This window comes from Halorhodospira sp. M38 (genome assembly GCF_022227985.1).
GTDB lineage: Bacteria > Pseudomonadota > Gammaproteobacteria > Nitrococcales > Halorhodospiraceae > Halorhodospira > Halorhodospira halophila_A.
Genome location: NZ_JAJNQP010000019.1, coordinates 1 through 51,905, shown reverse-complemented (window position 1 = coordinate 51,905; position 51,905 = coordinate 1). Strand labels below are relative to the sequence as shown.

The window sequence follows — 51,905 nt, the reverse complement described above, 5'->3', positions numbered from 1 at the left end:
TGCGTGGGGCTAGTCGGCGTCGCCGCGGGGCGGCGAGTCCTGCTCCAGGGCCCGGCGCAGCAGCTCCAGGCGCTCCTCCGGGGCGTCGATCTCCAGCAGCTGCTGCTTCGCCTCGGTGGGGATCGGCAACAGCTCCGATAGCCGCGCGCTGACCCAGCCGGCATCATCGAGCTGGCGGGGCATGGCCCCGTACAGGCCGCCGATCTGATCGAGGATTCGCTCCAGCAGATCGGCCAGCGGGCGGAGCTCGGCGTCCAGTTGCGGCGCCGGCGGGTCGGTCAGCCAGCGCACCTGCGCCTGTTGCACCTTCCCCGTCGGGGTCTGCCGCTCAAGGATCTCGAAGCGCCGCTGTCCCTCGACGGTGATCCCCAGCAGACCGTCGCTGCGCTGGTCCCAGTCGATGATGCGCACCTCCGTCCCCACGGCGTGGGGACGGGCCGGCAGCCCCGCCTCGCCGCCATTCTCGATCAGGCAGATGCCGAAGCCGGTGTTGTCGTTGCGCAGGCAGTAGGTGACCAGATCCAGATAGCGGCGCTCGAAGATGCGCAGCTCCAGTCGCCCACCCGGGAAAAGCACTGTACGCAGAGGGAACAGCGGCAGCTCATCGTCCATCAGTCGCTCTCCTTGCCCCAGCGGGGGCCCAGGTCGTGGGCCACATCCAAGTGGTCCAGGATCCGTGCCACGACGAAGTCGATCAGATCCTCGACCCGCTGCGGCCGATGGTAGAACCCCGGGTTGGCCGGCAGGACCACCACGCCGAGCCGCGTCAGGGACAGCATATGCTCCAGGTGGATCGCCGAGAGCGGGGTCTCCCGCGGAACCACCACCAGTTGACCGCGCTCCTTGAGTACCACATCGGCGGCGCGCTCGATCAGGCTGTCCGAGTGTCCGCCGGCGATCGCCGCCAGGGTGCCGGTGGTGCAGGGGCAGACCACCATGCGTTTCGGGGCTGCCGAGCCGGAAGCCAGGGGTGCGGTCCACTGCTGATCACTGTAGACGTGGAGCCGCGCCGGATCGATGTCTAGGGCCCCGACCAGTTGGCGGTGCAACTCGGCGCTGCGCCGGGGTAGCGGCGTGTCCGTCTCCAGTCCGGCAACCACCCGGGCAGCATCGGAGACCAGCAGATGGACGGTCTCGCCCGCCCCGGCGAGGGTCTGCACCAGGCGCAGACCGTACTGCAGGCCAGAGGCCCCGGTTAGGGCGACGCTGACCCCGCTCATGCCGGGGCGCTCCCGGCCTCCAGGCCGGCCAGCAGTCGTTCGTGGATGTTGCCGAAGGCGCCGTTGCTCATCACCACCAGGCGGTCGCCAGGGCGCGCCTCGGCCAGGGCGAGCCGGGCCAGGTGGTCGACCTCGGCGGCGGTATGCAGGCGCCCTCCCAGTGGTGCCAGGGCCTCGGGGACGGACCAGGGCAGGTCCGGTGGGGTCAACACGAAGGCGTGGTCGGCGCGGGCCAGGGCGTCGGCCAGCTGCCGGCGGTGGATGCCCAGGCGCATGGTGTTCGAGCGCGGCTCCAGCACGGCCAGCAGTCGCCGCCCCGGGGCGGCCAGGGCCTCCAGGGTGGCGGCCACGGCGCTGGGGTGGTGGGCGAAGTCGTCGATGACCTCGACCCCGCCGACGCGGCCGCGCACCTCCAGCCGGCGGCGGACGCCGGGGAAGGCGTTCACGGCTTCCAGGGCGGTGGTCGGATCCGCCCCGGCCCCGGCGGCAGCCGCCACCGCCGCCGCGGCATTGGCCAGGTTGTGGCGGCCCGGCTGCGGCGGATGCAGCGGGCCGAGCGGAGTGCGCCGGTGCAGGAGTACGGCGCCGGCGTCAGGGCCGTCGTCGGCGGTGATGCGCCAGTCATTGTCGGCGCCAAAGCCGATTCGCTCCAGCCGCGACCAGCAGCCGCGCGCGACGACGGCGGGCAGGTTGGGGTCATCGCCGTTGATGAGCACGCGGCCGTTGCCGGGGACGGTACGCACCGCATGGTGGAGCTGCGTGGCGATGGCCTCCAGATCCGGGTAGATGTCGGCGTGGTCGTACTCCAGATTGTTCAGCAGCAGGACGCGGGGCTGGTAGTGGACGACCTTGGCGCGCTTGTCGAAGAAGGCCGTGTCGTACTCGTCGGCCTCCACCACGAAGGGCGAACCGGTGCCTAGCCGGGCGGAGCGCTCGCTGAACCCCGGGGCGCCGCCGATCAGATAGCCCGGGTCGAGGCCGCAGCGCTCCAGGGCCCAAGCGGTCATCGAGGCGGTGGTGGTCTTGCCGTGGGTGCCGGCGATGGCTACCACGCAGCGGCCGTTGAGGACGTTCTCCGCCAGCCACGCGGGACCGGACTGGTAGGGCAGCCCGCGGTCCAGGATGTGCTCGACAGCCGGGTTGCCGCGGGAGAGGGCGTTGCCGATGACCACCCGGTCCGGGGCGGGTTCCAGGTGGGCGGCGTCGTAGCCGGGTCGGACCGGGACGCCCGCCTGGTCGAGGATGTCGCTCATCGGTGGCCACGCCGCGCTGTCGCTGCCGTCCACCGCGTGCCCGCTCTCCCGGGCGAGGAGGGCGACGCCGCCCATGAACGTGCCGCATATACCGAGGATGTGTATCTTCATGGACCGTCCCGATCAGTCGGCGGCCAGCTGGACCACCTGAAAGCTGAGGAAGCTGTACGCCAGCGCCAGGAGGATGCCGAGCGCCAGGCGCATCTCCAGCGTATGCCGGAAGATGTGCCCGAGGATGGCCACCTGCCAGAACCAGAGCAAGAGGATGCCGGCGGCGGCGCCCTGGGCCTGCTCCGCGCCGTAGGCGGCGATGGGGAAGGTCATCAGTGTGACCGGGATGCCGATCAGCACGTCGGTGCCGAACATCGCCGTGGCGCTCTGGGTGAAGCGCGGGGTTAGTCCGCGCAGCAGGAGCAGGGCGTAGAGGAAGGCCAGGCTGAAGCCGGTCGCGACCACCACCTGCAGGCCGACGGTGCCCGTGTCCGGGAGGTTGTCCGCGGCGATGTAGGTTAGGATCATGCTCGCCCCGATCAACCCGAGCAGGTGCGTGGCCGAGTAGGGCAGATCCTGGGGACCGTCGCGAAAGAGGCAGATCCCCACCAGTTTCTGCAGCAAAGGACCCATGCTCTCCCCCTGGGTGGTTGTTCGGCCCAATCATACCGCATGGCATGGCGGCACGATGCCGCCGGTTGACGTCGACGCCGGGGTGCGCTGGCATAGGGCCCCTTACGGGGCGGCCGGTTGCGCCGCGGCCTTGCTTGCCGCGGCGCAGCAACGGCGTTACAGTTCGCCCCTGTCGAACCGTTCCTCGATACGCAAACGTCCTCTACTGAACGGAGTAACTGCATGAGCCTCGATTCCGTGCCCGCCGGGCGGTCGATTCCGGACGATATCAACGTCGTCATCGAGATCCCGCTCCACGGCGGCCCCGTGAAGTACGAAGTGGATAAGGAGACGGGTGCGCTCACCGTCGATCGCATCATGGCCACGGCCATGCACTATCCGTGCAACTACGGCTTTGTGCCGCAGACGCTGGCCGATGATGGCGATCCGGTAGACGCCCTGGTCATCACCCCCCTGCCGTTGCAGCCCGGCTCGGTGATCCGCTGCCGCCCGGTGGGTGTGCTGGAGATGGCGGACGAGTCCGGCGAGGATGCCAAGCTGATTGCGGTTCCGGTGGACAAGCTGACCACCGACTACAGCGAGGTGAAGGGGCCCGACGACCTGCCGCCGCGCCTGCTGCAGGAGATCAGCCACTTCTTTGAGCACTACAAGGATCTTGAGCCCGGCAAGTGGGTTCAGGTGCGCGACTGGAAGGGCGCCGACGCCGCGCGAGCCGAGATCGAGCACGCGGTGTCCAACTACCGGAATCAGTAGCAACGCAGGGAGCGTTGCCCGACTCAGGGGGCCAGTGGAGCGGCCGATAACCCGTGAAGCGGTATCGACGTTCGGAGGTGGTGAGCGATGGCTCGCGCCCTTACGGCAGAGCGACTCAAGTGTGAGAACGCCACGTTCCAGGGGACCGGTGGCGTCAGCGCTTGCAACCGGGACCACGGCTTCCGCCCGGCCTTCCTGGACACCGAGACGGGGACGATCTACCTCTCCTGCAGCGGGAACGGGCAGCCGGCCCCCTTTCACCGCCTCGACGGTCTGCCCGAGGAGCTGATCAGCGAACGCGACGACCGCGGTCGGGTCATCGCGGTGAAGCAGCGGGTGGTCTCCGGGTTCGAGCGCGACGGCTGCTTCTATACCCGCGAGCAGGCCGCCTGCTTCGTGGTTCCCCCGACCCCGCGACAAGGTTCCTGAGTCGTGGCGCAGCTGCAGGTTACGCTGGAGGTCGCCGCCGGCGACCTCGATGCCGTGGATGGCGCCCTGGAACTGGCCGGGGCGCTGTCCCAGACCTACCAGGCCGATGACGGCACCGTGCTCCTCGAGCCCGGCGTGGGCGAGCACCCGATGTGGGAGCGGGTTCGAGTTGCCGCGCTGTTTCCTGCCGGGACCGATCCCGAGGACCTTTACAAGCTGCTCGCCGGGCAGCTGGGCGAACGTCTGCAAGGCTGGCAGGCGGAGACGCTGGAGGATCGTGCCTGGGAGCGCGAGTGGCTCGACCACTTCCGCCCCATGGCCTTCGGCGAGCGGCTTTGGATCGTCCCCACCGGGAGCGAGCCGGAGCTGCCGCGCGACGCCGTGGCCATCCGCCTCGACCCGGGGCTGGCCTTCGGCACTGGCACCCACGAGACCACGGCGCTGTGCCTGCAGTGGCTTGATGGCGAGCCGATCCAGGGGCGTGACGGCCTCGATTTCGGCGCCGGCTCTGGCGTCCTGGCCGTGGCTGCGGTACGTCTGGGCGCGGCCCGCTGCATGGCCGTCGATAACGACCCCCAGGCAGTGATCGCCAGCCGCGAGAACGCCGAGCGCAACGGTGTCGCCGATTGGGTCCCGGCGTACGCCGTCGATCAGCGGCCGGCGTATTGCGCCGATTTCCTCGTCGCCAATATCCTTGCATCGACGCTGGTGGAGCTGGCCGGTGGACTGCGTAGCGGCGTTCGCGTCGGTGGGCGCCTGGCGCTCTCCGGGATCCTCCTGGGGCAGGAGCAGCAGGTCATGGATGCCTTCCAGGGCAGCATCGCCTGGGATGCGCCGCAGACTCGCGGCGACTGGGTGCTGGTCAGCGGCACCCGCACCGCCTGAACGTCGGTCGCCGGATTTTCCAACAACGAGGGAAGCCCGTGTACACCCAGTGCCCTGGATGCGGGACGATCTTCGCGCTGCGTGCGTGGCAGCTTCGCCAGGCGCGCGGTCGGGTTACCTGTGGCCTGTGCCAGACCACCTTCGACGCGGTTCAGGCGCTGAGCGAGGACTTGCGCGGCGAGCCGGGTGCCGCGACGACCGACGGGGCCCCGCCGTCCCGGTCCGCCGGTGGGGACGAGGTGCGCATCCCCGCCCTGGGACCGCAGATGTCGGCCATCGGCCGAATGCTGCCCGACGACAGCGGCGATCGGCCGGTGGACCTGCAGGCCCTCGTCGGTGAGCGCTCGACCGCGGGGGAGCGCTCAGGTTCCGGCCCGGAGGCGGCGGATCGGGCAGCCGAACCGGGGGGGTCCGAGGCCGACTGGGAGCAGGTCCTGGCCGAGCTGCGTGCCGGGCAGCGTCCCGCCCGCGCCCCGGGGGCTGGCACGAGGCCCAAGCGGCGCCTCTGGATGACCGCCGCTGGCGTGCTGGTTTTGGCGGCGGCCCTGGTCCACGGCTCGTATCTCTACCGCGCGCAGCTGCTCGAGCTGCCCGGGGCGCGGGCGTGGCTCTCGGCGGTCTGCGCCGTGTACGACTGCCAGCTGGAGACCGCGGCGAGCTACGACGTCATCGAGGTCGAGGAGCGCTGGCTGGAGCCGGATCCGCGTCGGGACGATGCGCTGATGCTCGGCGGGGTGCTGGTGCACACCGGCGAGCGGCGCCTGCCCTATCCCGAGATGCGGCTGACACTGCGGGATCTGGACGGCCACGTGACCGGCGAGCGCTGGGTTCGCCCTGAGGACTACGTGGCCGACAGCCGTCTGCGGGCGCGCCTGGGCGCGGGCATGGAGCCGGGGGCTCGGATCCCGGTGGAACTCTACGTGGCAGAGCCCGACGGCGGGGCCGAGAGTTTCTCGCTGTCATTCCGACCGGTCGAGTAGGGCCGCCAGGGCCCGGGGGGCCGCCGGTCGGCTCTGTTATCCTTCCAGACAGACATGAATGGGGGTGATGCATGCAGGACGGCAAGGGACCCGGTCCCGGACAGGGTCCTGGCAGGGGCGGCGACGGCGAGGTGGGGGGGCCCATCCGCGAGGCGGTCAGCCGCGCCCTGGATGACTATTTCAGGGAGCTGGACGGGCACGACTGCAATGGTCTCTATCGGCTGGTGCTCAACGAGGTGGAGGTTCCGCTCCTCGAGTCGGTGATGGACTACTGCTCTGGCAATCAGACGCGGGCTGCGCAGCTGCTCGGCCTTAATCGGGCGACCCTGCGCAAGAAGCTGCGCGATCACGGCATCGACTACAACTGAACAACCCGGACAATCCAATATGGCGACTAACGACGGCGTGCGGCCCCTGCGGCGGGCCCTGATCAGCGTTTCCGACAAGAGCGGGGTGGAGGGCTTCGCCCGGGCCCTGCATGAGCAAGGCGTCGAGATCCTCTCGACCGGTGGTACGGCCCGCCTGCTGGGCGAGGCCGGTATCCCGGTGCGTGAGGTTTCGGCCGAGACCGGCTTCCCGGAGATCATGGATGGCCGGGTCAAGACCCTGCATCCGCGCATCCACGGCGGGCTGCTGGGGCGGCGCGGCACGGACGACGCGGTCATGGACGAGCACGGCATCGGGCCCATCGACCTGCTCTGCGTGAACCTCTACCCCTTCGAGCAGGCCGTCGCCGCCGAGGATTGCACGCTGGCCGAGGCCATCGAGAACATCGACGTCGGCGGGCCGGCCATGATCCGTGCTGCGGCCAAGAACCACACCGATGTGGCGGTGGTCACCGAGGCTGCCGCCTACGATCGGGTCCTGGACGAAGTCCAGCGCCTCGGCGGGACCAGCCGGGCCCTGCGTCACCACCTGGCAACCCGGGCGTTCAGCCACACCGCACGCTACGATGGCGCCATCGCCGCCTACCTGAGCCAGCGCGACGAGCAGGGCGAGCAGCAGGGCGATTTCCCGGGTATCTGGACGTTGCAGGTGGAGAAGATCGCGGATATGCGCTATGGCGAGAACCCGCATCAGTCCGCTGCCTTCTACCGTGACGTCACCCCCGGTGAGGCCAGCGTCGCCACGGCGCGCCAGCTCCAGGGCAAGGCTCTGTCCTACAACAACGTCGCCGATACCGATGCCGCGCTGGAGTGCGTCAAGGGGTTCGAGGCGCCGGCCTGTGTCATCGTCAAGCATGCCAACCCCTGCGGTGTGGCCTGTGCCGAGACCCTGCGCGAGGCCTACGACCGGGCCTTCGAGGTCGACCCGACCTCGGCCTTCGGTGGCATCATCGCCTTCAACGACACCGTCGACGCCGAGTTGGCCGGTGCCATCCTGGATCGCCAGTTCGTGGAGGTGGTCATTGCCCCGGCGGTCACCGACGAGGCCCTGTCGCGCTTCTCCGCCAAGGCCAACGTGCGCGTGCTGCAGACCGGCCGCTGGCCGCGGAAGGCTGGCGCAGATCTGGAGTTCAAGCGGGTGCGCGGCGGTCTCCTGGTCCAGGATCGAGACACCGCAGTGGTCGATCCGGCCGACCTGCGGGTGGTCACCCGGCGTCAGCCCACCGACGCCGAATGGGCCGACCTGCGTTTCGCCTGGGAAGTGGTGCGGCACGTCAAGTCCAACGCCATCGTCTTTGCGGGCGGGCAGCGCACCCTCGGTGTGGGGGCCGGGCAGATGAGCCGCGTGTTCAGTACCCGGATCGCCTGCGAGAAGGCGTCGGATGCGGGGCTCGCCCTGCAGGGCTCGGTGCTCGCCTCCGACGCCTTCTTCCCGTTCCGGGACGGAGTCGATCAGGCCGCCGAGGCCGGTGCCGCGGCGCTCATCCAGCCCGGTGGCTCGATGCGCGACCAAGAGGTGATCGACGCCGCCGACGAGCATGGCCTGGCCATGGTCTTCACCGGGATGCGCCACTTCCGCCACTGAACGCGGCCAAGCGAGGTAGAGGATGAAGGTACTGGTTATCGGAGGGGGCGGTCGCGAGCACGCCATGGCCTGGGCCCTGGCGCGCTCGGCGCAGGTCGAGGAGGTGCTCGTCGCTCCCGGTAACGCCGGCACCGCCCGCGAGCCCGGGGTCCGGAACATCCAGGTTGGCGCGGAGGACGTCCCGGCGCTGGTCCAGCAGGCCCGGGAACAAGCGGTGGCCTTTACGGTGGTTGGGCCCGAGGCACCGCTGGTGGCCGGGGTGGTGGACGCGTTCCAGGAGGCGGGGCTCCCCTGTCTGGGCCCGACCGCGGCCGCCGCGGAGCTGGAGGGCTCCAAGGCCTTCGCCAAGGCCTTCATGGCCCGTCACGGGATCCCCACGGCGGCCTACCGGACCTTTGACGATCTGGGCGCGGCCACCGACTACATCCGGGAACACCCCGCGCCGATGGTCATCAAGGCCGATGGGCTGGCCTCGGGCAAGGGTGTCGAAGTGGCGGCGACCAAGGATGCCGCCCTGCTGGCCGCCGAGCGCATGCTCTCAGGCCAGGCCTTCGGGGACGCCGGTGCGCGCGTCGTGGTCGAGGAGTGCCTGCAGGGCGAAGAGCTGAGCTTCATCGCCCTGGTCGACGGCGAGCATGTGGTGGCGATGGCCAGTTCTCAGGATCACAAACCGCGGGACGACGGTGATGAGGGGCCGAACACCGGGGGGATGGGCGCGTACTCGCCGGCGCCGCTGATGGATGAACGGCTCTACCAGCGGGTCATGGACGAGGTGATCCGGCCCACGGTCCGCGGGCTGGCCGCCGAGGGGCGGCCCTACAAGGGGTTTCTCTACGCCGGGCTGATGATCGACGACGAGGGCCATCCGCGCGTCCTCGAGTACAACTGCCGCCTGGGCGACCCGGAGGCGCAACCCCTGCTGATGCGCCTGGATGCGGACTTCGCCGAGCTCTGCCGGGCTGCCCTCGACGGCCGGCTGCCGGAGGTGGCGCTGAGCTGGGATCCGCGCCCGGCGGTCGGCGTGGTGATGGCGGCGGCCGGCTATCCGGGGCCGGTGGAGCGGGGCGATGTCATTGAAGGGCTCGACGACGCCGAGCACACCGGCTGCAAGGTCTTCCACGGGGGCACGACCCTCGACGCCGACGGCCGGGTGGTGACCAACGGCGGTCGGGTGCTCTGCTGCTGCGCCCTGGGCGAGCGTGTGGCTGCTGCGCAACAGGCCGCTTATCGCGGTGTCGCCGCCATCCACTGGGAGGGGGTGTTTTACCGGCGGGACATCGGTGCCCGGGCCATTGCCCGGGAAACCGGCTGACCCCCCCCCCGGTGCCCCGTTGCGGGGGCTGAACGAAACGGAGCCGGCGCCCCGCGGGGCACCGGCTCCGTTGTCGCGAATCCCCGGAGGGGTTACGCGGACTTCTTGCTGCTGCTGCCGGAGGCGGCGGAGCCACTGCCGCTGCCACCCGCCGAGGCACCACCGCTGGCACTGCTGCCCGCGCTGCGGCCCTTGCCGGTGGCCTTCTCGGCCTGGCCCTGCATCGTCTCGGTCATGGCCGTGACGTTCTCCTGGGCGATCTTCTGTACTTCCTCGCCCATGTTCTTGCTGATGTCGGCCAGGGTGCTGGCGTTTTCGGTGAACTTGTTGCTCATCGTCTGCACGACCTTGCCCTGGTCGTTCAGGTAGTTCTGGAAGCTCTCCGGATCACGGACCTCCATGGCCTTGCGCATCTGCTCCATGGCCAGGTCGGTGTAGGAGCGCGCCGCCTCCAGGTTCAGGTGAGCGACCTTCTCGGCGTGGTCGAGGAGCAGCGCGTTGAGCTTGCGGCTCGGCTCCATCATCTTCTGGAACTGCTGCATGGTCTTGTTGAGCTGGTCTTGCATGGGTCTCTCTCCTTGTTGAAGCTGCTCGAGGCATGACCGCTCGCCATGCCTTGTGCGATGCAACATAGCACCACCCGTGTTGCGTTGCAACAGCAGATTGACCCACGCCAAACAAAAAGGGGCCGCGCCAGGCGGCGCGGCCCCTCGGTCCGATCCGCTCGCCGGGGCGTGGGCCCCAGCGGGAGGCGGTCAGCCCTCGCTGCCGCTGCGGGCCGGCGGCACGGCCGCGCCGTCCCCGCCGCTGTCGCCCCCGCGGCTGTAGGTGGTACTGCCGGTGCCGTAGCTGCCGGAACGGTAGTCCTCCTGCGGGGCGGCCTCCTGCTCGGCGGCGTGGCCCATCTCCGCGGCGCGCTGCTGGGCGTTGAAATAGGCCCAGTTGAAGTAGCCGCGGGCATTGGCGGTGACGGAGTCCTGCGCCAGCTGGGCCTGGGAGAGCTCGGGCCGGAGGTAGCGCTCGAGCACCCGGCCACCGCCACCGGTGATGATGATGTGGTCGTACTCTTGGATCTGCCACATCGAGCGGGCCTCGACCAGCAGTTTGGTGGCGATGTCGCCGAAGATGCGGTCGCGGAGCTCGACGATGTCTACCGGTCGCCCGTTGACGTTGACCTGGCCCTGGATGATGGCCTCGTCCAGCGTGTACTGCTCGCGCTCGAGCCCGTACTGGGTGGAGAGTTCCTGGGCGATCTCCTCGTAGCCGAAGGAGATCCCCAGCGGCACCGTCTTGCAGAAGCCCGGGGAGTACTCGCCGTCGATCACGGTGGCAAAGTCGCTGGTGCGGAAGCCGATGTCCATGATGCCGACGCGGCCGTTGAGCAGCGGGTGATCGCCGCGGATCTGCCCGCGGTCGTCGAGGACCTCGGCCCAGAAGCTGCCCACCGGCTGCGGGACCACCTCGATGTTCTCGAGCCGAATGCTGACCCCGAAGCGGCTCGGGCCGACGTGGCGGATGACCTCGTGGTCGCCGCGCAGCTGGCGGACCAGGTCGTCGGCCATGTGCATGCGGCCTGGTGGCAGGCCGGTGACCACGTGGAAGTTGTTCACCGTCTCGCGGGCGTAGAGGCTGAGGGCGCCGAGGAAGAGGATCTTGAGGTCGTCCCCCTCCGCGCGGGTCGGCGACAGTCCCCGGTGCGCCAGGCGCGAGTGGCGGATGGCGTAGTCGCCCAGCAGATAGCTCTTACCACCGTAGGTGATGCGCAGCTCGCTGCTGCCGCTGCGCTGGGCCACGCCCAGGGACATCGGCATGCCCGACTCGCCCTCGCCGACGACGCTGGGGAATACGTGCCCCTCGCGGCCGTCATCGATCTTGATGAACCCGTACCCCATGTCCAGGCCAATACAACGTTCCACGGCGTCTCCCCCTCTGTTGCCCGTTCGCCGTCTCTGTCTGGGCGCTCAGAAACCCTGAATCCCCCAGGCGGATACCGGCCATGCTAGCACACGCCGCCGGCGGGCCCGCCACAGATCAGCGCCGCCCCCAGAACGTCTGCCTCGGCTGGGGGCGGACATTGCGCGACGGCTCCTCTTCTTCCTGCTCCTGCCTTCCCTGCGCTTGCTCAGGTTCCTCCGCCGGGCCGTGCGCTTCCTCCCGGTGCGGCTCGGGCCCGGGGTCGGCTCGCGGCGGTTCCGGCTCGGGCTCGGGCGGGGTGTCCGTCGTCGGGGTGGCCCCGGCCTCGGTATCGGCCCCGGTCTCCGCCTGTGCTGGCGCCTGCGCCTGTTCCGGCCCGGTCAGTTGCGACTCCCGGCCGGCTTCATGCTGCAAGGCGGCCAGTGGCACCTCGCGCCGCGGATGGCTCTCGCCGAGGAACTGGCCGCCGGCCTCGATGATGAAGTCGTCGCTGTGGAGCTCGCCGAAGACGCGCCCCTCGGCGACGATCTCGAGGCTGGCGCAGTCGATCACGCCTTCCACGTAGCCACTGACCAGCAGACGGTGGGCCTTGATATTGCCCTCGAAGCGGCCGGTGTGGCCGATACTCACGTCATGGTCCGAGACGATGGTGCCCTTGATCTGCCCGTCCAGGTGCAGGTTCGACTCCAGGGTCAGTTCTCCGACCAATCGCGTGCCGTCGCAGATAACTGTCGTTCCAGGGCTTCGGCTCTTCGATTGATCCCCTTTGCCAATGATTCCCATTTTACGCGGCCCTCTTCTTCAAAGAGCTCTTCATAGTTCTCCAGGCTCCAGTCCAGAAACGGTTCCGGGTTCAGCTTGCGCTGGGTGTGCCAGATCTCGTAGTGCAGATGGGGGCCGTTGACATTGCCGGTGGCCCCGGAGCGGGCAATGACATCGCCCTCTTCGACGAACTCGCCGGTCTCCACCTCGATCCGGCTCAGGTGGGCGTAGTGGGTCTGGAAACCGAAATCGTGGGCGAGGATGACCAGCTTGCCGAGCCCGCTGCCCTGGTGCTTGGCCGCAAAGTTGACTACCCCGTCGGCGGTGGCGACGATCTTCTCGCCCACCGGTGCGCGCAGATCGACCGCGGCGTGGAACGAGCGCTCGCCGGTCACCGGATGGGTCCGCCAGCCGTAGCCGCTGGTGATTCGTGACTCCTCTTGGAGGGGCCAGCCGCTGGGGATGGTTCGCAACATCAGTGCCTTCTCGAGCGCCGTCTGGCCGGCGGTGTCGAGCCGCTCGCGGCGCTTGGCCTCCGGCTGGGGATCGAGTCCGACCAGGGTCTCGATGTGGCCGAGCTCGAGATCCATGCGGTGGATCTCTTGCTCCCGCTCGCTGACCAGCTCGCGGAGTTCCTCGTTGCGCCGCTCGATCTGGCGGGCGGCCTCGGCCTTGTCGGCGCGGACCTGGTTCAGTTCGGTGATCTTGTCGTTGAGCGCATGGAGGGCGAGGGCGCCTGCGAGCAGCACGAGCGCCAAGCCGCCGGCCAGGGCCAGCGCGAAGCGCTTGGCGATCTGGTGCAGCGAATAGTGGCGGGCGCCGCGGAAGTCGGTGATGGTGACCGTGAAACGATCCTTCACGCCGTCTCTGCTCCCCTATGGCGAACGGGGCGCTCCCGGGGGCGCGGCGGTTCCTGCCGCTTTTGCCGGGGCGGGCTCAACTCAGCGCCGCGGATGACGCGGATCGTCCTCTGAGCCGCGGCTGTACTCGCCCTCGATGATCCGGCCACGGGTCGGCGTGCCGGATCGGCGTGCCGGGTCGAAGCCTTCGCCGCGGGCGGCGGCGCGACGCATCTGGCGGCGTAGCCACCACGTGCGGGCGGCGATGATCACGGCACCGATGAGGGCCAGACCGAGCATCACCGCCAGCACGACGATCCCGAGCGTTGCCGCCAGGGCGATGACGGCGATGGCCCCGATGACGCCCGCGACCCGCGCGATCGGCCCGCGTTCGACGTTCTGCATGCGCATGGGGTTTCCCACCTGCTTGACCTTTCAAAGGGCCAAGGATAGCCGGCCGACCAGCCCGCGGGCTACCCTGACTGCGGGGCCGGGGCCGTCCCCCGGACGAACGTCGTCGCCCACACCCAGCTGTAGGAGCCGGTTCATGGATACGCGCCACCCGTTCGAGACCCTCGGTCCCGACACCGTCCTCGATGCCGTCGAGGCCGTCGGCGGCGTGCGCAGCGACGGCCGGTTGCTGGCACTGAACAGCTACGAGAACCGGGTCTACATGGTCGGGGTGGAGGACGGCCCGGCCGTGGTGGCCAAATTCTACCGCCCCGGGCGCTGGGACGATGCGCAGATCCTCGAGGAGCACGCCTTCAGCGAGGAGCTGGTCGCCGCCGAGGTGCCGGTGGTGGCGCCCATGCGCTGTGGAGCGAGCACCCTGGCCCACAGCCACGGCTTCCGCATCGCCCTGTATCCCATGCGGGGCGGGCGCATGCTGGAGGTGGACAACCGCGACGTGCTTCGCCGCCTGGGCGCCTACCTGGGTCGCATCCATGTCGTCGGCGGGGGCGGTGCCTTCACCCATCGTCCCGCCCTCGACCCGGGGGATCACGGCCGGCGGGTCCGGGACTGGCTGCTGGCCGGCAACTGGCTGCCGCCGCACCTGGAGGAGGCCTACGCCACCCTTACCGAGGATCTCCTCGAGGCGGTGAACGCCTGCTGGGAGCGTGCCGGGTCGGTGCGCCCGATCCGCGTGCACGGCGATTTCCACCCGGGGAACGTGCTGCAGACCGAGGCCGGGTTCCATCTGGTGGACCTGGATGACACCTGCACCGGGCCGGCCGTCCAGGATCTCTGGATGCTGCTTCCCGGCGAGCGGGCCGAGCAGGAGTCGTTCCTCGAGGCGGTCCTGGAGGGGTACCGGACCTTTTGTGAGCTCGACCCGCGCGAGCTGCACCTGATCGAGCCCCTGCGCACCCTGCGGCTGATGCGCCACGCCGCCTGGCTGGCGGAGCGCTGGGAGGATCCGGCGTTCCCGCAGGCCTTCCCCTGGTTCGCCGAGCCCCGCTACTGGGAGGAACACATGTTGGCGCTGCGCGAGCAACTGGCTGCTTTGGCCGAGCCCCCGCTCAGCGTCCGATGAAGTGGACCCGACAGGCGCTGACGTAGGCCAGGCCCTCGGCGGCTGCGGCCAGCTGGGTGGCACGTTGGTGCAGGGCGGTGGTGTCGCAGTCCGGGCCCCAGGGCAGGTGGAGTTCCACCTCCAGGCGTCCCTCCATATAGTGCAGGTCGACGCGCTCGACGCTGTCGCCCCCCTGGATGCCCGACCAGGCGGTCTGTAGGTCGCGCTCGACCTTGCTGCGCAGGGGCAGGGCGGCGGTGGCCTCGTCCCAGTGCGGCGGCTCGTGGTCGACGTGCACCAGCACTTCCGTGACCACGCCGATGTCCTCGATGAGGCGCCGGCGCACGGCCTCACTGATCCGGTGGCCCTCGGAGACGCTCAGCCGCGGGTCCACCTGGATGTGCAGGTCGATCAGTGCCTCCTCGGCCATGTGCCGGCTGCGCAGGCCGTGAACGTCGCGAACCCCGTCGATCTCGCCGACCAGTCCCTCGATGCGCGCCACCTGCTCCGGATCGAGGCCGGTATCGACCAGCTCGCAGACCGAGCGCCAGGCGAAGCGGATCCCCACGTGGGCGAGCATCAGTGCCACCACGATGGCGGCGACGGCGTCCAGCCACGGTAGCCCCAGGAATACGCCGATGATGCCGCCGATGACCACCACGGAGGAGAGGGCATCGGAGCGGTGGTGCCAGGCATTGGCGTGGATGAGGTTCGAGTGCGCCCGGTTGGCCACCCACCGGGTGTAGTGGTAGAGGCCCTCCTTGATGACCAGCGACGCCAGCGCTGCGCCGAGGGCAAGCCAGCCCGGCACCCAGAGCGACTCCGGGGCGACGAGTAGCCGCTGTACCGCGTCGTAGATGAACCCGGCGGCCACCAGCAGGAGCACCGCGCCGATGCCGGCGGTCGCCGCCGTCTCGATGCGGGCGTGGCCGTACGGGTGGTCGCTGTCCGCTTCCTGGCTCCCGTAGGTGGCGGCCACGTACACCAGGGCGTCGGAGGCCAGGTCCGAGAGGGAGTGGACCCCGTCCACGACCAAGGCCTGGGATTGCCCCAGCCAGCCGGCGACGATCTTACCGGAGCCGAGGAAGAGATTGATCACCCCGCCGATCAGGGTGACCCGGCGCTTGGCCCGTGCAGGATCCTCGGCAGTGCGCGTGGCTCGGGAGGCGCTCACCGCGGCTCCTGATCGGATCCCTGCTGGCAGTCCGGGCACACGCCGAAGAACTCCAGGGTGTGGCTGACCCCGGCGTAGCCGCGGGCGCGCACCGCGGCTTCGAGGTCCGCCGGGCAGGCGTGGATGGGGTCCTTGCGCTGGCAGTGCCGGCAGATGACGTAGTGCTGGTGGCTGCCGTCGGCCTCCACCAGCTGGTAGCGGGTGGAGCCGTCCCCGAACTCGTGTCGGTGCACGAGCCCGAGGCGTTCGAAGTCGGTCAGGCAGCGGTAGACCGTCACCGGGTCGCACGCCGTAGACCCGAGCTGCTGATGCAGCTCGCGCGGGCTCAGCGGGGTATCGGCGGCCACCAGGGTGGCGACGATCTGCCGCCGCGGCTGGGTCAGGCGCAGCCCCGCGTCACGCAGGGCCTGCAGGGCTTCGTCCGTGGTCGTTGTGCACGCTGCTTGTTTCATGGGATCCGGGGTTATCGGGAAACCGATTGCAGCTGTTCGTTGACCTCGCGGATGACCGTCTCGTCCACCGCCAGTCCGGCGGCCACCTGCAGCTGCACGAAGTTCAGCAGGTAATCATAACGCGCCGCAGCCAGGTCGCGCTTGGTCTCGAAGCGTTGGCTCTGGGCGTCGAGGACGTCGGTGGTGGTGCGGGTACCTACCTCCTGGCCGCGACGCACCGAGGCCTCGTTGCTGCGCGCCGAGACGAGGGCCTGCTCCAGCGCCCGGACTCGCTCCAGCTCCGAGGTCAGGCCGAGGAAGGCGGAACGGGCGTCCAGGGCAGCGGCCCGGCGCTGATCGGCCAGGTCGTCGCTGGCCGCGGTGCGCTCCGCCTCGGCCTGGCGCACCCGGCTGGAGATGGCCCCGCCGGTGTAGAGCGGCACCGAGACCTGTAGCCGGATGGAGCGGGTGTCTGTGTAGCCGTCCTGGGTGTTGATGCCGGTGCCCGCACCACCAGAAGTTGCTCCGGCAAGCTGATCCCGCTCGCCATCGAAGCGCGTCAGCCGCCCCTCCAGCTCCACCTCCGGCCAGCGATCGGCGCGCTGGCTTTCGACGTCGTGTCGGGCCAGCTGGTCATCGCGCTCGGCGAGCTGGACCTCCAGGTTGTAGCGCTGGGCCAGGTCCACCCAGTGGTCGGTGTCGGTGGGCTCCACCGGCTTGGGCTCGAACGTCTCGCCCAGGCCGGCCAGCTCGCCGGGCAGTTCGCCGGTCAGCCGGCGCAGTGCCTGCTGGGCGACCTCCACCTGGTTGTCCACGGCCACCTGCTCGGCGCGCACCCGGTCGAAGGCGGCCCGCGCCTCGTCGACGTCGGTCTGGGTGCCGGTCCCCACCTCCAGGGCCCGCTCGGCCCGGCGCAGCTGGCTCTCGACGGCGGCCAGCTCGGCCTCGACCAGGGCCTGCTCGTCCTGGGCCAGGAGGACGTCGAAGTAGGCCTCGGTGACATCCACCACCAGTGCCTGCTCGGCCAGGGAGAGCTCCACGTCGGCCCGGTCCACGGCGGTGCGGGCCCGCTCCAGGTCGATGAAGTTGCCGCGCCGGAAGATCGGCTGGGTCAGCGACAGCGAGGCGTCCCAGCCGGAGGTGTCCAGATCTTCCGGCACGTCCTCGATGTCCTGGGTCTCGTCCTCGTAGCCCGCCGAGGCGGTGATCTGTGGCAGGAACTGCGAGCGGGCCTGGGCGATCTCCTCGTCGGCGGCGCGGCGCCGGTTGAGGGCTGCGGCCAGGCTGCGGTCCGCCTCCAGGGCCAGCCGGTACACCTGCAGCAGGTCCTGTTGCGGGTCTCGCTCCTTGACCTCCGCTGGCGCCAGGGCGTCCTCGTCGTCCTCCACCGGGACCGGGGCGTCGACCACCGCCTCAGCGGCGTCGTGCTCGTTGTTGCCGTTGTCACCGGCGGCGATGGCCCCGGGCAGCGCCAGTAGGGCGGCCAGGGTCCAGCCGGTGAACCGGGGGGCGAGCCTGAACTGCGCTCTCGTGTTGCCTCGCTTCATGGGCGTTGGTCCTTTTCGCAGGGGCGTGGGGGCCGTCAGGCCCCCGGGGCCGCCCCTCATCCGAAGTAGTCCTCGGCGATCTTGCTCAGCCGGCCCCAGCCCCGCCGCGCGAGGTAGCCCTCGAGCAGGGAGTAGGCCGCCGGGATTACAGCCAGGGTGAGCAGCATGGCCGTGATCATACCGCCGATGATCGCCGCTGCCATCGGTGCATTGGTCTCGGCCCCGGCACCCAGGCCGGCCGCCGCCGGGATCAGCGCCAGGATCAGCGTCAGCGAGGTCATCAGGACCGGGCGCAGACGGATGGGGCACGCCTCGGCCAGGGCCTCATTGATCGAGAGATCCCGCTTCTCGCGGTACTGGTTGGTTAGATCCACCAGTAGGATGCCGTTCTTGGTGACCAGGCCCATGAGCAACACCATGCCGATCATCGAGTAGATGTTCAGCGTGAAGCCGCCCACCCAGAGACCGAGCAGTCCGCCGATCAGCGCCAGCGGCTGTGCCGCCATGATCAGCAGTGGCTGGACGAAGGAGTTGAACTGGCTGGCCAGCACGATATAGACGAGCGTCGCCGCCAGGAAGAGCACGAAGAGCATGGCGGCGACGGCCCGTTCCATCTCCTCGGCCTGGCCAACCAGCTCCACGTCGAAGTTCAGCGGCAGGACGTCGTCGGCCACGGCGTTGAGCTCCTCGACGGCCTCGGCCAGTGGTAGTTCCGGGTCGGCGTAGAACTCCGCCGAGTAAGAGAGGTTGTGGCGGGTGATCGCCGCCGGCCCCAGGGTCTCCTCCATGGTGGTCACCGCCTCCAGCGGCACCATCTCGCCGTGCTCAGAGAGGAGCTGGATCCGCTGCAGGTCGTCGATGTCGCGGATCATGTCCTCCTGGGCCTTGAGGCGGATGTCGTAGCGCCGCCCGTCCTGCCCCCCGGGGCCGTCGTCGAAGCGGGCCACATCGAAGCCGCCGGCAAGCACGTTGATGGTCTGGGCGATGTCGTGGGCGTTCAGGCCCAGACTCCGGGCCTGCTCCCGATCCACCTCGACCTCCACCTGGGGCAGCTCCAGATCCAGGTCCAGGTCGATGCTGCCCATGCCGTCGACCTCCTCCAGGCGCTCCTGGATCGCCCGCGCGTGATCGCCGAGTTCCTCGACGTTGGGTCCGGTGACCACGAACTGCAGGGGCTCGCCGCGCTGGCCGGGGACGAAGGGCACGTCGGAGGCGAAGGCGCGTACCCCGGGCAGTTCGGCGAGCTTGGGGCGGATCCGCTGCACCACCTCCTGCTGCGAAGCGTCCCGCTTGTCGCGGTCGACCATGCGGACGAAGGCGATGCCGCGGTTGACCTGCCCGCGGTCGCCGATGCCGATGGCCGAGAAGTAGCGATCCACCTCCGGCTGCGCCTCAAGGATAGCCTCGACCTCGCGCATCTGCCGGTCGGTGTACTCGATCCCGGAGCCGAGCGGCGTCTGGAAATTGACCATGAACTCCCCGGTGTCCTCGTCCGGGGCGAACTCGCCGCCCAGGCGCGGGGCGATGACCACCGCGACGGTGACGGCGAAGACCGCCGCCAGGCCGAGCGTCGTCCACCGGAAACGCAGGATGTAGCCGAGCGCCCACCGATAGACCCGCTCGATGGCCTTGAAGCCCTGCTCCAGGGCCCGGTAGAAGGCCCCCTCCTGCTCCGGTACGTGGAGGAAGCGGGAGGCGAGCATCGGGATCAGGGTCAGGGCAACAATGCTCGAAGCGAGCACGCCGAAGGCGACCACCACCGCGAACGATTCGAAGAACCGACCGATGATCGCCTCCATGAAGATCACCGAACCGAAGATCGAGATCAGCGTCAGGGTGGAGGCGATGACCGCGAAGAAAACCTCGTTGGAGCCGGAAATCGCCGACGCCATGGGGCCTTCCCGGTACTGCTGGCGGTGGCGGTAGATGTTCTCCAGCACCACGATGGCGTCGTCCACCACCACGCCGATGAGCAGCAGCATGCCGAGCATGGTGATCGAGTTCAGCGTGTAGCCGAAGAAGTGGATCACCGCGATGGCCGCCATCAGCGAGACGGGGATGGCTAGCGAGACGATGGCCGTCGAGCGCAGGTTGCGCAGGAACAGCCACATCACCAGGGCAGCGAAGAGGATGCCCAGGGCAATGGTCAGGTAGAGCGAGTCGATCTGCTCGAGGATGAACTGCGACTCGTCGGTGGAGATGTGCAGCTCCAGCCCCGGCGGCAGCTGGGGACGGATCTGATCGTCCAGGCGTTCCTTGACCTCGTCGATGATGGCGACGGTGTTCGCCCCGGAGATCTTGACCACGCCCAGGCCGATGGTCGGCTCGCCGTTGAACCGGGCCAGCTGGCGCATGTCCGCCAGGCCGTCCTCGACCCGGCCGATGTCGCTAAAGCGCACGCGTTCGTCGCCGTCCCCGGCGACGATCATCTGCTCGAGTCCTTCGGCGTCGTGGTACTCGACGTCGAGCTTGAGCATCTCTTCGGTCTCGCCACCGACCAGGAAGCCGCCCGGCATCTGGGCGTGCTCCTCCTCGAGGGCCCGCATGATCGTCTGCACGTCGACGTTGTGGGCGGCCATGCGGTCGGGGTCGACCTCCAGGCGCATGGTCCGCTCCCGGGCGCCGCCGATCTGCACTTCGCCGACGCCGGTGATGCCCTCGAGCTGCGGCCGGACCTCGTTGCGGGCGTAGCGGTCGAGATCCTGCGCCGTGCGATCTCCCTGCAGGGAGAGCCACATGATCGGCTGGGCGTCCATCTCGACCTTGTCGACGACCGGTGCCTCCGCCTCCTCGGGCAGGTCCTGGACGATCTCGGAGACCTTCGCGTTGACCTCGTTGAAGGCCACGTCCACGTCCACTTCCAGATCGAACTGGATGGTGACCACCGAGGTCCCGGGCAGGGAGACCGACTGGATGTCGTCGATGCCCGGGACGGTGTTGACGGCCCGTTCGACCTCGTCGGTGACCGCCGAATCCATCAGCTCCGGGTCGGCGCCGTCCTGGTGGACGGTGACGCTGACCATGGGGAAGTCGATATTGGGGATGCGGTCGGTGCCGATATCCTGATAGGCGATCGCGCCGATGAGCACGATCAGCGCGCTGATCATCACCGCCAGAACGTGGCGGCGTATGGAGAGCTCGGAGAGCGTCATGGTGCGTTACTCCGTGTCCGCGTCGTCGCCTTCGTGGGGAGCGGCGTCCACGGCGGCGCCGTCGGTGAGAAAGCCCGCGCCGTCGAGGACGACGCGTTCACCCGGCTCCAGCCCGTCGCGGATCTCGGCGCGGTCCCCGAAGCGGGTGCCGACCTCCACGGCGCGCTCCTCGACGGCGCCGCCGTCCTCGCCGAGGACGTAGATCACCTCGCCGGCGGGGCGGCGCACGACGCTCTGGTTGGGCAGGACGAGGCCGTCGCGGACATCGAGCACCACCTCCGCCTCGGCGCTGGCCCCGGGGCGCCAGCCGCCGGGGTTGTCCACCTCGGCGATCAGCTGCAGCGAGCGGGTGGCATCGCGGATGCCGGGTCGCAGGTCCGAGATGGTGGTCTCCAGCTCTGGCTGCAGGCCGGAGCGGCTGCGCAGGATCAGCTCTGTCCCGCTGTCGAGCCGCGGGGCCAGGCTCTCGGAGACCGGCAGGCGGACCTTGAGCCGATCCAGATTGATGAGCTGGAAGACCGAGTCGCCGGCGGTAACGTAGTCGCCCTCGCTGATGTGGCGTTCATCAACGGCACCGCTGACCACGGCGCGGATCCGGGTCCGCTCCAGGTCCCGCTCGGCGCGCCGCAACTGCGCCAGGGCGGAGGCGAGCTCCTCCTCGCGAGCCTCGAGTTCGGCCTCGGCGTTGTCGAGCTCGTCCTCGGAGATGTGATCGTCCTCGTAGAGTTCCCGGTTGCGGGCCACGTTGCGCTCCTGCACGCCGACCATCGCCGTCAGCCGGGCCACATCGGCGGCCGCGGCATCCCGGTCGTCGACGTAGTCCTCGCGGTCGATCTCGGCGAGCAGGTCGCCGCGCTCGACGCGGGCGCCCTCGTCGACATGGATGGCATCGATGACGCCACCGACCTCGGCGGCGAGCAGCGGGCGCGACTTGGCCTCGACGCTGCCGACGGTGTTGCGGACCTCGCGGACCTGTTCCTCGGTGGCCTCGATCCAGGTCACCGAAAGCGCCTCCTCGCCGCCGTTCCCGTCGTTGTCGCCGGCATCGTCGCCACAGCCGGCAGCGAGCAGGGCCAGGGCGATGATGGCGACCACCGTCCGCAGCCGGCGTGGCCGGGCCGGCGCCTCGGGGGACGAATCGAGCATGTGCCAGTCAGTCACTTAGGCCTCCTTTTGGATCCCGTCGAGCAGGATGTCGACGACGTGATCCGCGTACTGATCAGGGTCGTCGGCGAAGTCCACGCCGGGGAGCTGGCGCAGGACCTCTCGGTGAGCGGTGTAGAAGGTGTTGGCGGCGAGCATCAGTGACGCCATCAGCGCCGGGTTCGTGTCCCGGCGCCAGGAGCCGGTGTGCTGGCCGCGCGAGAAGATCTCTGTCATGCGCTGGAAGTCGGCACCGAAGACCTCGTCGACCAGGGTCCGGGCGCGACACGGATTGGCGTCAAAGGCCTCGGCGAGCACCAGCCGGGTGGCATCGGGGTCGTCCAGGGCGCGGTGCAGGTCGGCGCGGACGAAGGCCCGCAGCTGCTGTGCCGGGTCACGGGTCTCTTCCTCGGCGAAGGCGTGGATCAGCGCCCGGGCCGATTCGCAGCAGCGGCGCAGCGTCTCCACGTAGAGCTCCTCTTTGGAGGCGAAGTGGTGGAAGACATTGGCCTTGCTGACTTCGGCGGCCTCGGCGATGTCGCGGATCGACACCGAGCTGTAGCCCTCGCGGGCGAACAGTTGCTTGGCAGCGGCGACGATCCGTTCGGCAGCTTCGGTGCGACCGGTGTTGTCGGGCATGGGCTCCGCGTCCTACGTCGGGTTCCGGGGTGCGGTCATCTCGCCAACCGACCGAACGGTCAGAGACTCTACAAGGGCTATGCTACGCACTCAAGGCGGTCGATGCACGGGTCGCGATTGATTGATATCAAATGGGCGCCCGGGGGGCGGAGGTCGCCCCCCGGGCGGGGCGGGGCAGCTGATCCGGGCCGCGCCGGGGCGGTGTCGCCGCGCGGTCAGCGCCCCCGCTTGTCCTGCTCGATGAGCGCAAACGCGGAGTGGTTGTGGATGGACTCGTAGTTCTCGGAGGTCACGGAGTACGCGGCGATGCGCTCATCGTCGTTGAGGCGGCCGGCGATGTCCCGGACCACGTCCTCGACGAACTTCGGGTTGTCGTAGGCGCGCTCCGTCACGTGTTTTTCGTCCGGGCGCTTGAGGAGCCCGTAAAGCTCGCAGGAGCCTTCCTGCTCGACGAGGTCGATGAGCTCCTCAAGCCAGACAAAACCGTCCATGAGGGCCGTCACGATGACCAGCGAGCGCTGGTTGTGGGCGCCACGGTCGGCGATCTCCTTGGAGCAGGGGCAAAGTGTGGTGATCGGCACGGCAACGCGCACCCAGGTTTCGTGCCGGTCGCCGTGAATCTCGCCGACGAAGGTCACCTCGTAGTCCATGAGGCTCTCGACCCCGGTGATCGGCGCCTGCTTGTTCACGAAGTAGGGAAACGCCATCTCGATGTGCCCGGAATGGGCCTCGAGCCGGTCGGTCATCTCGGCGAGCATCTCGTGGAAGGACTCGACGGTCACCTCGCGGTCGTGGCCCTCGAGGATCGAGACGAACCGCGACATGTGCGTGCCCTTGAAGTGTTGCGGCAGGTTCACGTACATGCTGAAGGTGGCCACGGTGTGCTGGTCCCGCCCCGTGCGGTCGCGGACCCGCACCGGATGGCGGATGTCCTTGATGCCGACCTTGTTGATCTCGATCTGCCGGGTGTCGGCTCGTCCCTGGACGTCTTCCATGGTCTTGTTCCTGGTGTCTGAGCCCGTCGTGTGCGGCGGGTGACAAGTGGGGTTCAGCATGATTCTGCGGCCTCGGTCTCGGCTTCCAGCGGTAGGTTTGAATTTGGAACGAGTTTAAATATTTGTAAAGGGGCGATCCCGACGGTCTCGGCAGGGTTTTTGTCCGGGAAGGCGGGCTTTCAGGCCTGGCGCTGGATGCAGTAGGCGGCCAGTCCGCGCAGTACATCGGCGCCGGGGCCCAGCCCGTCGAGGGCATCGATGGCGTCGCCAGCCAGCCGCTCGGCCAGTTCGCGCGACTGGCGCAGCCCGAGGATTGACGGGTAGGTGGGCTTATCCCGGGCTGCGTCGGCGCCCTGCTCCTTGCCCAGGGCCTTGGCGTCGCCTTCGACGTCGAGCACGTCGTCGTGGATCTGGAAGGCGAGACCGACGCACTTGGCGTAGCGGTCGAGGGCGTTGAGGGTGGCGGCGCAGGTCGGGCCACTGGCCAGGGCGCCGAGCTGGACACTGGCGCGGATCAGGGCCCCCGTCTTGTGGATGTGCATGTCCTCGAGCTCGGCGGCGTCGAGCCGGCGCCCGACGGAGGCGAGGTCGATGGCCTGGCCGCCGACCATGCCGCGCGAGCCGGCCGCCCGGGCCAGTGCCTGCACCATCCCGGCGCGGGCGGCCGGGGCCGGGGCGTCCTCCCGCTCGCCGTCGGCGAGAAGCTCGAAGGCCCGGGCCTGCAGGGCGTCGCCGACCAGGATGGCCGTCGGTTCGTCGTAGGCGCGGTGGCAGGTGGGCTGCCCGCGGCGCATGTCGTCATCGTCCATGGCGGGCAGATCGTCGTGGACGAGCGAATAGGCGTGGATCATCTCGACGGCGCAGGCCGGGGCGTCCAGCCCACTGCCGGTGTAGTCCAGGGCCCGGCCGGTGGCGTAGACCAGGGTCGGGCGCATGCGCTTGCCGCCGCCGAGCACGGCGTAGCGCATGGCCTCGTGGAGGCGCGACGGATGCGCATCCGCTCCGGGCAGGCCTGATTCCAGGGCGCGCTCGGCCCGCTCGCGCAGCGTTGGCAGCGCCGCCTCCAGGGCTTCAAGAATCGTCGGGTCGAAACGGGCCGACATCACCGTCCTCGCTGTTCTCGAGTAGGATGGCCACTTTCTGCTCGGCGGCGCCCAGCGCCTTCTGGCAGTGGCGGGTCAGGTGGATGCCCCGCTCGAAGTCGCGCAGCGCCTCCTCGAGGCTCTGCTCGCCACGCTCCATGCGTTCGATCAGTGCCTCGAGCTCGGCCACCGAGCGCTCGAAGTCGGGGAGGTCGCCCTGGGGGGCGGATTCCTGCGAATCGCTCTCACTCATGACGGGGAAAAGTAACGGAGCCGCAAGGGGTGGTCAAATGAGCGTCGAGCCGGCAGGGTGCCCGCTCGCGCCCGTGCCCCGGAGGGGGGACGGGATATCCGGTGCACGGCTCCCTTGTAAGTTGCCGCCGGGAGCCGGAAACTGCTCGCCCTGAGCGCGAACCCTCAATGGCCCGATCCGCGACCACGTGATCCGATGACGACCAAGACCCAGCAGACCTACGACGCCACCGACATCGAAGTCCTCACCGGCCTGGAGCCGGTGCGCCGGCGCCCCGGCATGTACACCGAGACCAACCGCCCCGACCACCTGGCACAGGAGGTCATCGACAACAGCGTCGACGAGGCGGTGGCCGGCCACGCCCGGCGTATCGAGGTGACTCTGCACGCCGATGGTTCGCTGGAGGTCAGCGACGACGGCCGCGGGATGCCGGTGGATACCCACCCCACCGAAGGGGTCCCGGCCGTGGAGGTGATCCTCGGCCGGCTCCACGCTGGCGGCAAGTTCTCCAGTAAGAGCTACCGCTACTCCGGCGGCCTGCACGGGGTTGGCGTCTCGGTGGTCAATGCCCTGTCGACGCGGCTGCAGGTGCACATCCGCCGTGACGGCGCCGAGCACACCATCGCTTTCTCCGCAGGGGAGCGCATCGAGCCGTTGGAGCAGGTGGGCAAGACGCGGGAGACCGGGACCACGCTGCGCTTCTGGCCGGATGTCAGCTACTTCGACAGCGCACGCTTCTCGCGCCCGCGCCTTGAGCATCTGCTGCGTGCCAAGGCGGTGCTCTGCCCCGGGCTGACGGTGGTCCTGCGCGATGCCAGCGCCGGCGATGGGCAGGCGCCGGAGGAGCTGAGCTGGTACTACGAGGACGGCCTGCGCGACTACCTGGCCGGGGCGGTGGCCGAGTACGAGCACCTGCCCGATCCCCCGTTCACCGCCCGGCTCGGCTCCGAGCACGAGGAGATGGAGTGCGCCCTGGTCTGGCTCCCGGAGGGCAGCGGGCCGGCGGAGAGCTACGTCAACCTGATCCCCACCGCCCAGGGCGGGACCCACGTCAACGGTCTGCGCACCGGGCTGACCGAGGCCCTGCGGGAGTTCTGCGAGCTGCGCAATCTGCTCCCGCGCGGGGTGCGGATCGCCCCGGAGGATGTCTGGGAACACATCAGCTACGTCCTGTCGGTGAAGATGCACGAGCCGCAGTTCGCCGGGCAGACCAAGGAGCGGCTCTCCTCGCGCAACTGCGCCGCCTTCGTCTCCGGGGTGGTCAAGGATGCCTTCAGCCTGTGGCTCAACGAGCACACCCAGAGCGCCGAGCAGATCGTCGACCTGGTGGTGCGCGCCGCGCAGCGCCGCCAGCGCGCCGCGAGGAAGGTCACCCGCAAGCGGGTCGGCAGCGGCCCGGCCCTGCCCGGCAAGCTGGCCGACTGCACCGGGCAGGACCCGGCGCGCAGCGAGCTCTTCCTGGTTGAGGGCGACTCCGCCGGCGGCTCGGCCAAGCAGGCCCGCGAGCGGGAGTTCCAGGCGGTGATGCCCCTGCGTGGCAAGATCCTCAATACCTGGGAGGTGGCCCCGGATGAGGTCATGGCCTCCCAGGAGGTCCACGACATCGCCGTGGCGCTGGGGGTCGATCCGGGCAGCGACGACCTCTCCGGGCTGCGCTACCACAAGGTCTGCGTCCTCGCCGACGCCGACCCCGATGGGGCGCACATCGCCACGCTGCTCTGCGCGCTGTTCCAGCGCCACTTCCCGGCTCTGGTCGCCGGCGGGCACGTCTACGTGGCCATGCCGCCGCTCTACCGCATCGACGTCGGCAAGCAGACCTTCTACGCCCTCGACCGCGACGAGCGCCAGGGCATCCTCGACCGCATCGAGGCCGAGCGCATCAAGGGCAAGGTGCAGGAGACCCGCTTCAAGGGTCTGGGCGAGATGAACCCGATGCAGCTGCGCGAGACCACCATGGCCCCGGATACCCGCCGCCTGGTCCAGCTCACCGTCGACGATCCGGAGGAGACCGAGCGCCTGCTGGGCATGCTGCTCGGCCGCGGCGCCGCCGCCCAGCGCCGGGAGTGGCTGGAGAGTAAGGGCAACCTGGCGGAGATTGTCATCTAGTGTTCAGGCGTTGGACGAACCCTGAGCACGGACCCCCGCAAACCTAAGCACTGAATCCGAGAAACTATGTCCGATCCCGTCGCCCCCGATTTCGAGACCCAGCCGCTGCGTGAATTCACCGAGCGGGCGTATCTCGACTACTCCATGTACGTCATCCTCGACCGGGCGCTGCCCCACGTCTCCGACGGCCTCAAGCCGGTGCAGCGGCGGATCGTCTACGCCATGTCCGAGCTCGGCCTCTCGGCGGCGTCGAAGCACAAGAAATCGGCGCGTACCGTCGGCGATGTGCTCGGCAAATACCACCCCCACGGCGATGCCGCCTGCTACGAGGCCATGGTCCACATGGCCCAGCCGTTCACCTACCGCTACCCGCTGATCGACGGCCAGGGCAACTGGGGATCGCCGGACGACCCGAAGTCGTTCGCCGCCATGCGTTACACCGAGGCGCGTCTGACCCCCTACGCCCGGGTCCTGCTCAGCGAGCTGGGGCAGGGCACCGTGGAGTGGATCCCCAACTTCGATGGCGCCCTCCAGGAGCCGGAGCGCCTGCCGGCGCGCCTGCCCAACGTGCTGCTCAACGGCGGTTCGGGGATCGCCGTGGGCATGGCCACCGACATCCCCCCGCACAACCTGCGCGAGGTGGTCGCCGCCTGCGTCCACCTGCTCGACCATCCCGAGGCCACCACCGCCGAGCTCTGCGAGCACGTCCCGGCGCCGGATTTCCCCACCGCCTCGGATGTGATCACCCCGCGCGAGGAGCTGCGCACCATCTACGAGCGCGGTCACGGCACCGTGCGCGCCCGGGCGCGCTGGGAGTACGAGCGAGAGCAGGCGCAGATCGTCATCCATGCGCTCCCCTACCAGGTGGCCGGCGCCAAGGTCATGGAGCAGATCGCCGCCCAGATCCAGTCGCGCAAGCTGCCCATGGTCGAGGACCTGCGCGATGAGTCGGACCACGACGCGCCGGTGCGCATCGTCGTCCAGCTGCGCTCCCGGCGCCAGGACCCGGAGCGGGTCATGGATCACCTGTTCGCCACCACCGACCTGGAGCGCGGCTACCGCGTCCACCTCAACGTGATCGGCCTCGACGGCCGCCCCCGCGTCTTCTCCCTGCGCGATCTGCTTGCCGAGTGGCTGAGCTTCCGCACCGAGACCATCCGCCGTCGCCTGACCTGGCGCCTGGGCAAGGTGGAGGATCGGCTGCACATCCTCGAGGGGCTGCTGACCGCCTACCTGAACATCGATGAGGTCATCGCCATCATCCGCGAAGAGGACGAGCCCAAGCCGGTGCTCATGGAGCGCTTCGGGCTTAGTGATGCCCAGGCCGAGGCGATTCTCGAGCTGCGCCTGCGCCACTTGGCGCGGCTCGAGGAGATGAAGATCCGTGGTGAGCAGGGGGATCTGGAGCGCGAGCGCGACGAGCTGCGCGCCACCCTCGGCGACGAGGCGCGGCTGCGTGAGCAGGTCAAGAGCGAGCTGCTCAGCGACGCCGAGGCCCACGGCGACGAGCGCCGCTCGCCGCTGGTCCACCGCGGCCCTGCGCGGGCCATGGATGAGACCGAGCTCATGCCCAGCGAGCCGGTGACCATCGTCCTCTCGGAGAAGGGGTGGGTGCGCGCGGCCAAGGGGCACGAGGTCGATCCCTCCGGGCTCTCCTACAAGGCCGGTGACGGCTACCTGGATCACGCCCCGGGGCGCTCCAACCAGCCGGCGGTCTTCCTCGACTCCACCGGCCGGGCCTACGCGGTGCCGGCCCACACGCTGCCGTCGGCGCGCAGCCAGGGCGAGCCGCTGACCAAGCGGCTCACCCCGCCGGAGAAGGCACGCTTCCAATCGGTGCTCGCCGGCGACCCGGAGTCGCGCTGGCTGCTCGCCTCCGACGCCGGCTACGGCTTCCGTGTCCCCCTGCGCGAGCTCTTCTCGCGCAACCGCTCCGGCAAGGCCGTGCTGACCCTGCCCGAAGGGGCGGCGGTGCTGCCCCCCGTGGAGCTACCCGCCGAGCTCGAGGGCGCCGAGGTGGCCGTGGCCAGCTCCGACGGGCGGCTGCTGGTCTTCGCGCTGGAGGAACTGCCGGAGATGGCCCGCGGCAAGGGCAACAAGCTCATCGGTATCCCCGCCCAGCGCCTGCGCAGCCGCGAGGAGGTGGTGGTGGCTGTGGCCGTGCTGCCCGCCGGCGCGGCGCTGCGGGTGGAGGCCGGCAAGACCGGCAAGCGGCTCAGTCGCGACGACCTGGAGGCCTTCCGCGCCGCCCGGGGGCGGCGTGGCGTTCAGCTGCCGCGGGGTCTGCGCCAGGTCCGCGGCCTGCGTGTCGACGTCTGAGTGCGGTGACGGGGTCTTGAAACCTTTGCCGCCGAACCCAATCCAAGCGCCAGGAAGTGGATCCCGCAGTCTGACGAAAGAGGAGCGTTCTCAACGATGCTGACCCGGATCGCGTTATTGCTGGCGACCAACCTCGCCGTCGTGTTGGTGCTGTCGATCATCCTCAACCTGCTCGGCGTGGAGCAGTTCCTCCGCGAGCAAGGTATCGACGCGGAGATGGTCACGCTGCTGATCTTCGCCGCCGGGATCGGCTTCGCCGGCTCGTTCATCTCCTTGGCCATGTCCAAGTACATGGCGATGAAGATGATGGGCGCACGGCCCATCGAGAGCCCGCGCGGCGAGCAGGAGCAGTGGCTGGTGGAGACGGTGCGCCGTTTCGCCCAGCGCGAGGGCATCGGCATGCCCGATGTGGCGATCTACGACGCCCCGGAGATCAATGCCTTCGCCACCGGCGCCCGGCGCAACAGCGCCCTGGTGGCGGTGAGCTCGGGGCTTCTGCAGAACATGACCCGAGACGAGGCCGAGGCGGTCATCGCCCACGAGGTGGCCCACGTCTCTAACGGGGATATGGTCACCCTGACCCTGATTCAGGGCGTGGTGAACACCTTCGTGATCTTCCTCTCCCACGTCGCCGGGCGCTTCGTCGACCGGGTGGTGTTCAAGAACGAGGACGGCCACGGCCCCGGCTTTTGGATCACCATGATCTTCGCCCAGATGGTCCTCGGCGTGTTGGCCTCGATGATTACCATGTACTTCTCGCGCAAGCGCGAATTCCGGGCCGACGCCGGGTCCGCCAAGCTGGCCGGGCGCGACAAGATGATCGCTGCGCTGGAGAAGCTCAAGCGCTCGGTGGAGCCGCAGAACATGCCGGACGAGATGGAGGCCTTCGGCATCAATGGCCGGATGGGCGGCTCTTCGATCAAGCGGCTGTTCATGTCGCACCCGCCGCTGGATGAGCGCATCGAGGCGCTCAAGGCGCGTCCGGTGTAATCACCGTCTTGGCCGCCGCGCCGGGCTCCTCGCGGGCCAGGCGCGGGACCAGGTAGCCGGGCAGTCTCCGGGCGAGTTCCGCCCAGAGCCGCTGCCCGGTTTTTTCGTCGACGTCGAAGTGGGCGGCGCCGGCCACCGGGTCGAGCAGGTGCAGGTAATAGGGCAGGACGTCAGCGGCGAACAGCCGCTCGGAGAGCGCTGCCAGAGTGGCGCTGTCGTCGTTGACCCCTCGCAGGAGGACCGTCTGATTGAGCACTGTCGAGCAGACATTGCCCAGACGGGCCAGCGCCGAGCCCACCTCCGCGTCGACCTCCCTGGGGTGGTTGGCGTGAACGACGACCACGGTCTGCAGGCGGGTCTGTCCCAGATGGCGGGCCAGGGCGGCCGTCACCCGGGACGGGATCACCACCGGCAGCCGTGTGTGGATACGCACCCGGCGTACCGCCTCGATTTCACCGAGGCGCCGGAGGCAGGCGCCCAGGGCCTGATCATCGAGCAGCAGCGGATCGCCGCCGCTGAGGATCACCTCTTCCGGCGCTCCCGCCTGCTCCAGCCGGTCGAGGGCGGTGCGCCAGCCGGGTTCGCGGTTGTAGGGGAAGCAGCGCCGGAAGCAGTAGCGGCAGTGGATGGCACAGCCCCCGGTGGCGATGAGCAGGCTGCGGCCCTGGTACTTCTGCAGGACGCCGCTGCCGGGGTGCCCGTCCTGTTCGGCCAGGGGATCCGCGGTGTAGCCGGGGTGCGTCTCGAGTTCCGCATCGATGGGGAGCACCTGACGCAGCAGTGGGTCGTGGGGATCCCCGGGCCGGATGCGTGCCAGATAGGGAACTGGAACCCGCAGCGGGAATGACCGCGCCGCCCGCTCCGCCGGGGCGAGCAGGGCCTCGGGCAGGTCCAGGCGGTGGAGCAGCTCGGCGGGTTGGCGGATCGCGCCGATCAGCTCCTGGCGCCAGCGCTCGTTGGCGCGGCGTTGCCTGCCTGGCTTGGGCTGTCGGGCCGTATCGGTTAGCATCGCTTCAACTTCGCATACCCGAGGGGATTATGGCGACCTATAGCACCAACGAATTCAAGGGCGGACTCAAGATTATGCTCGACGGTGATCCTTACACCATCGTCGAGAACGAGTTCGTCAAGCCCGGTAAGGGGCAGGCCTTCAACCGCGTCAAGCTGCGTAATCTGAAGACCAACCGCGTCGTCGAGAAGACCTTCAAGTCCGGCGAGAGCGTCGAGGCGGCGGACGTCATGGAGACCGAACTCCAGTACCTCTACAACGACGGTGAGTTCTGGTACTTCATGGATCCCAACTCCTTCGACCAGAAGGCCGCCCCGGCCAGCGCCGTGGGCGATGTGGCCCAGTGGATCAAGGAGCAGGATACCTGCACCGTGATCCTTTGGAACGACGCGCCGCTGCAGGTCGAGGCGCCGAGCTTCGTCGACCTCAAGGTCATCGAGACCGATCCGGGTGTGCGTGGCGATACCAGCAGCGGCGGCACCAAGCCGGCCAAGCTGGAGACCGGAGCCACGGTGCGGGTGCCCCTGTTCATCGAGGAGGGTGAGGTGCTGCGCGTCGACACCCGCAAGGCGGAGTACGTCAGCCGCGCCAAGGACTGACGATGGCGGCCGGCGCTCCGCGCGGCGGCGCCGATGGTGCCACCGTGCGCCGGGTGGGGCGGGAGCTGGCACGGATCCGCCGCTTCCTGGCCGAGCGCGAGGTGCTGGAGGTGCAGCCGCCGTGTCTCGGTCCTGCGGCCATGGACCCGGCGCTGGAGAGCATCTCGGTGCCAGGCGCCGCCGCTGACGGCGCCACCGCTTACCTGCAGACCTCGCCGGAATCGGCCATGAAGGCGATGCTTGCCGCCGGCAGTGGCGACATCTACTACCTCGGTCCGGCCTGGCGCGGTGGCGAGTGCGGGCGCTGGCACGCCGCCGAGTTCACCCTGCTCGAGTGGTATCGCATTGGTTTTGATCACCACCACCTGATGGACGAGGTGGCGGCGCTGGCGGCGCTGCTTGTCGGTGATCGCCCGGTGGAGCGCTGGTCCTACCAAGGGGCCTTTCGTCATTATGCCGGTGTCGATCCCCTGGCCGACGCGGATGACGTGCTCCGCGACGCTCTGGCGGACCAGGGCATCGAGTTGCACGGGGGCGTCCCGGCGGGGCGCGATGAGACGCTCGATCTGCTGCTCTCTCACGCCGTGGGGCCGGCCCTGGGCCACGGTAAGTTGACCTTTCTCGATGGGTTCCCGGCCAGCCAGGCCGCCCTGGCCCGCCTGGACGACGCCGACCCGCGCACGGCCCGGCGCTTCGAGCTCTTCATCGACGGCTTGGAGATCGCCAACGGGTACCATGAGCTCACCGATGCGGCGGCGCAGCGCGAGCGCTTCCGGGCCGAGCAGGCCGAGCGCCGCGGTGCCGGCCAGCCGGTACACGCGCTCGATGAGCGGTTGCTCACCGCGCTCGAGCAGGGCGTTCCCGATTGCGCCGGTGTGGCGCTGGGGGTGGATCGGCTCCTGGCGCTGGCGCTGGGCGCCTCGTCGCTCCGCGAGGTGCGCGGGGCCGACGGGTAGGCGGGGTGGGGCGCCCCGGCAGCCGCAGGCCACCGGGGCGCCGCGGAGGGTCAGCCGCCGCGGGGCACGGTCTGCGTATCGATGAACTCGAACAGCCCCTCGAGGCCGCCCTCGCGGCCGTAGCCGGAGAGCTTCATGCCGCCGAAGGGGGCCTCCGGCGTCGGGCCGCTGCCGGTGTTCCAGCCCACGTGGGGGAAGGCCAGGCGCCGGATGAATCGCTCGGCCCGGGCGTCGTCACCGGTGAACAGGTAGGCGGCTAGGCCGAACTCCGTATCGTTGGCCATGGCCAGCGCCTCGGCCTCATCGCCGAAGGCGGCCATGGGCACCAGCGGCCCGAAGGTCTCCTCCTGCCAGCAGGCCATGTCGGCGGTGACGCCGCGGACGACCGTCGGCGGGAAGTAGGCGCCGTGCTCGTGCTCCAGCGGGCCCGGGTCTTCGCCGAGCACCGGCGTGGCGCCCTGCTCGACGGCGTCCAGGTAGTGGCGGCGGACCTTGTCGTAACCGCTGCGGTCGATCAGCGGCCCCAGATCCACCCCGGGGGCCATGCCATCACCGACGGTCAGCCGGGCGGCGCGCTCGGCCACCTTCTCGGAGAAGGTGTCGATCACCGACGCCTCGACCAGGATGCGGTTGGCGCAGACGCAGGTCTGTCCGCCGCCGCGGAACTTGTTGGCCATCAGCTGATCCGCGGCCCAGTCAAGATCGGTGTCGGCAAAGACAATGAACGGTGCGTTGCCGCCGAGTTCCAGAGCCAGGCGCGTGCAGTCGTCGGCGCTGGCGCGGATCAGTTGCTGACCGACGCCGGTCGAGCCGGTGAAGCTGAACACCCGGATGCGCCGGTCGGCGAGCAGGGCATCGCCGATGGGGCCCGCGGCCCCGGTGACCAGGTTGACCATGCCCGGCGGCAGGTCCAGCTCGCGGTGGAGCAGGGTGAACAGCGCCACCATGGTCAGCGGCGTCTTCGAGGACGGCTTGACCACCGCCGGCGCCCCGGCGGCGAGGGAGGCGGAGAGCTTCTTGGCGATCATGCCGATGGGGAAGTTCCACGGCGTGACCAAGGCCACCGCGCCCGCTGGACGGTTGTGTACGGTCCAGGTGCAGCCGCGGGGCTGTTCCTCCAGGGTCCGCGGGGCGAGTGCATCGAGGTTGCGGGCCGCGTAGGCGAAGAAGCCGGCAGCGTAGAGCACCTCGCCCTGGCCCTCGGCGTGGGGTTTGCCGTGTTCCAGGGTCAGGATGCGCCCGAGCTCCTCCTGGTGCTCGCGCAGTGCGGCATCGATGGCCTGCAGCCAGCCACGCCGGGTCTCCAGGTCCGGCGTTTCCGCCAGGGCGGCATCGGCGGCATCGACCGCCCGGTTGGCCTCGTGGGCGCCCAGCGCCGGGAGTTCGCCGAGCAGCTCGCCGTTGGCCGGGTTGGTGATCTGGAATGTGGCGCCGTTGTCGGCGCCCACCCAGTTGCCGGCGATGTAAGAGTTGAATTCGGGCAGTAGCGGAGAATCGATCATGTTGACCTTCTTGGCAGCGGAGTCGTGGTTCGGTATTCCGGAGCCGGTGCCCGCCGGTCAGTGGGCCCAGGCTGGTCGCTGGTCAGTCAGCGGCGCGGCCTGCTGGTAGGTGTGGGCCGCACGCAGGACCAGCGCGTCGGCGTGCCGGGTGCCAACGATCTGCAGGCCAATGGGTAGGCCCTGGGCCGTGAAGCCGCACGGTACCGAGCAGGCCGGTTGGCCGGTCATGTTGAACGGGTAGGTGAAGGGGGTCCAGCTGGGCCAGCGGCGGTCGTGCCACCCCTCCGGCACCTCGAGCCCGGCCGTGAACGCCGGGATGGGCAGCGTCGGTGTGAGCAGCAGGTCGTAGCGCTGGTGGAACAGGCTGGTGCGCTCGATGAGCGCGGCCCGCTCGTTCATCGCCGCCAGGTAGTCGAGCATGGAGGCGTCGCGAACGCTGCCCACCGCTTCGATGAGGTTGGGGTCCATCTCGGCGTGGCGCTCCTCGGGGATGCTGCGCAGGGCGTTGGCGGCACCGCCGAAGAAGAGCAGATCGAAGGCCTCGCGCGGGTCGGCGAAGCCCGGATCCACCTCCTCGACCTGCGCGCCCAGCGCCTCGAACAGGCGCGCCGCCTCGGCCACGCTGCGCGCGATCTCGGGATCGACCTGCACGTAGCCGAGGTTGGGGCTGAAGGCCACGCGCAGGCCGCCGACACCGCCGGCCAGTGCGGCCACGTAGTCGCCGCCGGCCGCGGGCAGGGTCGGATCCCGGGGGTCGGGTTCGGCGATGACGTTCATCAGCCGTGCGGCGTCCTCCACGGTCCAGGTCATCGGGCCCGGGTGGGCTAGCTGCCCGAACGGGCTCGCCGGCCACAGGGGCACCCGGCCCTGGGTTGGCTTGTGCCCGACCAGGCCCGAGAAGCCGGCCGGGATGCGGATCGAGCCGCCGGCGTCGGTGCCCAGGGCCAGCGGGCCCATGCCCAGTACCACCGAGGAGGCGCTGCCGCCGCTGGAGCCACCGGCCGTCTTGTCGGGGTCGAAGGGGTTGCGGGTGACGCCGTAGCAGGGGCAGTCGGTGACCCCCTTCCAGCCGAGTTCCGGCGTGGTGGTCTTGCCTAGCGGCACGAAGCCGTGGCGGCGCAGCGCCGAGACCGCCGGGGCGTCCTGCTCCCAGGGGCCGGCCGGGTCGACGGTCTTGGAGCCCTTGAGATTGGGCCAGCCGCGGGTCAGGAAGACGTCCTTGATGGCCACCGGCACGCCATCGAGCTCGCCCATCGGCGAGGTGTTGTGGTAGCGCTGCTCGGCGCGCCGGGCAGCGGCCAGCGTCGTCTCTTCGTCCACCAGGCAGAAGGCGTTGACCGTCTCGTTGTGGGCCCGGATCCGCGCCAGGGCCGCCTCCGTGGCCTCGACGGGGGAAAGGGTGCCGCCGCGGTAGCGACGGAGCAGTTCGCTGGCGGTGAGTTCGGCGATGGCGTTGGGGTTGCTGCTCATGCTGGATTCTCCGGTGGCACGTAACCGCGTTGCTTGTCGACGACGTTGCACAGCGGTGAGCCGGTGGACCACCGCTCGAAGTTGTCGATGAACTGATGGATCAGCGCCTTGCGCCAGCCGACGAAATCGCCGGCCATATGGTGCGAGATAAAGACGTTGGGCATGTCCCACAGCGGGTGGGCCGCCGGCAGGGGCTCTTCCTCGAAGACGTCCAGGGCGGCGCCGGCGATTTCCCCGTCGTGCAGGGACGCGACCAGATCCTCGGTGACCACGATCGGCCCGCGGCCGATGTTGATCAGGCGCGCGCCGGGGTCCATGGCCCGGAAGGCACGGCGGTCGAACAGCCCCCGGGTGGCGTCGGTCAGCGGGGCGGCGATGATCACGTAGTCCGCCCGCGGCAGCTGCTCGTGCAGGTCCGCTGTGCCGTAGACCGTGCCGAAGTCGGCGTCGTCGCTGCGCGGACGGCTGGCCACGCCGTCGACGGACAGCCCGGCGCCGTCCAGTAGCCGGGCGATCTGCCGGCCGATGGATCCGGCCCCGACGACCAGCGCCCGCTTGCCCTGGATGCGCTCGGTCTCACGGTGGCGCCATTCGCGGCGCTCCTGCAGGGCCAGGGTGGTACGCATGTCCTTGGCGAAGAGCAGGATCATCCCCAGCACCGTCTCCGCGATGGCCCGGTCGAAGATGCCGCGGGCGTTGGTCAGGGGGATCGAGGAGCGGGCCATCTCGGGGAAGAGCAGGGCATCGACGCCGGCGCTGGTGGCGTGGACCCATTCGAGCTGACGGGCGTGGGGCCAGGCATCGCGGACGAAGCGGGTGCGGAAATCCGTCACCAGCAGGACCCGGGCATCGGCGATGGCTTCGGTGAGCCCTTCGCGGGTGGTGGCGTGGCGGACCTCGGCGCGGTCCTCAAGCTGCTCGAGCCCCGGCGGCGGTCCCTCGTCCGGGGCGGTGAGCAGGGCGATGACAGGTCGTGCTCCGTCGGCCATGACCCCTCGACCTCCTGGCGGTTATTTCTGTCCAAGGTATCGGGTGGACGGGGGAGGGACAAGGAGCGCGACTGCCCGGCTTTCGGCCGCGGGGGTCTTGTAAGCGGACTGGAAAGGATGACACTTTGCAGTCAGGGGCGAGTGGCGAAGCAGCCGCCACCCGCGAGTCCAGTGCGAGGAAACGCAGGGAGCGTGCCGTGGCCTATCCCGACGATATCGATCCCGACGACGAGCGCGAGCCGGTATGGAGCCCTTCGATCCGGGCCCTGCCCATCCCCGGCATCCGCAAGATGGTGAACATGGCGGCCGAGATGGACGACGTGATCCACCTGTCCATCGGCCAGCCCGATTTCCCCATGCCGGAGCACGTGGTCGAGGCGCATATCCAGGCCCTGCGCGACGGCAAGACCGGCTACACCATGGATGCCGGCCTGCCGCAGATGCTCGAGGCCGTGGCGGAGTACTACAGCGAGCGCTACGATCGCCCGCTGGCCCCGGAGAACGTGCTCATCACCACCGGCGCCACCGAGGCGATGTACCTGGCGATCGCCGCCACGGCGGCGCCGGGGCGGCAGTTCCTCGTCCCGGATCCGACCTTCCCCCTCTACGCCCCCCTGATCCGCATGAACGGCGCGGAGGTCAAGCCGATCCCCACCCGGGCGGAGCACGGTCATCAGATCGATCCGCAGGAGGTGATCGACAACATCGGCATGCGCACCTTCGGCATCATCCTCAACTCGCCGAGCAACCCCACCGGCACGGTCTACCCGCGGGAGACCGTCGAGGCCATCGTCCAGGAGGCCGCCTACCGCGGGGTCTACGTCTTCAGTGACGAGGTCTACGATCACCTGGTGCTCGACGAGATGGAGTATCCGAGTGTGCTGCGCTGCACCTCGGACCTAGACCACGTCATGGCGGTCTCCAGCCTGTCGAAGACCTTCAGCATGGCCGGTCTGCGCATCGGTTGGCTGATCTCCAGCCAGGGGGCGATCAAGAAGCTCCAGCGCTTCCACATCTTCACCACCACGGTCGCCAACACGCCGGCCCAGTGGGCCGGGGTTGCCGCCCTCAAGGGGGGGATGGCGTGCGTCGACGAGATGCTCGACGCTTACCGTCAGCGTCGTGACCGCATTGTGGAGCTGGTCAGCAACACCCCGCATATGACCAGCTATCGGCCGCAGGGGGCGTTCTACATCTTCCCGTCGCTGCCGCCGAACACCGACGCCACCAATCTGGCCACGCGAATGCTCAAAGAGACCGGCGTGTGCGTGGTCCCCGGCGATGCCTTCGGTGACAGCTGCCCGAATTCGCTGCGCATCAGCTACGCGGCCTCCATGGACGATATCGAGCGCGCCTTCGATCGCATCATCCCTTGGATGGAGAAGCAGGGCTTCTGATCGCGGCCGGATGTCCGCGCCGCCGCGGGGGCACGCCCCCGCGGCGGCGCCAGTGTCTGCGACTACATCAGGCCGACCTGCAGCTTGGCGGCCTCGGACATCATCTCCTTGCTCCACGGCGGCGTGAAGACGAGGTTCACCTGGGCCTCGGCGACGGTGGGCACCATCTGCACCTTGACCCGGACGTCGTGGGCGAGGATGTCGCCCATGCCGCAGCCTGGCGCGGTGAGGGTCATGTCGATGTCCACATGGCGCTGCCCGTGCTCGTCCTTGTGGATGTCGCAGCGGTAGATCAGCCCGAGGTCGACCACGTTGACCGGGATCTCCGGGTCGTAGCAGGTGGCCATCTGTTCCCAGATCAGCCGCTCCACGTCCTCGTCGCCGGCGCCTTCCGGGAGTTCCGGGGGCTGGGGTGGTTCCTTGCCGATAGCGTCGGCGTTGGCGCCGTCGATGCGGAACAGGTAGCCCTGCAGGTAGATGGTGTAGCTCCCGCCGAGGGCCTGTGTCAGCACCCCTTCTGCGCCGGCGGGGATGATGCCGGTGTCCCCGGCGGGGATGACCACGGCTTCGCAGTCGCGCTGGAAGGTGATGGGTTCGCCCTTGGGTGCGTACATGGCTCGGATCCCCGGGTTTGCTGAACGGTGTGGCGGACGATTCATGCTAGCAAAAGTGGACTTTCAGAGTCCGCATGTCCGGCGACGGTGCCGCGCCGGATCCCCTACACTGGGGGCGCGATGCAACCGGAGGAGCTGGCATGACAGATGACGGCACGATACGGCAGGGCGGCGGCGATCCCGCATTGGCCCGTGAGCTGAGTTCGGCGACGGTGGTCATCTTCCGCTCGGGGTTGACCGATACCCGTTCGGTGGTGCGGGCGCTGCACCGCAGCGGGGTGGATTACCGGGAGGTCGAGATGCCCATGGGATCGGCGCAGATGCGCGACCGATTCCACCAGCTCCAGGAGATGACCGGCTGGCGGAGCCTGCCCCAGATCTTCGTCCACGGCGCCTTCGTCGGCGGTCCCGATGAGCTCCTCGAGCATCCGGTGGTCGGCGGTGACACCGCAGCGTCGGCACGGGCCGAGCGCCCGGGCCGCGCGCTGGGTTATGCCGGGCTGATCCCGTTCGTGGTCGGCCTGCTGGTGGCCGCCGCCGCTCCCGCGGGGGTCCACGAGCAGGCGGTGGCCGCCACCCTGGCCTACGGCGCCGCCATCCTGGCGTTCCTCGGCGGGGTCCACTGGGGGGTGGCGCTGCTGCGGGACCAGCGCCCCTGGCCGGTCATGACAGTCGGTGTCCTGCCGGCGCTGGTCGGCTGGCTGGGTGCCGGGCTCGGGGTTGTTGCCGCCCCTGCCGCCGGGGCACTGCTGCTGGCCGCCGGGTTCGCCGCCTGGTACGGCTACGAGCGCCTCGCCGATCCGGGGACCGGCTTCCCGCCTTGGTACCGCCAGCTCCGCGGGCGGCTCACCGCCGTGGTCTGCGCTGTACTCGTGCTGCTGGCGCTGATCGCCTGATTTCCGGGGCCGGGCCGATCAGTCCCGGCCCAGCCACTGGATGCGGTAGAGGTCCAGGCGGCGGTCCTTGTAGTTGCGGACGGATCCCTCGTTGCGGATCTCGGTGAGCTTGTCCAGGTCCAGGTCGACGATCAGGGTCATCTCCGTGTTCGGCGTCGTCTCCGCCACGATGGCGTCGTGGGGGAAGGCGAAGTCCGCCGGCGAGAACACGGCCGACTGTGAATACTGGATGTCGATGTTCTCGACCTTGGGCAGGTTGCCGACGGATCCGGTGATCGCCACGTAGCACTCGTTCTCGATGGCCCGGGCCTGGGCGCAGCGGCGCACGCGCAGGTAGCCGGTCTGCGTGTCCACCCAGTACGGCACGAAGAGGATGCGCGCCCCTTTCTGGTTGAGGATTCGCGGCAGTTCCGGGAACTCGGAGTCGTAGCAGACCAGGATGCCGATCTTGCCGATGTCGGTCTCGAAGACCTTGAGCTCGTCGCCGCCGCGCACGCCCCAGTAGGAGCGTTCGTCGGGGGTGATGTGCAGCTTGTGCTGCTCGTCGGTGGTGCCGTCGCGCCGGCACAGGTAGGAGACGTTGTAGAGCGACTGCTCCTGGTAGACCGGCATCGAGCCGGCGATGATGTTGATGTTGTAGGAGACGGCCAGACGCGACATCTCATCGACGATCTCGTCGGTGTACTGCGCCAGTCCGCGGATGGCCTCGGCCGGGTTCTCCTGGTTGAACAATGACAGCAACGGGCCGTTGAAGAACTCCGGGAACAGGGCGAAATCGGCGTTGTAGCCGGCCAGGGCGTCCACGAAGAACTCGACTTGGTCGATCAGTTCATCGACCGAGCTCATCGGGCGCATCTGCCACTGCACGGTGCCAACCCGGACCACGGCCTTGCGCCGCGTGATCAGCGGCTGCTCCTTGGGCTCGTAGAAGATGTTGTTCCACTGCACCAGGGTGGCGTAGGCGTGCGAGTCGCGGTCCGACGGCAGGTAGTCGGTGATGATCCGCCGCACGTGGAAGTCGTTGGCGAGCTGGAAGGAGAGGATCGGATCGTGGATCTCGCGGCGCTTGACCAGCTCGATGTACTCCTCGGGCGACATCTCGTCGGCGTGCCGGGTGTAGCCGGGAATGCGCCCGCCGGCGACGATGCCGCGCAGGTTCAGGCGCCGGCACAGCTCCTTGCGCGCGTCGTAGAGCCGACGGCCGAGGCGCATGGCGCGGTACTCCGGATCGACGAAGATGTCCACGCCGTAGAGGACGTCGCCGTTGGGGTCGTGGGTGGTCAGGTAGCCCCCGCCGGTGATCTCCTCGTAGGTGTGCTTGTCGCCGAAACGGCCGTAGTCCACGATGAGCGTGATGGCGCCGGCAACCACACGACCATTGTCCTCGATGCAGATCTGCCCCTCCGGGAAGCGGTTGATCTGCGCGGCGAACTGCTCCCGGGACCACGCCCCGTCCATATCGGGATACACTTGGTCCATGATGCGCGCGACATCGTCATAGTCCTCGAGGACCATGTTGCGCAGGCGCAGGTGGTGCTCATCCTGTTCCGTCCGTTCCGTTTCCGGCTCTTCTTGCATGGACCTCGTGATCCCCTCTTCTGATCGGCCAAGGCGCTCCCGGGGGGGCGCGGCCCCCGAGTATACAAGCCTGTGCCGGCCCTTGGTGACCCCCCCGGTCTGGCTGCCGGTCGTGCTCTTGCTGATCCTGCTGGCACTGCCCGGGCGTACGGCCCAAGCCGGGGTGGAGGTGGTCATCGAGGGGGTCAGCGGCGAGTTGGCCGATCAGGTGCGCGGCCATATCGGCGAACCGGCATCCGCCGACCCCGCGGTTGTTGCCGCCTTCCGCCGGCGGGCCCCGGAGCGGGCCGAGCGCGGACTGCAGGCCGTGGGCTATTACGACTCGCAGGTCCAGGTGCGTCGCGAGCGGATCGACGAAGAGCAGGTGCGGCTGACCGTGCTGGTGGATCCGGGTGAGCCGGTCCGCCTGAGCCGTGTGCACGTGCTAATCACCGGGCCGGCGGGGACGGATCCGGCCCTCGCCGGGATCGAGCAGCGGCTCGGCCTCGCCGAGGGGGATGTCCTCCACCACGGGCGCTACGAGGCGGCGCGCCGGGCGATCCAGAACCTCGCGCTGGATCGGGGGTACTTCGATGGCCGCTACGTCACCCGCCGGGTCGAGGTGGACCCGGAGGCCCGCGAGGCCGAGGTGATCCTGCATTACCACAGCGGCATACGGTACCGCTTCGGAGTGGTGCAGTTCGCCGAAGCCCCCCTGGCCGAAGAGTTCCTGCAGCGCCTGGTCCCCTTCGAGCGCGGCGAGCCGTACACCGCCGAGCAGGTGGCGGCCTTCAACCGCCAGCTGCTCGACAGCGGCTATTTCTCCGACGTGCGCGTTCGCCCGCAGCGCGATGGCACGGACGAGGGCGAGGTGCCGGTAGACGTGGACCTCTCGACCCGGGCCCGGCATGAGATCACCACCGGGGTGGGCTACACCACGGACCTCGGTGCCCGGATTCGTCTGGGTTGGCGTCGGCCCTGGGTTAACCAGTGGGGTCACTCCCTGGCGGTGGAAAGCGAGATCGCCCAGCGCCGGCAGAACCTGAGCGGCACCTATACGGTGCCGCTGCGCGACCCCCTGCGCACCCAGCTGGAATACCAGCTTGGGGTCCAGGCCCAGGACGTGGCGGACATCGATACCGAGCAGATCACCGCCTCCGTTCAGCACCGGCATCGGCTGGAGAGTGGCTGGCAGCAGGTCCTGTCCCTGCGCGCCCAGCGCGAGCGATACCGCATCGATGACGACCGGCGCACGACGCAGCTCTACATCCCGGGCGTCAGCTGGAGCCGGGTGCGCAGCCGCGGCGGGCTCGATCCGCGCTGGGGCGACCGGCAGCTGCTGGCCCTGGAGGTGGCGGACCCCGATCTGGCCTCGGACATTGAGCTGCGCCGTGTGCGTGCCGCCACCCGCTGGGTGCGCACGCTGGGCGAGCGGCACCGTTTCCTCGTCCGTGGTGAAGTCGGTGCGCTGGCCACGGATTCATTCGCGGATGTACCGCCGTCGCTGCGCTTTTACGCCGGTGGTGATCAGAGCGTGCGCGGCTACAAGTACCAGACGCTGGGGCCGGAGGAGGACGGCACGGTGATCGGCGGGCGTTACCTGGCCGTAGGCAGTGTCGAATACGGTTACCAGCTTACGCCCAACTGGCGCCCGGCGGTCTTTCTCGACAGCGGCAATGCCTACGCCGACTGGGACGACCTCGGCAGCGAAGCGAAAACCGGGGCCGGTTTCGGCATCCGCTGGTCGTCGCCGGTGGGGCCGGTCCGTCTCGATCTCGCCTCGACGGTGGGGGAGGCGGATGACTCCTGGCGTCTCCACTTTTCCATGGGGTCGGACCTGTGATCACTCTGCGTCGCCTGTTCAAGCTTTCCGGCACGATCCTTCTGGCGGTGCTCGGCCTGCTTTTGCTGGCGCTTGCCTGGCTGCTGATGACCACCTCGGGGGCGCGCCTGGCCGCCGCCGTGGCCGAGTCGGTGGAGCCGCGGCTGGAGCTGCGGGTCACCGGCGGCAACCTCGCGCGGGGCGTTGAAGTGGCGGACGTGGGCTGGCGCGATGAACGGGTCGACGTCGCCGTGACGAGCGCGGCCCTGGTCTGGCAGCCGCAGCGCCTGCTTGCCGGTGAGGCGCGGGTCGATTCCCTGCGGGTCAGTGGGGTCGAGGTGACCGTGGCCGAGGGAGAGGAGCCGCCGGTCCAAGCCGACCCGGAGGCCCGGGACGAGCCGCTGACCCTGCCCCGCATCGAGCTGCCCCTCGCCGTCGACGTCGAGAAACTGCTGGTCGAGCAGGTGACCCTGACCTTCGGTGATGCCCCGGCGCAGCGGATCAAGCGTCTGGAGACCGCGTGGACGGCTTTCGGCACCGAGTGGCGCATCCATCGGTTGCTGGTCGAGCGGGACGACGCCCGGGTGGAGCTGGAGGGCTCGCTGCATACCGCCGAGAGCTATCCGCTGTCCCTGTTTGTGCGCGGCACGGCGGCAGCCCCCGGGCTGCCGGAACGTCTCCGTTTCGCCTCGCGGTTCGGCGGCAGCGTGGCGGCGTTGCGGGTGACCAGCACCCTGGCTGGGCCGGTCAGCGGCGCGATCGATCTGGATATCCAGCCGCTCGATCCGCAGCTGCCTCTGCGGATCGAGACCGAGGATCTGGATGGCGGCTGGCCCCTGGATACCCGGGGGGTCGTGGCCGCCGAAGGGCTGAACCTGACTGCCGAGGGGGATCTCGACGGCCTGCGCGGCACCCTGGACACCGATCTGACCGGTGAGCACGTGCCCCGCGGGTACTGGCGCAGCCGGTTCGAGGTTGATGCCGAGGGGGCGCGTCTTACCGATTTGCGGGGTGAGCTGCTCGGCGGCGAGCTCGAAGGGCAGGCGCGGCTCGGCTGGGACGCCGACGGGGTGCGTTGGGACGTGACCGCCGAGGCCGTCGCCTTGGATCCGTCGCTGGAATGGCCGCAGGCCCCGCAAGGGGTGAGCGGACCGCTCAGCGTCCGCGGTCAGGCCGGCGGGGAGGGGTGGGCGTTGACCATCGATACCCCCGGCCTGAGTGGCGAGCTGCACGGGCGCGCGGTGGCCGTCCGCGGCCGTGGCGAGCACACCCTGGACGAGGTCTGGCGCCTGAGCGGCATCGAGGCGCGGGTCGATGGTGGGGAGGTCTTGCTGGACGGTGCCCTGGCGGAGACCTGGGACGTAGAGCTACGCGCCCGGCTGTCTGATCTCGGCGCGCTGGACGAGCGTCTGGGCGGCGCCCTGGAGGCCCATGCACGGGTGCGCGGCGCCCCCGGCGCCCTGGATATCGAAAGTGCCGGCCGTGGGCGCGGGCTGCGCTACGACGCCTACCACATCGATGCCCTGGACTGGCAGGCCGATGTCCCGGCGCTGGCGCAGCAGCCGGGCGATGCCGTCGTGCAGGCCCGAGGTATCGAGCTGCCCCAGGGGGGAGTCGACGAACTCGAGATGCGCGCCACCGGCAGCCGCGCCGCCCACCACTTAGGGGTGCGCCTGCACGCCCCCGAGGGGCAGGGCCACCTGGGGGTGGCCGGGGGCTGGCAACCGGAATTCGGGTGGAGTGGTCTGCTCGTGGACGCCGGCGGCGAGTTCCGCGACCACCGGGTTCGCCTGGATGCTCCCTTCCCGATGCGCTATGCCGACGAGGAGCTTGAACTTGGGGCGCAGTGCTGGCGTTACCGGGACGCGCGCCTGCAGCTGCCCGACGGTGTGCGCGCTGGCCCCGAGGGGGCCGACCTGCGATTCCTCCTCGAGGGCTTCGACCTGGCCTGGGTAGAGCCTTGGCTCCCCGCCGGGGTCGACTGGGAGGGCGGCCTGTCCGGGGACGGCGCGGTCCGCTGGACCCCGGAGGAGGGTGTGGACGCCCGGGTCCGGGCGGAAAGCCTCGATGGGCGCCTGGCCCTGACGCTACACGACGAATTCGACGATGGGGATCCGGTGATTCGCGACGTCGACTATCAGCGCCTGGCTGTCCAGGGGCGCTATCGCCCTGACGAGGCGGAGGCCCAGCTCGACTTTGAGGCCGCCGATGCGGGCAATGCGGCGCTCCGGGTCCGCGGCGATCCGCGTGCGGACGGTGAGGCCGTTGCCGGCGAACTGAGGGTCGACGGCCTGCGCGTGGGCTTCTTCCGGCCCCTTGTGCCCGACCTCAGCGAACTGGCCGGTGAGGTCAATGCTCGGGCACAGCTCACCGGTACACGCAGCGATCCGCGATTGGCCGGGCGGGTCGAGCTGCGGGATGGCATCGTAGCGGCGCCGCAGTCCGCCAGCCGTGTGGAGGACTTGGGGCTGTGGGTCGCTTTCGACGGCGATCAGGCCGATATCGGCGGCGGCTTCCGGGTCGGCGACGGCCAGGCGCGGATCCAGGGGGACGCCGCCTGGAACGGGGATGACTGGCGCGTGGACCTGGGCCTGGACGGGGACGAGCTATGGGCGGACGTGCCCCCGTTCGCCGAGTTGGCGGTCAGTCCGCGGCTGAACCTGGCAGTGCGCCCGGGCCAGGTGCGCGTTGGTGGACAGGTGCAGGTGCCGCGGGGCGCCATCGCCATACGCGAGCTTCCGGACCGGGCGGTAGGGCATTCGCGCGATGTGGTGGTGGTTCGCCGCGACGAAGAGGCGCCGGCGCTGACCGACGCCATGCCCGAAGGCTGGCAGGTAGAGGGGGATGTGGAGCTGGCCCTCGGCGATGCGGTCACCCTTGCCGCCTTCGGGGTGCGCGGGCGCCTCGGCGGGGCCTTGCGTGTGCTCCAGCAGCCGGATGGATCCACCGAGGCTTACGGCGAGCTGCGCGTCGAGGATGGCGAGTACCGTGCCTACGGGCAGCGCTTGGCCATCCGGCGGGGGCTGGTGCTGTTTGCTGGTCCGCTGGATCGGCCGCAGCTCGATATCGAGGCTGTGCGGCGGATCGAGCGTGACCGGGTAACGGCCGGCATCCGCGTCGGCGGCTTTGCTGACGAGCCCCAGGTCACGCTGTTCAGCGAGCCGACCATGTCCCAGGAGAACGCCCTGTCCTACCTGATCCGGGGGCGGCCGATGGGGGCCGAGGGCCCCGGGACCGACGAAATGCTCGCCTCGGCGGCCCTGGCCCTCGGGCTTTACGGTGGCGCCGGCGTGGTCACCGCGGCGGCCGAGCAGGTGGGTATACGCGATTTCGACATCGACACTGCCGGCGAGGGCGAGGACGCCCAAGTGGTGCTCTCCGGGTACATCACTCCGCGGCTCTACGTCGCGTACGGGGTGGCCGTGTTCAGCCCGGTGAATACCGTGACCCTGCGCTACTACCTGACCTGGCAGCTTTACCTCGAGGCGGTCAGCGGTGAGGATAGCGGCCTCGACCTGATGTACCGTTTCGATATCGACTGAGGTGACGGGGCGCCATCAGACTGCGGCGCCCCGTTGCGGTGCCAGGGGGCACCGGGCTGGATCGAAGGTCGGGTCATCGATCCGCTGGTGGATGGCCTCGATGGCGTCGTCCTCGTGGCGGAAGATGTTCTCCGCGCCGATCTCGGTCTCCAGCCCGGCGCGCTGCATCACCTCCCGGACCTGAAGCTTGACCCCGGCCAGCACCAGGGTCACGCCATTGTCGTCAAGCCGCTCCCGCAGCCCGTGCAGGCTCTCCACCCCGGAGGAGTCGATGGAGGTGATGCCGTCGGCGACGAGCAGCAGGAAGCGCGCCTGCGGGTGCTCGTTGTTGATCTGCAGCACCGTGTCCTCTAGGTGGCCGACATTGGCGAAATAGAGTGGCCCGTCGAAGCGCAGCGCGGCGATGTGCTCGCTCTCGGGCAGGTCGAAGAAGCGTGCGTCGCGCAGCGCTCCGTCCTCCGGGTGGCGCGAGAGGATAACCACCCGTGGGCGCATGGTGCGCAGCAGGTAGAGCACGATCGCCAGCCCGGCGCCGAGGAGGATGCCGTAGTCGAGGTGGGGGGCAAAGATCAGGGTCCCGCCGAAGGTCACCAGCGCGGCGATACCGTCATGGCGGTGGGTGTGCCAGGTCTGTACCAGGGCCCGGATGTTCACCAGTCCGATCACCGCCATGATGATGATCGCCGCCAGGATTGCCTCGGGCAGGTGGTGGAGCAGCGGGGTGAGGAAAAGCAGGGTCAGGCCCACCAGCGCCGCCGTGAAGACCGAGGCCAGGCCGCTGCGGGCTCCGCTGTCGTGGTTCACCGCGCTGCGCGAGAACGAGCCGCTGACCGGGAAGGCCTGGAAAACGCTGGCGGTGAGGTTGGACAGCCCCTGGCCGACCAGCTCCTGATTGGGATCGATGCGGTCGCGGGTACGCGTCGCCAGGGCCTTGGCGATGGAGATCGCCTCCATGAAGGCGACCAGGGCGATCACCGCCGCCGTGCCGAGCAGGGTGACCACCAGGTCCCAGCTCAGCTCGGGCAGCGCGGGCGCGGGCAGGCCCTCGGGCACCGTACCCACCACGGCCCCGCCGAGGTCTTCAAACCCCACCAGGTAGCTCACCGGCACGCCGACGGCCACTGCCAGCAGGACGCCGGGGATCCGCGGCAGCCAGCGCCGGGCGGCGAGCATCAGAGCCAGCGCGCCGAGCCCCATAGCCAGCGTGGGCAGATGAGCATTCTCCAGCCGACCGAGGACGTCGGCGAAGGCCACCAGCATTCCGGCGTCGCGGTCCAAGGGAACGCCGAGCAGGTCGTTGACCTGGGACAGGGCGATGACGATGGCAGCGGCGTTGGTGAAGCCCAGGATGACCGGGTGGGCGAGAAAGTTCACCAGAGTGCCCAGGGAGAAGAGTCCGAGCACCAGTTGGATCACGCCGACCAGGAAGGCGAGGGCGATAGCCAGGGTGATGAACTCGCCGCTGCCCGGCTCGGCCAGCGGGGTCAGTGCCGAGGCCGTTAGCAGGGCCACTACAGCGACCGGGCCGGTAGCCAGCTGCGGCGAGGAGCCCCATACGGCTGCGACGATCACCGGCAGGAAGGCAGCGTACAGGCCGTAGTAGGGCGGCATACCGGCCAGCGCCGCATACGCCATGGACTGGGGGATGAGCACCAGCGCCACGGCGATGCCGGCGATCAGGTCGGCCCGGATGCTCGCCGGGGTTGGACGGGGCCACTCGCGACAGGGGATCAGGCGGCGGGCGGGGGCCCACCGCCCGCTGCCGTCAAAGCGCATCGAGTTGCCTCAGCGATGCCGGTAACAGGCGCAGGTCCACCAAGCCGGTGACCAAGGCCTTGCCGAAGGTCGCCTCGTCTTCGTAGAGGAGCTTGTAGTACTGGACCTTCATGGTTAGGGCACTGCCCAGGATCAGTCCGCCCAGGGCCAGAGGTGCGCTCAGGGCCAGAGTGGACATGCCGGTGATGCCCTGGCCGAAGGTGCACCCCATTGCCAGGGGGCCGCCGATGCCCATGAGGACGCCACCGCTGAGGTGGCGGTTGAAGTCCTGGCGGTCGGCGAACCACTCAAAGCGGAAGCTGCGGCTGATCAGGGCCCAAAGGAAAGAGCCGAGGATTACGCCGCCGATGACCATCACGCCCACGGTGACCAGTGCCGGATCGAAGCCGCTGGCGGTGTATTCGGTGCTCTGCACCAGCGGACCAACGAAGTTGACCCCCTGCGGTGCCAGCCAGCGGGTGCTCTCCGGGCGGCCGGTGTCGGTGTCGGGGTGGTGGAAGTCCCAGTCTGTGGCGTAGGTCTGCAGGGTATCCCGCTGACCCATCTCGTCGGCCACGTAGACGTTGCTGGTCACCGTCCAGACCGCGACGATGCAGGCGCCGATGATCAGGGCCCCGGAGACGGCGTTGCGGTCCCGGCGGAAGCCGGTCACCCGCAGCACGGCGTAGAGCAGGGCGCCGCCGATGAACAGGGCCAGGAGCGGCCGCACCCAGTGCCCCGCCTCGCCGGCGATGAGGCTGCCCAGGTCCTGGCCGTGGCTGTGGGACAGGGCCGTCGCCTGGACCCATCCGAAGAGCAGATCGCGCAGCGAGGCGTCGACCAGCGGCAGGGGATTGACCATGAAAAAGGCCACCGTGCCCAGGATCGCGGCCACGAATAGCGACTTGAGGTTGCCGGCGCCGATGCGCACCACGGTCTTGTTGCCGCAGCCGCTGCCCAGGGTCATGCCGATGCCGAAGAGCAGGCCGCCGACGAGGTAGCCGGCCCAGGCGAAGTCGGCGCTGCGATATGGTGGCATGCTCTCGTCGGCATTGATCAGCCCCAGTGGCTCGAGCAGCCCCACGCCGAGGATCGCCACGGCGATGATCAGGATCCACATGCGCATCCGCTGCCAGTCCTGCATGTTCACGATGTCGGAGACGGCGCCCATCGTGCAGAAGTTGCTCTTGTTGACGACGGCACCGAGGACCACCGCGATGGCGAAGACGGTGCCGAGCATCGTCCAGTGCGCTGCGATAAAGGAATCGAAGACCATAACTGTGCGACCCTTCAGCGTCGGTTCAGGAGGGCAGCCCGGCGGCGCCGGGCGGTCTGCGTCTCTGCCCGGCACATTCTTCAGCGTGCAAGCGTTGCCCGGAATATCCCAAACGGGGGACTGCAGTCGCTGAACGGCCCCCCGCGCGGGGGAGAGGGTAGCCGAGGTGGCGTCTCAGGTGGTGGGGCGACGGGTCAGCCCGAAGTCCACGGCCTTGATAGCCGCCTCAACCCGGGAGTGGACGCCGAGCTTGCGCAGCACCGATTTGACATGGAGCTTGACGGTCCCGTCGGAGATTCCCAGGTGCCGGGCGATGACCTTGTTGCTCTCGCCGGCGGCCAGGCGTTCGAGGATGTCCCGTTCCCTCGGGGTGAGGCCGGCGAAGGGGTCCGGCGGGGTGTCGTCGGCTCGCTGATCAGGCGGCTGCCCCAGGGCCCGCGCCAGGGTGTCGGTCAGTTGGGGCGCCACGGCGATCTTACCGTCGGTGGCCTGGTGCAAGGCGGAGATCAGGTAATCGGGGTCGTTGTGTTTGAGCAGGTACCCCTGCGCCCCGGCGCGCAGGCAGTCGAACAAGTCGCGCTCCTCCTCGCTGCCGGTGAGCATCACCACCGGCAGCCCGGGGTGCTGATCGTGGATCCGCCGCAGGACCGTTAGCCCGTCCTGTCCGGGCATGCGCAGATCGAGCAGCACCAGATCGGGTCCGAACGAAGCCACCAGGGCGAGCACGTCGTCCTGGCCGGAGCCGCTCGCGGTGGTCAGCCCCTGGGCGTTGAGCAGCTCCTGCAGCGCGGCGCGGAAGAGCTGATGATCATCGACAAGCAGGATACGCATGGTCGTTGAACCCCGCTTGGTGAAGGCTCTTGGTGGTCCACGTCAGGCGCTGCGGCTGCGGCAGGCGCAGATGGATGGCAGTGCCCTGGCCCGGCTCGCTCTCCACGCTCAGGATCGCCCCCAGGTGCCGGGCGCGCTCGCGCATCCCCCGCAGGCCGTGTCCGCGGGGCTGGGTCGGGTCCGAATCGGGTACCTCGTCCACCACGAAGCCGCCCCCGTCGTCCTCGATCAGCAGGCAGAGGTCACCGCCGGGGGTCTCCAGCTGCAGGCGGACATTGCGGGCGCCGCCGTGGTGCCAGGCGTTGGACAGGGCTTCCTCGACAATGCGGTGGATGTGCAGCTGCTCGCGCTCGCCGAGGGCCAGCTCCGGCCAGCGGTGGATCAGTCGGACCTCGATGCCGCTGTCCCGGCTGAACCGGTTGACCAGTCGGCTCAGGGCCGTCTCCAGCGGCGTGCCCAACGCCTGCGTGCGGAACTGCTGCATCACCGTCCGGACCTGGTCGTTGGTGTGGTCGAGCCGGGTGCGCAGATCCTCCAGCGGGGCGAGCAGGGCCTCGGTGTCGGCTCCGCTGCTGACCCGTTCCTCCAGCTGCCGGACCCGCAGGCGCAGCGTGGCCACCTCCTGGGCGACCGTGTCGTGTAGTTCGTGGGCGAGGAGGTTGCGCTCCTCCTGCAGCGCGCTGTGATGGGTGCGGTACTCTTCGCGGATCCGGGCGATGGCCGCGCCGAGCTGACGGCCGATCCACTCCAGCATGCGCGGCGGGTGCATCCAGCGCTGTGCTTCGTGCGGTTCGAAGTACAGGTTGTAGATGCCAACGCCGTTGCCGCCCGGATCGAGAATCGGTACCGCCAGCATGGCCAGCTGTGGTCGGTTCGGCAGCGGGTTGCAGCCGCTGCGCCGGATGCACTGACGCAGGTCGCCGCGGAACTGCACCGCGGTGCGTTCTCCGGCGATGGCGCAGGGGCAGCCCTCCGCCGGCTGACGACGCTCGGCGTCGATGAAGCCGGCGTTGAGTCCGTTGGCCTCGACCAGGCGCAGATAACCCTGCTCGTCGAAGAGGCGCACGGCGGCCGCGGCGGCCCCCGTCTGCTCGATGAGTCGTGCCAGGCCGTGCTCGAGCAGTTCATCGAGGTCGCGGGCCTGCGCCGCCACTACGCCCAGGGCGCTGAGCAGGTGCAGGGCTTCCTGCTCGGTGGCTGAGGATGCGGAGGCATGCGGCGTATCGGGGTAGTGTGTGGGGGTCGGGAGGGTCCGCAACCGGCGCAGCGGCCGCCAGCGGCTGGAGCCGCCGGGTCCCTCGTGGAATCCATGCCCGTGGGGCTCCCGTGCGTTGGGGGGCTCGATAGTGCGCGCCGCCCGTTGCCGGCGCAGGCCGGTTGGGTCCGCATCTCTCCCGGCGTACA

Annotated in this window: 45 protein-coding genes; 17 read left to right on the top strand and 28 right to left on the bottom strand. The window is 69.5% G+C overall.

The genetic code is table 11. The features are described 5' to 3' along the window. Positions 1–9: 9 nt before the first annotated feature. Genes LRA98_RS10685 through LRA98_RS10670 form a run of 4 tightly spaced genes read right to left on the bottom strand, consistent with a single transcriptional unit; the run spans position 10 to position 3,097 of the window. Positions 10–612 carry an LON peptidase substrate-binding domain-containing protein gene (locus LRA98_RS10685; protein WP_201172154.1) on the bottom strand — a complete coding sequence of 201 codons (603 nt, stop codon included), beginning with the start codon at positions 610–612 and terminating at the stop codon, positions 10–12. Further along, positions 612–1,220 (bottom strand): flavin prenyltransferase UbiX, encoded by a 609-nt coding sequence (locus LRA98_RS10680; RefSeq protein WP_238634197.1) that lies wholly within the window; start codon positions 1,218–1,220, stop codon positions 612–614. The genes LRA98_RS10685 and LRA98_RS10680 overlap by 1 nt, the downstream gene beginning before the upstream one ends. Continuing rightward, complete coding sequence (mpl, locus tag LRA98_RS10675; RefSeq protein WP_238634196.1) at positions 1,217–2,584, bottom strand: UDP-N-acetylmuramate:L-alanyl-gamma-D-glutamyl-meso-diaminopimelate ligase; 1,368 nt, start codon at positions 2,582–2,584, stop codon at positions 1,217–1,219. The genes LRA98_RS10680 and mpl overlap by 4 nt, the downstream gene beginning before the upstream one ends. 12 nt (positions 2,585–2,596) lie before the next feature. Then, positions 2,597–3,097 carry a hypothetical protein gene (locus tag LRA98_RS10670; protein ID WP_201172139.1) on the bottom strand — a complete coding sequence of 167 codons (501 nt, stop codon included), beginning with the start codon at positions 3,095–3,097 and terminating at the stop codon, positions 2,597–2,599. 222 nt (positions 3,098–3,319) lie between these two features. Here LRA98_RS10670 and ppa point away from each other — a divergent pair, with 222 nt between their 5' ends. From ppa to purD, 7 genes are all read left to right on the top strand, one after another. Then, positions 3,320–3,850 (top strand): inorganic diphosphatase, encoded by a 531-nt coding sequence (ppa, locus tag LRA98_RS10665; RefSeq protein ID WP_201172136.1) that lies wholly within the window; start codon positions 3,320–3,322, stop codon positions 3,848–3,850. An 87-nt stretch (positions 3,851–3,937) separates the two neighbouring features. Then, positions 3,938–4,279 carry a hypothetical protein gene (locus tag LRA98_RS10660; RefSeq protein WP_201172126.1) on the top strand — a complete coding sequence of 114 codons (342 nt, stop codon included), beginning with the start codon at positions 3,938–3,940 and terminating at the stop codon, positions 4,277–4,279. A 3-nt stretch (positions 4,280–4,282) separates the two neighbouring features. Next, a complete protein-coding gene (gene prmA / locus LRA98_RS10655; RefSeq protein WP_238634195.1) occupies positions 4,283–5,164 on the top strand; it encodes a 50S ribosomal protein L11 methyltransferase in 882 nt (293 codons plus the stop codon). Positions 5,165–5,202: 38 nt separating this feature from the next. Next, positions 5,203–6,144, top strand: a complete 942-nt coding sequence (locus tag LRA98_RS10650) for a DUF3426 domain-containing protein (protein WP_238640839.1) — start codon at positions 5,203–5,205, stop codon at positions 6,142–6,144. 71 nt (positions 6,145–6,215) lie between these two features. Then, the gene (gene fis / locus LRA98_RS10645) at positions 6,216–6,512 is read left to right on the top strand and encodes a DNA-binding transcriptional regulator Fis (protein ID WP_201172119.1); all 297 of its coding nucleotides are present in this window, start codon (positions 6,216–6,218) and stop codon (positions 6,510–6,512) included. A gap of 19 nt (positions 6,513–6,531) precedes the next feature. Beyond that, on the top strand, positions 6,532–8,115 hold the full coding sequence (gene purH, locus LRA98_RS10640) for a bifunctional phosphoribosylaminoimidazolecarboxamide formyltransferase/IMP cyclohydrolase (protein ID WP_238634222.1): 1,584 nt from the start codon (positions 6,532–6,534) through the stop codon (positions 8,113–8,115). Between the two features lie 22 nt (positions 8,116–8,137). After that, the gene (gene purD / locus LRA98_RS10635; RefSeq protein WP_201172106.1) at positions 8,138–9,427 is read left to right on the top strand and encodes a phosphoribosylamine--glycine ligase; all 1,290 of its coding nucleotides are present in this window, start codon (positions 8,138–8,140) and stop codon (positions 9,425–9,427) included. Between the two features lie 92 nt (positions 9,428–9,519). Here the strand turns inward: purD and LRA98_RS10630 are convergent, their stop codons facing one another. The 5 genes from LRA98_RS10630 to LRA98_RS10610 all read right to left on the bottom strand — a co-directional run bounded on the left by LRA98_RS10630 (position 9,520) and on the right by LRA98_RS10610 (position 13,353). Beyond that, positions 9,520–9,993 carry a phasin family protein gene (locus LRA98_RS10630; RefSeq protein WP_201172104.1) on the bottom strand — a complete coding sequence of 158 codons (474 nt, stop codon included), beginning with the start codon at positions 9,991–9,993 and terminating at the stop codon, positions 9,520–9,522. Between the two features lie 189 nt (positions 9,994–10,182). Continuing rightward, on the bottom strand, positions 10,183–11,343 hold the full coding sequence (locus tag LRA98_RS10625; protein WP_238636629.1) for a ParM/StbA family protein: 1,161 nt from the start codon (positions 11,341–11,343) through the stop codon (positions 10,183–10,185). A 115-nt stretch (positions 11,344–11,458) separates the two neighbouring features. Further along, positions 11,459–12,049 carry a polymer-forming cytoskeletal protein gene (locus tag LRA98_RS10620; protein ID WP_238633998.1) on the bottom strand — a complete coding sequence of 197 codons (591 nt, stop codon included), beginning with the start codon at positions 12,047–12,049 and terminating at the stop codon, positions 11,459–11,461. Further along, positions 12,034–12,963 carry a peptidoglycan DD-metalloendopeptidase family protein gene (locus LRA98_RS10615; protein WP_201172099.1) on the bottom strand — a complete coding sequence of 310 codons (930 nt, stop codon included), beginning with the start codon at positions 12,961–12,963 and terminating at the stop codon, positions 12,034–12,036. Before LRA98_RS10615 ends, LRA98_RS10620 begins: the two co-directional genes overlap by 16 nt. Before the next feature lie 81 nt (positions 12,964–13,044). Beyond that, positions 13,045–13,353 carry a hypothetical protein gene (locus tag LRA98_RS10610; protein ID WP_201172097.1) on the bottom strand — a complete coding sequence of 103 codons (309 nt, stop codon included), beginning with the start codon at positions 13,351–13,353 and terminating at the stop codon, positions 13,045–13,047. Between the two features lie 136 nt (positions 13,354–13,489). On the opposite strand from LRA98_RS10610, the gene LRA98_RS10605 reads away from it, so the two are divergent. After that, positions 13,490–14,476 carry a serine/threonine protein kinase gene (locus LRA98_RS10605; RefSeq protein WP_238633999.1) on the top strand — a complete coding sequence of 329 codons (987 nt, stop codon included), beginning with the start codon at positions 13,490–13,492 and terminating at the stop codon, positions 14,474–14,476. On the opposite strand, the gene LRA98_RS10600 is transcribed toward LRA98_RS10605, so the two are convergent. From LRA98_RS10600 to LRA98_RS10560, 9 genes are all read right to left on the bottom strand, one after another. Next, positions 14,463–15,629, bottom strand: a complete 1,167-nt coding sequence (locus LRA98_RS10600) for a cation diffusion facilitator family transporter (RefSeq protein WP_201172089.1) — start codon at positions 15,627–15,629, stop codon at positions 14,463–14,465. The genes LRA98_RS10605 and LRA98_RS10600 overlap by 14 nt on opposite strands. After that, the gene (locus LRA98_RS10595) at positions 15,626–16,081 is read right to left on the bottom strand and encodes a Fur family transcriptional regulator (protein WP_201172086.1); all 456 of its coding nucleotides are present in this window, start codon (positions 16,079–16,081) and stop codon (positions 15,626–15,628) included. The genes LRA98_RS10600 and LRA98_RS10595 overlap by 4 nt, the downstream gene beginning before the upstream one ends. A gap of 11 nt (positions 16,082–16,092) precedes the next feature. Next, positions 16,093–17,607 (bottom strand): TolC family outer membrane protein, encoded by a 1,515-nt coding sequence (locus tag LRA98_RS10590; RefSeq protein WP_238634000.1) that lies wholly within the window; start codon positions 17,605–17,607, stop codon positions 16,093–16,095. Positions 17,608–17,663: 56 nt separating this feature from the next. After that, on the bottom strand, positions 17,664–20,759 hold the full coding sequence (locus LRA98_RS10585) for an efflux RND transporter permease subunit (protein WP_238634001.1): 3,096 nt from the start codon (positions 20,757–20,759) through the stop codon (positions 17,664–17,666). A gap of 6 nt (positions 20,760–20,765) precedes the next feature. After that, on the bottom strand, positions 20,766–21,920 hold the full coding sequence (locus tag LRA98_RS10580; RefSeq protein ID WP_201242272.1) for an efflux RND transporter periplasmic adaptor subunit: 1,155 nt from the start codon (positions 21,918–21,920) through the stop codon (positions 20,766–20,768). Next, complete coding sequence (locus tag LRA98_RS10575) at positions 21,921–22,541, bottom strand: TetR/AcrR family transcriptional regulator (protein WP_238634002.1); 621 nt, start codon at positions 22,539–22,541, stop codon at positions 21,921–21,923. Between the two features lie 215 nt (positions 22,542–22,756). Continuing rightward, on the bottom strand, positions 22,757–23,536 hold the full coding sequence (folE2, locus tag LRA98_RS10570; RefSeq protein WP_238634003.1) for a GTP cyclohydrolase FolE2: 780 nt from the start codon (positions 23,534–23,536) through the stop codon (positions 22,757–22,759). A gap of 179 nt (positions 23,537–23,715) precedes the next feature. Further along, a complete protein-coding gene (locus tag LRA98_RS10565; RefSeq protein WP_238634004.1) occupies positions 23,716–24,639 on the bottom strand; it encodes a polyprenyl synthetase family protein in 924 nt (307 codons plus the stop codon). Next, the gene (locus LRA98_RS10560) at positions 24,608–24,871 is read right to left on the bottom strand and encodes an exodeoxyribonuclease VII small subunit (protein ID WP_201172064.1); all 264 of its coding nucleotides are present in this window, start codon (positions 24,869–24,871) and stop codon (positions 24,608–24,610) included. Before LRA98_RS10560 ends, LRA98_RS10565 begins: the two co-directional genes overlap by 32 nt. Before the next feature lie 195 nt (positions 24,872–25,066). Here LRA98_RS10560 and parE point away from each other — a divergent pair, with 195 nt between their 5' ends. From parE to htpX, 3 genes are all read left to right on the top strand, one after another. Further along, positions 25,067–26,977: a DNA topoisomerase IV subunit B gene (gene parE / locus LRA98_RS10555; protein WP_238634005.1), complete on the top strand. Its 1,911-nt coding sequence runs from the start codon at positions 25,067–25,069 to the stop codon at positions 26,975–26,977. A 66-nt stretch (positions 26,978–27,043) separates the two neighbouring features. After that, positions 27,044–29,296 (top strand): DNA topoisomerase IV subunit A, encoded by a 2,253-nt coding sequence (gene parC / locus LRA98_RS10550; RefSeq protein ID WP_238634006.1) that lies wholly within the window; start codon positions 27,044–27,046, stop codon positions 29,294–29,296. 99 nt (positions 29,297–29,395) lie between these two features. Next, positions 29,396–30,286 carry a protease HtpX gene (gene htpX / locus LRA98_RS10545; RefSeq protein WP_238634011.1) on the top strand — a complete coding sequence of 297 codons (891 nt, stop codon included), beginning with the start codon at positions 29,396–29,398 and terminating at the stop codon, positions 30,284–30,286. On the opposite strand, the gene epmB is transcribed toward htpX, so the two are convergent. Continuing rightward, positions 30,267–31,295 (bottom strand): EF-P beta-lysylation protein EpmB, encoded by a 1,029-nt coding sequence (epmB, locus tag LRA98_RS10540; RefSeq protein WP_238634007.1) that lies wholly within the window; start codon positions 31,293–31,295, stop codon positions 30,267–30,269. The two genes, htpX and epmB, sit on opposite strands and share 20 nt — an antisense overlap. Before the next feature lie 29 nt (positions 31,296–31,324). Here epmB and efp point away from each other — a divergent pair, with 29 nt between their 5' ends. Continuing rightward, a complete protein-coding gene (gene efp / locus LRA98_RS10535) occupies positions 31,325–31,894 on the top strand; it encodes an elongation factor P (RefSeq protein ID WP_238634008.1) in 570 nt (189 codons plus the stop codon). 2 nt (positions 31,895–31,896) lie between these two features. Continuing rightward, positions 31,897–32,850: an EF-P lysine aminoacylase EpmA gene (gene epmA, locus LRA98_RS10530; protein WP_238634009.1), complete on the top strand. Its 954-nt coding sequence runs from the start codon at positions 31,897–31,899 to the stop codon at positions 32,848–32,850. Between the two features lie 50 nt (positions 32,851–32,900). Here the strand turns inward: epmA and LRA98_RS10525 are convergent, their stop codons facing one another. From LRA98_RS10525 to LRA98_RS10515, 3 genes are read right to left on the bottom strand one after another with little or no spacing between them, the layout of a single operon-like run. Continuing rightward, positions 32,901–34,352, bottom strand: a complete 1,452-nt coding sequence (locus LRA98_RS10525; RefSeq protein ID WP_201172051.1) for an aldehyde dehydrogenase family protein — start codon at positions 34,350–34,352, stop codon at positions 32,901–32,903. A gap of 57 nt (positions 34,353–34,409) precedes the next feature. Then, entirely contained in the window at positions 34,410–35,822 is a 1,413-nt protein-coding gene (locus LRA98_RS10520) for an amidase (protein ID WP_238634010.1), read from the bottom strand. After that, entirely contained in the window at positions 35,819–36,811 is a 993-nt protein-coding gene (locus tag LRA98_RS10515) for a D-2-hydroxyacid dehydrogenase (protein ID WP_201172036.1), read from the bottom strand. Before LRA98_RS10515 ends, LRA98_RS10520 begins: the two co-directional genes overlap by 4 nt. 197 nt (positions 36,812–37,008) lie before the next feature. Between LRA98_RS10515 and LRA98_RS10510 the strand changes: the two genes are divergently transcribed. After that, positions 37,009–38,208 (top strand): aminotransferase class I/II-fold pyridoxal phosphate-dependent enzyme, encoded by a 1,200-nt coding sequence (locus tag LRA98_RS10510; protein ID WP_201172034.1) that lies wholly within the window; start codon positions 37,009–37,011, stop codon positions 38,206–38,208. A gap of 62 nt (positions 38,209–38,270) precedes the next feature. Here LRA98_RS10510 and sufT read toward each other — a convergent pair whose 3' ends face one another. Next, a complete protein-coding gene (gene sufT / locus LRA98_RS10505; protein WP_201172022.1) occupies positions 38,271–38,822 on the bottom strand; it encodes a putative Fe-S cluster assembly protein SufT in 552 nt (183 codons plus the stop codon). A 140-nt stretch (positions 38,823–38,962) separates the two neighbouring features. Here sufT and LRA98_RS10500 point away from each other — a divergent pair, with 140 nt between their 5' ends. Further along, positions 38,963–39,718 (top strand): DUF3429 family protein, encoded by a 756-nt coding sequence (locus LRA98_RS10500; protein ID WP_201172020.1) that lies wholly within the window; start codon positions 38,963–38,965, stop codon positions 39,716–39,718. A gap of 18 nt (positions 39,719–39,736) precedes the next feature. On the opposite strand, the gene LRA98_RS10495 is transcribed toward LRA98_RS10500, so the two are convergent. Further along, the gene (locus LRA98_RS10495) at positions 39,737–41,296 is read right to left on the bottom strand and encodes a bifunctional GNAT family N-acetyltransferase/carbon-nitrogen hydrolase family protein (RefSeq protein ID WP_201172018.1); all 1,560 of its coding nucleotides are present in this window, start codon (positions 41,294–41,296) and stop codon (positions 39,737–39,739) included. A gap of 85 nt (positions 41,297–41,381) precedes the next feature. Here LRA98_RS10495 and tamA point away from each other — a divergent pair, with 85 nt between their 5' ends. Continuing rightward, complete coding sequence (tamA, locus tag LRA98_RS10490; protein ID WP_238632816.1) at positions 41,382–43,118, top strand: autotransporter assembly complex protein TamA; 1,737 nt, start codon at positions 41,382–41,384, stop codon at positions 43,116–43,118. Further along, the gene (locus tag LRA98_RS10485; RefSeq protein ID WP_238632805.1) at positions 43,115–46,639 is read left to right on the top strand and encodes a translocation/assembly module TamB domain-containing protein; all 3,525 of its coding nucleotides are present in this window, start codon (positions 43,115–43,117) and stop codon (positions 46,637–46,639) included. The genes tamA and LRA98_RS10485 overlap by 4 nt, the downstream gene beginning before the upstream one ends. Before the next feature lie 15 nt (positions 46,640–46,654). On the opposite strand, the gene LRA98_RS10480 is transcribed toward LRA98_RS10485, so the two are convergent. From LRA98_RS10480 to LRA98_RS10465, 4 genes are all read right to left on the bottom strand, one after another. Continuing rightward, on the bottom strand, positions 46,655–48,415 hold the full coding sequence (locus tag LRA98_RS10480) for a SulP family inorganic anion transporter (protein ID WP_201172010.1): 1,761 nt from the start codon (positions 48,413–48,415) through the stop codon (positions 46,655–46,657). Then, positions 48,405–49,670, bottom strand: a complete 1,266-nt coding sequence (locus LRA98_RS10475; protein WP_238632803.1) for a YeeE/YedE family protein — start codon at positions 49,668–49,670, stop codon at positions 48,405–48,407. The genes LRA98_RS10480 and LRA98_RS10475 overlap by 11 nt, the downstream gene beginning before the upstream one ends. 174 nt (positions 49,671–49,844) lie before the next feature. Further along, positions 49,845–50,501: a response regulator gene (locus tag LRA98_RS10470; protein ID WP_201172005.1), complete on the bottom strand. Its 657-nt coding sequence runs from the start codon at positions 50,499–50,501 to the stop codon at positions 49,845–49,847. Then, the coding region (locus LRA98_RS10465) for a GAF domain-containing sensor histidine kinase (protein ID WP_238640838.1) at positions 50,479–51,905 on the bottom strand (1,427 nt) is incomplete at its 5' end. The genes LRA98_RS10470 and LRA98_RS10465, both read right to left, overlap by 23 nt.

Bases quoted from the DNA above. Each gene is read 5' to 3' on its own strand.
- LRA98_RS10685 (WP_201172154.1), bottom strand. From the start codon at position 612: ATGGACGATGAGCTGCCGCTGTTCCCTCTGCGTACAGTGCTTTTCCCG.
- LRA98_RS10680 (WP_238634197.1), bottom strand. From the start codon at position 1,220: ATGAGCGGGGTCAGCGTCGCCCTAACCGGGGCCTCTGGCCTGCAGTAC.
- mpl (WP_238634196.1), bottom strand. From the start codon at position 2,584: ATGAAGATACACATCCTCGGTATATGCGGCACGTTCATGGGCGGCGTC.
- LRA98_RS10670 (WP_201172139.1), bottom strand. From the start codon at position 3,097: ATGGGTCCTTTGCTGCAGAAACTGGTGGGGATCTGCCTCTTTCGCGAC.
- ppa (WP_201172136.1), top strand. From the start codon at position 3,320: ATGAGCCTCGATTCCGTGCCCGCCGGGCGGTCGATTCCGGACGATATC.
- LRA98_RS10660 (WP_201172126.1), top strand. From the start codon at position 3,938: ATGGCTCGCGCCCTTACGGCAGAGCGACTCAAGTGTGAGAACGCCACG.
- fis (WP_201172119.1), top strand. From the start codon at position 6,216: ATGCAGGACGGCAAGGGACCCGGTCCCGGACAGGGTCCTGGCAGGGGC.
- purH (WP_238634222.1), top strand. From the start codon at position 6,532: ATGGCGACTAACGACGGCGTGCGGCCCCTGCGGCGGGCCCTGATCAGC.
- purD (WP_201172106.1), top strand. From the start codon at position 8,138: ATGAAGGTACTGGTTATCGGAGGGGGCGGTCGCGAGCACGCCATGGCC.
- LRA98_RS10630 (WP_201172104.1), bottom strand. From the start codon at position 9,993: ATGCAAGACCAGCTCAACAAGACCATGCAGCAGTTCCAGAAGATGATG.
- LRA98_RS10610 (WP_201172097.1), bottom strand. From the start codon at position 13,353: ATGCGCATGCAGAACGTCGAACGCGGGCCGATCGCGCGGGTCGCGGGC.
- LRA98_RS10605 (WP_238633999.1), top strand. From the start codon at position 13,490: ATGGATACGCGCCACCCGTTCGAGACCCTCGGTCCCGACACCGTCCTC.
- LRA98_RS10595 (WP_201172086.1), bottom strand. From the start codon at position 16,081: ATGAAACAAGCAGCGTGCACAACGACCACGGACGAAGCCCTGCAGGCC.
- LRA98_RS10590 (WP_238634000.1), bottom strand. From the start codon at position 17,607: ATGAAGCGAGGCAACACGAGAGCGCAGTTCAGGCTCGCCCCCCGGTTC.
- LRA98_RS10585 (WP_238634001.1), bottom strand. From the start codon at position 20,759: ATGACGCTCTCCGAGCTCTCCATACGCCGCCACGTTCTGGCGGTGATG.
- LRA98_RS10575 (WP_238634002.1), bottom strand. From the start codon at position 22,541: ATGCCCGACAACACCGGTCGCACCGAAGCTGCCGAACGGATCGTCGCC.
- folE2 (WP_238634003.1), bottom strand. From the start codon at position 23,536: ATGGAAGACGTCCAGGGACGAGCCGACACCCGGCAGATCGAGATCAAC.
- LRA98_RS10565 (WP_238634004.1), bottom strand. From the start codon at position 24,639: ATGTCGGCCCGTTTCGACCCGACGATTCTTGAAGCCCTGGAGGCGGCG.
- LRA98_RS10560 (WP_201172064.1), bottom strand. From the start codon at position 24,871: ATGAGTGAGAGCGATTCGCAGGAATCCGCCCCCCAGGGCGACCTCCCC.
- parE (WP_238634005.1), top strand. From the start codon at position 25,067: ATGACGACCAAGACCCAGCAGACCTACGACGCCACCGACATCGAAGTC.
- parC (WP_238634006.1), top strand. From the start codon at position 27,044: ATGTCCGATCCCGTCGCCCCCGATTTCGAGACCCAGCCGCTGCGTGAA.
- epmB (WP_238634007.1), bottom strand. From the start codon at position 31,295: ATGCTAACCGATACGGCCCGACAGCCCAAGCCAGGCAGGCAACGCCGC.
- efp (WP_238634008.1), top strand. From the start codon at position 31,325: ATGGCGACCTATAGCACCAACGAATTCAAGGGCGGACTCAAGATTATG.
- epmA (WP_238634009.1), top strand. From the start codon at position 31,897: ATGGCGGCCGGCGCTCCGCGCGGCGGCGCCGATGGTGCCACCGTGCGC.
- LRA98_RS10525 (WP_201172051.1), bottom strand. From the start codon at position 34,352: ATGATCGATTCTCCGCTACTGCCCGAATTCAACTCTTACATCGCCGGC.
- LRA98_RS10520 (WP_238634010.1), bottom strand. From the start codon at position 35,822: ATGAGCAGCAACCCCAACGCCATCGCCGAACTCACCGCCAGCGAACTG.
- LRA98_RS10515 (WP_201172036.1), bottom strand. From the start codon at position 36,811: ATGGCCGACGGAGCACGACCTGTCATCGCCCTGCTCACCGCCCCGGAC.
- sufT (WP_201172022.1), bottom strand. From the start codon at position 38,822: ATGTACGCACCCAAGGGCGAACCCATCACCTTCCAGCGCGACTGCGAA.
- LRA98_RS10500 (WP_201172020.1), top strand. From the start codon at position 38,963: ATGACAGATGACGGCACGATACGGCAGGGCGGCGGCGATCCCGCATTG.
- LRA98_RS10495 (WP_201172018.1), bottom strand. From the start codon at position 41,296: ATGCAAGAAGAGCCGGAAACGGAACGGACGGAACAGGATGAGCACCAC.
- LRA98_RS10480 (WP_201172010.1), bottom strand. From the start codon at position 48,415: ATGCGCTTTGACGGCAGCGGGCGGTGGGCCCCCGCCCGCCGCCTGATC.
- LRA98_RS10475 (WP_238632803.1), bottom strand. From the start codon at position 49,670: ATGGTCTTCGATTCCTTTATCGCAGCGCACTGGACGATGCTCGGCACC.
- LRA98_RS10470 (WP_201172005.1), bottom strand. From the start codon at position 50,501: ATGCGTATCCTGCTTGTCGATGATCATCAGCTCTTCCGCGCCGCGCTG.